We start from the raw sequence: 56,434 nt of genomic DNA, 5'->3' as shown, positions 1-56,434 counted from the left end.
AGCCCGGCCCGCTACCTACGAACTCGACAGCATCCTGGTAGAGGGCGAGGCGCCTGCCCAGGCCAGCACCTTCACCGAAACTGCCGACGACTTCGCCCGCAACAATGTGCATGACGCGCGCGACCTGCTGCGCGAACACACCGGCGTATCCGTGGTTGAAGCGGGCCGCGCCGGCGGCAACGGCTTCGCCATCCGCGGCGTCGAAGGCAACCGCGTGGCCATCACCGTCGACGGCGTGGCCCAGGCCGACAACATCCTGCCCGCCGTCTACGCCGGCTACGGCTACTTCAACGGCAACCGCAACGATGTCGAACTCGAGCACATGCGCGAAGTCACGGTGCACAAGGGCGCCCATTCGTTCGAAGCCGGCAGCGGCGCCATCGGCGGCGCCGTGCAGTACCGCACCAAGGAGCTCGACGACTTCGTGGCCACCGACCGCGACGTCGGCGCCTTCCTGAAAAGCGGCTATGCGTCGCGCAACCGCGAATGGCTGGCCGTGGCGGGCGCCGGCGTGCGCCTCGGAAAAGGAGGCTTCCTGCTGCAGCACACGCGGCGGCGCGGCCACGAGATGCGCGCCTACGGCGACGGCGCGGATGTAACGGGGCCGGCACGCGGCCTGGCCGACCCCGCCCGGCGCCGGGCGCAGGGCTGGCTGGCCAAGCTGCGCCTGTGCAACGACGGCCCGCATTGCGCCTCCCTGGGTTACGAAGGGCGCGATCTCCACACCCACACCGACGAGTATTCGTACTCGCCGGTATTCGGCCAGCAGCGGCGCGCACGCGACAGTTCGCCCTACCGGCGCTTCTCGGCCGGCTATGCCTGGACGCCCGCCGACCATCGCTGGCTGCGCTCGCTGGGCCTGGACTACCATCGGCAGGACATCGATCTGCACGCCGTCACCGAAAACCTCTCGTTGCGCGATCCCGGCTTCGTCGACCAGCGCTATGACCGCAGCCTGGCGCACCGCACCGACCGCTACGTGCTGAACTGGGAGGCCAGGCCGTTCGACGCCGGCGCCGTCCACCGCCTGCATGGCGACGCGAGCTGGACACGCACCGACTGGAACAACCACAACGTCGACGAACTGTTCTTCCGCGATTCGCCCGGCGGCGTATCGCGCTACCGTATCAGCAACCCGGTACGCACCCGCGCCTTCAGCATCGGCGTGGCCGACGACATGCAATGGGGGGCCGACTGGCAGGTGCGCGCCGGGCTGCGCCACGACCGCTATCGCCACCAGATCGAGCGCGCGGCCGACAACCAGAACCCGGCCAGCTACGACATGGGCGGCGCCCGCTATGGCGCCACCACCTGGTTCGCCACGGTCTCGCACGCGCTGTCCGGGCAACTGCAGCTGTCCTATGCGGCCGCCAGCGGCTTTCGCGCGCCCAATGCGCGCGAGCTGTATTTCGAGTTCCGCCGCGGCGACAACTATCTCGACCCCAACCCGGGCCTCAGGCCCGAAACGGCGCTCAACCAGGAAGTCACCCTGAGCTGGGAATCGCCTCGCGCGCAGGCCGCCGTGGCGCTGTTCCAGTCAGACTACCGGCACTTCATCGAAGAGCGCCACACCGAGGTGGAGGCGCCCAACCCTTACTACGAGCAGACCCCGGAAGACATCCGCAAGCTGTATCCGGACCTGGTCAAGCCCACCACGGTGCAAAGCCATTTCCGCCACGAAAACGTCGACCGCGCGCGGGTACGCGGGCTGGACTTCCAGGCGCGCGTCAATCTGCACGGCTGGCTGGGCGTGCCGCGCGGCTGGTCGGCAGACCTGCGCCTGACCCATGCGCGCGGCCGCACCAGCCTGGGCGACGGCATGCGCGCGCTGCAACCGTTCAAGGCCGTGCTGGGCCTGGCGTACCAGCATCCCGGCAACCAGTGGGGCGTGCGCGCCACCGCTACCTATCTGGGCGCCAAGCGGGCTCGCGACACCCTGCGCACCACATACGGCTGGCGCGGCGCGGTGCGCCGTCCGGCCCGCCATCTCAACGCCGCCGCCTGGGTGGCGAATCTACATGGCCACGTGCGCCTGACCCGGCGTTTCACGCTCAACCTGACCGTCAACAATGTCTTCAACCGGCGCTACGGCACCTGGGACAGCCTGCGCAGCATTCCCGAAAGCGGCACCACCAATATGGTCGACCGGCAAGGACGCGGCCTGGCGCGCTTTACCGCGCCAGGCCGCAATTACGCCCTCAATCTGGTGGGCAGGTTCTGAAGCCGCCGCTTACGGCAGGATTTCGCGTACCGTCTCGGCCGGGCGGCACAGGCGTGCGCCGCGCTCGGTCACGACGAACGGCCGGTTGATCAGGATGGGATTGTCGACCATGGCGTCGAGCAGGCCCTCGTCGTCCACGCCGTCCAGGCCCAGCTCCTGGTAGATCGACTCCTTGGCGCGCACCGCCTCGCGCACGCTCAGCCCGGACTGCTGGATCAGGCCGGCCAGCGTCTGGCGCGACGGCGGCGTCTTCAGATACTCGATGATGGTGGGCTCGATGCCCGCGTCGCGCAGCATTTGCAGCACGTTGCGCGACGTGCTGCAACGCGGGTTGTGGTAGATGGTGGCAGACATGCAGACTCCTCGGTGGAACATCAGGCCACCCTATAGTCTACCCGCGGCCGCCGGCTTTCAGCGAAACGGCCACACGGTCGGGTGCGAGCCCGGCGGCATGGCCGGCCGCGTCCAGCGCGCCGGCGTCAACGAGAACTGCGCCGCGTGGCGCACCGCCGTCAGCTCGCCGAACCCGGACTCCTCGGTGTACAGCAGCTCCTCGATCGGCGGCATCGGACAGGCGAGCCCGCCGGGCACGCGTCCCAGCTCGCGCAGCCAGCGCGCCGTGCTGGCCAGCGACACGCGCACGTGCCAGCTGCCGCCCTCGATGCGCTGGCGCGCCAGCGCGGCCAATGCCCCGAAGGCCATCAGGTAGCCGCTGGCATGATCGAGGATCTGCACCGGCATGGCCTTGGGGGCCTGCTGGCCTGCCGCCTCGGCCTCGGCATGGTTGAAGCCCGTGGCCGTCTGCACCAGCGAGTCGAAGCCGCGCCGGCCGGCCCACGGGCCGCTATCGCCGTAGGCCGACAGCGACACATACACGATGCCCGGGCGGATGCGCGCCGCGTCCTCCGGGCCGAAACCCAGCGCCTGCAGGCCGCCGGGCCGGTAGCCCTGGACGAACACATGCGCGCCGCGCAACAGATTGCCCAGCGCAATCCGGCCGTCGGCGGTCTCGAGATCGGCGTGCACCGACAGCTTGCCGCGGCTGGTGTCGATGATGTTGTCGATATTGGGCAGGTGCGGCGAATTGATCAGCATCACGTCGGCGCCGTAGGCGGCCAGCGCGCGCCCGCACACCGGGCCGGCAATGATGCGCGTGAGGTCGAGCACGCGGATGTCCTGCAGCGGCGTGGCCTCGTGCCCGTACCTGGGCAGCGGCCGCGGATCGGCGTTATCGATGCGTTCGATGCGCACCACCGGCTGCGAGGCGGTCGCCAGGCCTTGCGGGTGGCGGTCCCATTGGTCGAAGCTGCGCATGGCGGCGACCACCATGCCGGCATCGGCGGCGACTTGCTCGAAATCGCCCGCGCGCCAGCGCGCCAGGGCCCGCTCGACCATTTCGCGGGTCGCCGTCTCGCCGGGCGGACAGCCCAGCAGCGCCAGCGCGCCGTCGCGATGGTGCGGGAAATTGGCGTGGATGCGCACCCAGCCGCCGTCGCCGCATGGGTAGACGCCGGTGATCTTGTCCCAGATATTGGGCGTCACGCCGTTGATCTTGAAGTAGCTGCGGCACTCCTGCGCCGCGTGGCGCATGTCCACCGCCACGCGCTGGCGCTGGCCGCCGCGCAGGTGCCAGATCTCGGCCGCGGCCAGCGCGGCGGCCGCGATGCTGGCCTGGGCGGCCGTGCCGACGGCGAACGACGAGGGCAGCACCGGCTCGGCGCCACGCAGCTCGAGGTGGTCGAGCGCCTCGTCGGGCAGGCCCGCGGCGCCCCACAGGTTCTGCAGGGCTACCCGGGCCCCCTTGGCGGTATGTGCTTGCCCTCGCGCCACGGGCGGGTGGAGATCCATCAGGTTTCCCATTGCAGTCTTCAGTGCTCACGAGCCGATGAGGCGATTACATGTCCAGCCCTGTGTTGCGTCAAGATGTAGGCGACTCGACGGTGTTTCACGAATTGACCGCCCGGGGGGGCGCCACTGGCCGCGTCCCTGGCCTCGACGTCACATCTGTTTGTAAATTTTACATAGGGTGTGACGCGGGCGCCGCGCCTTAGCCGCCCTGCTGCGCGGCGTCTTCGCGCGCCAGCCGCCGCAGGAAGACCTGCAATTCCTTGACCACCTGCTGGTCGCCGCGCGACTGCGCGGCCGCCAGTCCGCTTTCCCACGCCTGGCGCGCGCCGGCGCGGTCGCCCAGCCCCTGCAAGGCCTTGCCCAGCCACTTCCAGGCGACCGAATAAGTGGAATCGAAATCGAGCGCCGCGCGCAGGTGCGGCAGCGCCGCGTCGAATTGCTCGTGTTCGGCGTACGTCTTGCCCAGCGTGAAACGCAACAACATGTTGTCGGTGCCCTGCGCCAGCATGGCTTCCAGGCGCTCGGTCATGGCTTGCATAAGGTCTTCTCCTGCAAAGGCGCCCCAGGGCGCCGCGTCCGTCCATGATAGGCCAGCTCCCCGCGTGGCGCCGGCATCTCCGCGTTCCGACAGGGGAAAACCGTCTGTGTCGGTGCGTATCAAATCGATGTGCGCGGCGAATTATTCGGCCATAGTGCGATCCGATACATGAACAATGCAGGAACCCTCTGTGCCATCGATCATGCCGTTTCCATCGTGGATGCAATCCTGGCGCCTGCTGGCCGGCGCCGCCCTGCTGGCCGGCGCGGCGGCCGTCGCGCCGATCGCGCCCGCCGCCGCGCAAGCCGCCGCGGCGGGTCCGCAGCGCCTGGCCGCCCAGGTCGACCGCGTCAGCTGGGGCGTCACGCCCGCCGAGCTGGCCCGCGCGCAGCGGCTGAGCTGGACCGTCTATCTGCAGGAACAATTGCGACCGCGACCGGCCGCGCTGCCGCCCGCGGTGCAGGCCCGGATCGACGCCCTGTCGATCACGCGCGTGCCGGCGCGCGACGCCTTGCTGGCGCAGCGCGAGCAGACCGCGAAGATCCGCCAGATCGAAGACCCCGCCCGCAAGCTGGCGGCCTCGCGCGAGAACCGCATGGTGTCGCGCCAGCGGGCCAACGAGACCATGCAGCGCGCCGTCTGGCTGGCGCTTTATTCCCCCAACCAGTTGCAGGAGCAGATGACCTGGTTCTGGATGAACCATTTCAGCGTCTACGCCGGCAAGGCCAATGTCGGCACGGTGCTCGACGCCTACGAAGACCAGACCATACGGCCGCATGCGCTGGGCAAGTTCCGCGACCTGCTGGCCGCGACCGCCCGCTCGCCCGCCATGCTGATCTACCTGGACAATATCCGCAACAGCGCCGGCCACATCAACGAGAACTACGCGCGCGAACTGCTGGAGCTGCATACCCTGGGCGTGCAAGGCGGCTACAGCCAGCGCGACGTGCAGGAACTGGCGCGCGTGCTCACCGGCGTGGGCCTGAACCAGACCGGCGAGGCGCCGCGCGTCAAGGCCGCGCAGCGCGAGCTGCTGGTCGAAGACGGCCTGTTCCTGTTCGACCCGGGGCGCCATGACCACGGCGACAAGACTTTGCTGGGCCACACCATACGCGGCGGACGCGGACTGGCCGAGCTGGACGAGGCGCTCGACCTGCTGGCGCGCCATCCCGCCACCGCCCGGCACGTCAGCCGCAAGCTGGCGCAGTACTTCGTGGCCGACCAGCCGCCCGATGCGCTGGTGCAGCGGATGGCGCGCGCATTCCAGGACAGCGACGGCGACATCGCCGCCACGCTGGCCGCCATGTTCGAGTCGCCCGAATTCGAGGCTTCGCTGGCGCGCGGAAAATTCAAGGATCCCGCGCACTATCTGTATTCGGCCCTGCGCCTTGCCTATGGCGGCAGGGAGCCGCTGCGCAATCCCGACGCGGCGCTGGACTGGCTCAAGCGCATGGGCCAGCCGCTCTACCAGCGGCTGACGCCGGACGGCTATCCCATGAACGAATCCGATTGGGCCGGCTCGGGGCAGATGACCACGCGCTTCGAGGCGGCGCGCGCCATCGCCGCCGCGCCCGCGACCTTCTATCGCGCCGACCGCGACGACAGGCCGCGCGTGCCGCCCCTGCCGGCCCTGGCCCAGGCCTACGGCGCCGGCGCGGGACCGTTCTCGGCCCTGTCGCCGGCCACGCGCCGCGCCATCGAATCGGCCCCCAACGTACGCGACGCCAACACCTACCTGCTGGCCTCGCCCGAATTCATGCGCCGCTGAACGCCCGCATCCCAGGAATCGCCATGCACCGACGCCAACTGCTCAAACTGGCCGCCGCCGCCCCGCTGACCCTGTACGGCAGCCGCTTGCTGGCCGCCGGACCGCGCGACACCCGCCTGCTGGTGGTGTTCATGCGCGGCGCCTACGACGCCGCCAGCCTGCTCGTGCCCACCGCCAGCGATTTCTATTACGAGTCGCGACCGCACATCGCCATCGCCCGCGACGCCGCCACCGCGCTGGCCGACGGCTGGGCCCTGCACCCCGCCGTCAAGGACAGCCTGCTGCCCTTCTACCAGCGCGGCGAGCTGGCCTTCGTTCCGTTCGCCGGCACCGACGATGCCAGCCGCAGCCACTTCGAGACGCAGAACCGCATCGAACTGGGCCGCGCCGGCGGCGGCGCCGCCGCGCCCGCCTCCGGCTTTCTCAACCGGCTGGCCGCCCAGCTCGACGGCAAGGCCGGCAGGCCGGCCGCCTTTACCGAGGACGTGCCGCAGATCTTTCGCGGCCAGGCGCGCGTACCCAATATCGACCTGGGCGGCGCCAACCGCAAGTCGCGGCTGACGACCGACAGCAGCAGCGCCATCGCGCAGATGTACCGGGGCACCGGCCTGGATGCCTCGGTCAACGAAGGCCTGGCCGCCATGGGCCAGGCGCGCGCCGCGCTGGAGGCCGAAATGCGCGAGGCCAATGGCGGCGCCGGCAGCACCGAGAAACTGGAACAGGAGGCGCGCCGCATCGGCGCCTTCATGGCCGAGCGCTACAACCTCGGCTTCGTGGATGTGGGCGGGTGGGACACCCACGTCGGCCAGGGCGCCGCCAGCGGCGTGCTGGCCACCAAGCTGGGCCAGCTGGGACGCGCGCTGGCCGCCTATGCGCAGGCGATGGGGCCGGCCTGGCGCCATACGACCGTGGTCGTCATCAGCGAATTCGGCCGCACCCTGCGCGAGAACGGCAACAAGGGCACCGACCACGGCCATGGCAGCGTGTACTGGGTGCTGGGCGGCGGCGTGCGCGGCGGACGCATCGCCGGCGAGCAGGTGGCGGTCGGGCGCGATACCTTGTTCCAGGATCGCGACTACCCCGTGCTGACCGACTACCGCGCGCTGTTCGCGGGCCTGTTCGGCCGCCTGTACGGGCTCGACGCGCAACGCCTGCAGGCCGTCTTTCCGGGGGCGCGTCCGCTCGATCTCAAGCTGGTCTGACGCGGCGCCACGGACGGCGCGCTGGCGCTACACTGGCCACGCAGGCCGCTGCGGCCTGAACCGTCCCCCTGGAGAGCCTGCATGAACACCATGTATGACTTCAGCGCCCCCACCATAACCGGCGCCGAGCGCGCGCTGGCCGATTTCCGCGGCCAGGTGGCGCTGGTGGTCAATGTCGCCTCGCGCTGCGGATTCACGCCCCAGTACTCGGGCCTGGAGGAACTCTACCGCTCGTACCGCAACGAAGGCTTCGCCGTGCTGGGATTCCCGTGCAACCAGTTCGGACGCCAGGAGCCGGGCGACGAAGCGGCCATCGCGCAGTTCTGCGAAACCCAGTACGCCATCAGCTTCCCGCTGTTCGCCAAGATCGAGGTCAACGGCGCCCACGCCCACCCGCTGTACCGCTGGCTGAAGGCGCGCAAGCCCGGCCTGCTGGGCACCCGCGCCATCAAATGGAATTTCACCAAATTCCTGGTCGGGCGCGACGGCCTGCCGCTGCGCCGCTACGCGCCCGCCCACACGCCCGAATCGCTGCGCCACGACATTGCGCGCGCCTGCGCCGCGCCCGGCCCCACGCCCTAGCGGCGCCCCTGCCCGACCCGCGAACGTGGACATGGCGCGCCGGCGCGGCGCGACCCGCTATCATGACGGCTGCCCGCCGGCTCCGCCCGGCATTCGCTCAGGACGCGCCATGATAGATCTCTACTACTGGACGACTCCCAACGGCCACAAGATCACGCTCTTTCTCGAAGAGACCGGCCTGCCGTACCGCATCCACCCCGTCAACATCAGCAAGGGCGAACAGTTCCAGCCGGAATTCCTGGCCATCGCGCCCAACAACCGCATCCCGGCCATCGTCGACCAGGCGCCGGCCGACGGCGGCGCGCCGATCCCGCTGTTCGAGTCCGGCGCCATCCTGCTGTACCTGGCCGAGAAGACCGGCCGCTTCATCCCCGCCGACCTGCGCGGGCGCGCCGACGTGCTGCAGTGGCTGTTCTGGCAGATGGGCGGACTGGGCCCCATGGCCGGCCAGAACCACCACTTCTCGGCCTATGCGCCCGAGCGCATTCCGTACGCCATCGAACGCTACGTCAAGGAAACCAACCGCCTGTATGGCGTGCTCGACCGCCAGCTGGCGCAGCGCGAGTTCATCGCCGGCGACTACTCCATCGCCGACATGGCGGCCTATCCCTGGATCGTGCCGCACGAGCGCCAGGGCCAGGACCTGAACGACTTTCCGCATCTCAAGCGCTGGTTCGAGGCCATCGGCGCCCGTGCGGCCACGCAGCGCGCCTATGCGCTGGCCGACCGGATCAACACCAAGCCGTCGGTCGACACCGAGGAATCGCGCCGCGTGCTGTTCGGCCAGACGGCCGCCAACGTGCGCCGCTGAACGAGGCCGCCATGACCGCCACCCTCAGCTTCCGCCGCGCCGCCGCGACCGACCTGCCGGCCATCATCGCGCTGCTGGCCGACGACGCCCTCGGCCAGCAGCGCGAAGACCCGGCCATGCCGCCGCAACCCGCCTATCTGGCCGCCTTCGGCGCCATCGACCGCGACCCGAACCAGTTCCTGGCGGTGATCGAGCGGGCCGGCCAGGTCATCGGCTGCCTGCAGCTCAGCTTCATCCCCGGCCTGTCGCGCCGCGGCCTGTGGCGCGGGCAGATCGAAAGCGTGCGGGTGGCGGCCAGCGAGCGCGGCGCCGGCACCGGCCGCGCGCTGTTCGAGTGGGCCATCGCCCAGTGCCGCGACAAGGGCTGCGGGCTGGTGCAGCTGACCACCGACAAGCAGCGCGCCGACGCCCGGCGCTTCTACGAATCCCTGGGTTTCAAGGCCTCGCACGAAGGCATGAAGCTGGAACTGGCATGAAAGGAATCGCGGCCATGCATGGCGAATACAAAGTCCCCGGCGGCAAGCTGGTCGTCATAGACCTGGAAGTCGCGCAGGGCCGCCTGCGCCAGGTGCGCCTGTCGGGCGACTTCTTCCTCGAACCGCCCGAAGCGCTGGAAGCCATCAACCACGGCCTGGACGGCCTGCCGGCCGACGCCGGCGCCGAGGGCATCGCGCAGGCCGTGCGCGACGCCTTGCCGGCCGAGGCCGAGCTGTTCGGCTTCAGCCCCGAAGCCGTAGCCGTGGTCGTGCAGAGGGCGCTGTCATGAACCGCACCGCCTGGACCGACTACGACTGGCAACTGATCCACCCGGGCCCGCTGCCGCCGGCCCTGCACATGGCGCTGGACGCCGCCATCACCGACGAGGTCGGCGCGGGCCTGCGCCCGCCCACGCTGCGCATCTGGGAATGGTCGCAGCCGGCCGTCATCATCGGGCGCTTCCAGTCGCTCAGGAACGAAGTGGACCCCGATGGCGCGCGCCGCCACGGCGTGACCGTGGTGCGCCGCGTCAGCGGCGGCGGCGCGATGTTCGTCGAGCCCGGCAACACCATCACCTATTCGCTGAGCGTGCCGCAGGCCCTGGTGGCCGGCATGAGCTTCCAGGAGTCGTATGCTTTCCTGGACGCCTGGGTCATCCGCGCGCTGCACGAGCTGGGCATCAAGGCCTGGTACCAGCCGCTCAACGACATCGCCTCGGACTCGGGCAAGATCGGCGGCGCCGCCCAGGCGCGCCGCGCCGGCGCGGTGCTGCACCACGTCACCATGTCGTACGACATCGATGCCGACAAGATGGTCGAGGTGCTGCGCATCGGCCGCGAAAAGCTGTCCGACAAGGGCACGACCAGCGCCAGGAAGCGCGTGGACCCGCTGCGCAGCCAGACCGGCCTGGCTCGCGATACCATTATCGAACGCATGCTGCAGACCTTTGCCGGCATGTGCCGCCTGACGCCCGCCGAGATCGGCGAGGCCACCATGCAGGCGGCGCAGCGCCAGGCCGAGGAGAAATTCTCCAGCCCCGAGTGGACCGCCCTCGTTCCCTGATGCCTTCCGCCCTCTTGGAGCACCGCCCATGAAGTACCGCGCGACCGCGCTGCCCCCGCCCCCTCTGAAACTGCTTTGCGCCGCCGGCGCGCTGGCCTTGCTGGCCGCCTGCGGCAGCGCGCCGCCGGCCGACATCACGCTGGCCGGCGCCACGCCCGCCGCGGCCGGCGCCCAGCCGGCCACCATCGGCGACGTGCGCACCGAGCGCATCCAGTGGGCCAGCGCCAAGCCGGGCTGCACCGGCGAATGCCCGCGCATCGAGATCGACAGCGTGTCCTTTCCCGGCATCCCCGCGCTGAGCGAGATGGTCGACCGCCAGCTGGCGGCCATGACCGGCGTGGACCAGAACCTGCGCGGCCGCTACCAGACGCTGTCCGAATACACGCAGTACTTCTGGAAAACCGCCCAGGCGCGCGACGCCACCTATTTCAAGGCCAGCGTCAAGGACGTGGTGGGCGACATCGTCGCCGTCGAGCTGGGCACCACCCAGTTCCTGACCGGCGCGGCGCATGGCATCCCCGCCACGCACTACCTGAACTGGCAGCGCGGCCAGGGCCGGCCCCTGACGCTGGACGAAGTCCTGATCCCCAGCCGCAAGGCCGAGTACGTCGCCGCCATGCGCGAAGCGCATCAGCGCTGGCTCGCCGCCAACGAAGACGCGCAACGCGACCGCGCCGCCTACGACCGCATGTGGCCATTCCAGGAAACCACCAACTTCGCCCTCACGCGCAAGGGGCTGGTGGTCAAGTACGACGCCTATACCATCGCGCCGTATTCGCACGGGCAGCCGGAAATCCTCATCCCCTACGAGCGCCTGCGCGGCGTGCTGCGCCCCGAGTTCATCCCGGCGGCCTGAGCGCCTGCGGCGGACCACGGCGAACAACGCGGCGCAAGGCCTGTTGTTCGCCCCTTTGCCGCGCGCCGGCCGCGCTTATCATCCGGCTGCCGCGCAGCGAGCGCCCCTCTATGACCGCACCGCCCATGACCGAATCCTCCCGCCCCACGCCCGCCACCATCCTGCTGTACACCGAGGAGCAGCGCGGCAACCAATGGGTCGAGTCCGTCGTCGTCGGCATGCTTTCGGACATCTCGGGCGCCGACAAGCTGGTGGTCATCAAGGATCCGCACAGCGGCATCAAGTTCGTCTACCGCGTCGAGCACGACTGCAACAACCTGGACGCGGCCGCCATCACCGAGCTGGACGAGACCCATTTCGACGGCAAGCGCTCCACCGCCATCAACGGCATGAACTACCGGATGGGCGACCCCGACAGCGCGATGAAGCTGCTGCGCGCCAAGCCGCGCTGGATCCAGGACAAGGGCGCCGTGCTGTCGGTGCTGCTGCGCAACGCCGCCGCGCGCAGCACCAGCTTCGTCAGCCGCCGCATCGACCGCGAGCGCCTGACGCGCGTGCCGGCCGATGTGCCGGTCGAGCGCCTGCCGCAGGCCTGACAAGCGCGGGCTCGCGCCCATTCCACGTTACAATTGCCGCCTGTCTCCACGGACGCCGCGCGCGGCCCGTCTGTATCCGTTCCCACCAGTGCGGCGCCCGCCCGACGCCGTTCGCCGAACCCATACATGCCCTTCAAAGACCAGCTTTTTCTCGCCAGCCAGTATCTCGCTCCGCATCACCTGGTCTCGCGCCTGATGGGCCGCGCGGCCGATTGCCGCGCCCCCGAAATCAAGAACCGCATGATTTCGCGCTTCGTGCGCCGCTACAACGTCGACATGAGCGAGGCCCTGGTCGAGGACCCGCTGGCCTACGCCAGCTTCAACGACTTCTTCACCCGCGCCCTCAAGCCGGACGCCCGCCCGCTGGACGACGAGCCCGGCGCGGCGCTGTGCCCGGCCGACGGCGCCATCAGCCAGATCGGCGCCATCGACAACGGCCGCATCTTCCAGGCCAAGGGCCACAGCTTCGGGCTGACCGACCTCCTGGGCGGCGATGCCGAGCGCGCCGCGCCATTTGCCGGCGGCCAGTTCGCCACCATTTACCTCTCGCCGCGCGACTACCACCGCGTGCACATGCCTCTGGCCGGCACGCTGCGCGAGATGGTGCACGTGCCCGGCCGCCTGTTTTCGGTCAACCCGCTGACCGCGCGCAGCGTGCCGGAACTGTTCGCGCGCAACGAGCGCGTGGCCTGCCTGTTCGACACCGAGCATGGCCCCATGGCGCTGGTGCTGGTCGGCGCCATGATCGTCGCCTCCATCGAAACCGTCTGGGCCGGCCTGGTGACGCCCCACAAGCGCCAGGTGCGCAGCGTCCGCTACGACGACGCCGCCCGCGCGCCCATCCATCTGGACAAGGGCGCCGAAATGGGCCGCTTCAAGCTGGGCTCCACGGTCATCGTGCTGTTCGGCCCCAGGCGGGTGCGCTGGCTGGACCTGCCCTCGGTGCGCGGGCCCGTGCGCATGGGCGAAACGCTGGCCTTGCCCGTCAGCAGCGCCATTTCGTTTCCATAAAGCGAATAAACATCTCAAAATAAATTCGCTTTATCGACACATGAGGGCTTGCTAGATTGCGGCCTGGCCATTGCCGCCGTTTCTGGAGCCCTCATGCCGTCTTCCGCATTGCCCCTGCCCGCCGCGGCCCGCGCCGTCCGCCCCGCCGCCGTGCCTGCCTCGTTGCGCAGGCTGCTGTCGCTGGACGATTTCGAGGCGGCGGCGCGGCGCCGCCTGCCGCGGCCGATTTTCGGCTACGTGGCGGGCGCCGCCGAGGACAACCAGGCGCGCGACGACAACCGCCGCGCCTTCGCCGAATACGGATTCCTGCCGCGCGTGCTGGTGGACGTGTCGGCGCGCCATGCGCGCACCGAGATCTTCGGCCAGGAATGGGCGGCGCCCTTCGGCGTGGCCCCCATGGGCATCAGCGCCCTGTCGGCCTATCGCGGCGACATCGTGCTGGCCCGCGCGGCGCGTGCGGCGGGCATCCCCGCCATCATGAGCGGATCGTCGCTCATCCCGCTCGAGGAAGTCGCACGCCAGGCGCCCGGCACCTGGTTCCAGGCCTACCTGCCCGGCGACCCCGCGCGCATCGACGCCCTGATCGAGCGCGTGGCGCGCGCCGGCTACCGGACGCTGGTGCTGACCGTGGACATTCCGGTATCGGCCAACCGCGAGAACAATGTGCGCACGGGATTCTCCACCCCGCTCAGGCCCGGCCTGCGGCTGGCCTGGGACGGCCTCACCCGTCCGCGCTGGCTGGCCGGCACCTTCCTGCGCACCCTGTTGGCGCACGGGATGCCGCACTTCGAGAACTCCTTCGCCACGCGCGGCGCGCCCATCCTGTCGGCCAACGTGCTGCGCGATTTCTCGGCGCGCGACCACCTCGACTGGAGCCATGTGCGGCGCATCCGCCGGTCCTGGCGCGGCGAGCTGGTCATCAAGGGCATCATGCATCCGCGCGACGCCGCCCTGGCGCGCGCCCACGGGGCCGACGGCATCATCGTCTCGAACCATGGCGGACGCCAGCTCGATGGCGCCTGCGCGCCCTTGCGCGTGCTGCCCGACATCGCCGGGGCGGCCGGCCCCATGACTGTCATGATGGACAGCGGCATCCGGCGCGGCGGCGACGTGCTCAAGGCGCTGGCGCTGGGGGCGCGCTTCGTGTTCGTGGGCCGGCCCTTCAACTATGCCGCCGCCGTGGGCGGCGAAGCCGGCGTCGCGCACGCCATCGGCCTGCTGCGCGAGGAGATCGACCGCAACATGGCCATGCTGGGCATTACGCGCTGCGCCGCCATGGCGCCCGAGCTGCTGCGCCGCCTGTAGGGCGGGGCTCGCTCACTCCCAGGGAAAGTCGATCAGCTCGCCGTACAGGCGGCGCAGGGTCGCCTTGACCTCGGGCGAGGACTGGTAGATGCGGATGAAGGCCAGCAAGCGCGGGTCCTGGGCGCGCTCAGGCGTGGCGACCCAGCGGATGGCGTAGCGGCGCACGGTCTCGGGGTCGGTGTTGTCGAACGCCAGCCCGTCCTTTTCGTCGATGCCCGCGTGCTTGGCGAAGGTGGTGTAGGTGACAGAGGCCGTCACGTCGTCGAAGGTGCGCGCCGATTGCGAGCCTTCCAGCTGCACCAGCTTGATGCGCCGCGGATTGTCGGTGACGTCCTGCAGCGTGGCCTGGTGCCCCGCGCCGGGCTTGAGCCCGATCAGCCCGATCGAGGCCAGCAACTGCAGCGCGCGCCCGGTATTGACCGGGTCGTTGGGCACGGCGATGGTCGCCCCCTCGGGGATCGCGTCGCCTTTCTTCAGCTTCTTCGAGAACAGGCCGATGGTGGTGGAATAACCGTACGCGATCGGCGTGAGGTGCGTGCCCCGGCTGCGGTTGAACAATTGCAGGAAAGGCTCGTGCTGGAAGAAATTGGCGTCGATCGAGCCTTCGGCCGCGGCGATGTTGGGCATGACCCAGTCATTGAACTCGATCAGTTTGACCTCCAGCCCCTGCGCCCGGGCCTGCGCGATGGCGATCTCGGTGGCCTCGTTGGCCACGCTGGCGATCACGCCTATGCGCAGCGGCGCCTGCTGCGCCGCGCCCACGGAGATGGCCGCGCACCACAGCGCCGCCGCCCCCAACCATTGCATCCAGCCGCCTCGAATCCGCATCGCCGTCCCGTCTTGCGCCAAAAGTCCCATTGTGCCGCACGGGTCGCGCGGCCGGGCCGGTAGCCCTGCGCCTGGCAAGGGGATCAGGCTGCTGCGGGACGGGCCAGCCGGTACAGGACGTGGCGCCGCAGGGCATGGCCGGCCGGCAGCAAGGGATGGTCGAAGTCGTCGGCCGCCGCGTGCGTCATGCCCAGCCGCGCCATGACGCGGCGCGACGCCACGTTGTGCACGGCGGTGAACGCCACCAGCTCGTCCAGGCCTGCCGCCTGGAAGCCATGCGTCACCGCGGCGGCCGCCGCCTCGGTGGCATAGCCCTGTCCCCACCAGGCATGCGCCAGCCGCCAGGCCAGCTCCACGCAGGGCGTGAAATGCGCCTCGAAACGCGGCACCGACAGGCCGACAAAGCCGATGAACGCCGCCTGCCCGGGTATCTCCACCGCCCACAGGCCGAAGCCGTGCCGCGCGAAACCGGCCCTGATGCGCGCGGCCAGGGCATCGCTTTCGGCGGGGGCGAGGACCTGCGGGAAGTGCGCCATGACGCGCGGGTCGGCGTTGAGCGCGGCAAACGGCGCCAGATCGGCGTCGCGCCAGGGGCGCAGCAGCAGACGCGGCGTACGCAAAGCGGGCGCGGCCTTCACTGGCGCGCTCCGCCGGGCGCCAGGCGCGGATCGTAGACGAACTTCTCGCGCCGCGCCACCCGCACGCTGGCGGCATCGGGATGCTGCGGATTGATCAGCAGATTGCAGTCGGGCACCCCGCGGCACGGCACGATGGCGCTGGGCAGTTGCAGCAGCGCCGAACCGTTGCCGCGCACCCAGGCGTCGCCGATGCGCTGCGACACTTCGGCAAACGGCACCGCGTCCCAGAATGGGTGGCGCTTGTGCAGCGCGTCGACCTCCAGCACCTGGCGCGCCTCGTACACCGCGCGCGGCACCACGATCTCGATCAGGTAGCGGTTGGCCTGCGCGGTGGCCGGCGCGGCGAAATGCACGACGGTCTCCAGCACCGCCAGCGCCACGCAGGACGAGGTGTACACCACGGCGGTGCCCGGGCTGTTGTAGCGCCCGCCCACTGCCGCCGCGCCGGCGCCGCTCAGGTCGTCGGCGCGGTACTTGCCCGCCGTGGTGGCGATGCGCCACAGCGATACGTGGCTCAAGCGTAGACCCCGGCGGCGGCGCGCGTCAGGGTATCCTCGACGATGCGGCTGCTGGCGTCCGAGGTCAGCAGCGACAGCGGTTTGACGTTGCCCAGGGCGGGCACCGGCGTATTGAGCCATTGCACCGCTTCGGCGTCGCCGCCCAGCACCTGGCGCGCCACCTTGGTCACGCGTGCCACCCGCGCCAGGCGGTCCGACTCGCCCAGGGGCAGCGCCTGCCCGTCGCGCATCCAGCGCGACAGGGAGGCGGCCTTCACCTCGGTGATGGCCATGATCTCGGCCTTGGGCACCTGCAGGTAATCGGCCGCATCGTCGAGCAGGCGCGGCGACAGCCCGCGCTGCACGCCATGCGCCATGGCGATCAGGGGGCTGTCGACCAGGTCGGCGAAGGAATCGACGCGCGCCTCTTGCTCGAGGGCGCGCTTGCGCGCCGCGGGCGGGCGCCGCTTGGGCGCGCCCCCGGCGGGGCTTTTCTCGGCGACGGCAATGCTCATGGCGGCCTCCTGTGCGGGCTGATGAATTCCATTTAGAAAATATTATATTCCATATGAAACCCCATCGCAAGACCGGGCGCGCCGCGCGCCGAAGCGCCGGCACCTTATCATAGGCATCTTTCGTATCCCGCAATGCAAGGAAACCCCATGACGGATCGGCAACTCATCGTGCTGGCGGCGCTCAACATCATGGTCGCCGTCGGCGCCGGCGCGTTCGGCGCCCATGGCCTCAGGCGCGTGGTCGACCCCACCCTGCTGGCCATCTGGCACACCGGCGTGCTCTATCACCTCATCCACGCGCTCGGCCTGTTCGTCGTCGCCCTGCTGGGCGCGCGCTTCGGCTCGCCCCTGCTGTCGATGGCCGGCCTGGTGATGTTCATCGGCATCGTGCTGTTCTGCGGCAGCCTGTACGTGCTGGTCCTGACCGGCACCCGCTGGCTGGGCGCCGTCACCCCGCTGGGCGGCGTGGCGTTCCTGCTGGCATGGGCCATGGTGGCCTGGGCGGCCTGGCGCGCGCCCGCATGATCGCAACGGCGAACACGCGCTCCGCTTCGCCGCTGGTCGGCATCGCCTGCGTCGCGGCGGGCATCTTCTGCCTGACGCTCAGCGACGCCCAGGCCAAGTGGCTGGGCGAGCGCTACAGCCCGGTTCAGATCCTGTTCCTGCGCGCGCTGATCGCCATGCCCTTCGTGCTGGCGCTGACCGCGTCGCTGGGCGGGCGGCGCGCCTTGCGCACGCAGTATCCGCTGGTGCACTTGATACGCGGCGCCATCAACGTCATCTCGGCCACCTTTTTCTACCTGGGCCTGCAGGCCCTGCCCCTGGCCGAGAACACCGCCATCGCGTTCGCGGCGCCGCTGTTCGTCACCGCGCTGTCGGTGCTGGTCCTGAAGGAGCGCGTCGACGCGGCGCGCTGGCTGGCGGTGGCGGCGGGCTTTGCCGGCGTGCTGGTCATCGTGCGGCCCGGCTCGGGCAGTTTCCAGGCGGCGGCGCTGTGGCCGCTGGCCACGGCGCTACTGTATGCCGTGATGATGCTGACCGCGCGCGCCATCGGCCGCGGCGAAAGCATGCTGACCACGATGTTCTATATCGTGGCCGGGCAGCTGCTGTGCAGCGCCCTGGCCGTGGCCTGGTTCTGGACCACGCCCGCCTGGGCCGATCTGCCCTTTTTCGCCGGCGTGGCGCTGTTCAGCACGCTGGGCCTGACGCTGATCACCCAGGGCTTTCGCATCGGACCGGCATCGGTGGTCGCGCCGTTCGACTACACCGGGCTGCTATGGGCCACGCTGCTGGGCTGGCTGTTCTGGCACGAGACGCCGGACCTGCTCGACTGCGTGGGCGCGGCCTTCATTGCCGGCAGCGGCCTGTACATCGCCTGGCGCGCCACCGGCCGGCGCCGCCGTTAGGCGCCGGCGCGGCTATTCGAGCGGGGGGTCGAAATGGCGCCGCAGCACCTGCGCCACGTTGGGCTCTTCGGCCGCCCGATGGGCGGCCGCCGCCAGCTTGGGACAAACGCTCTCGAACCAGGGCGGCCCGGGGCGCCAGCGCGTCATCACCACGACATACAGGTCCAGCGCGCTGAAACGGCGGCCCAGCACGTGCGGCGCGCCGGCCCCGCGCTCGATTTCCTGCCACAGCTGCGCGCGGCGGTCGTGCACGCGCGTGCGCAGCAGCTCCGCCGCATCGCCCGGCAAGGTCCATTTGGCCGGATCGTCGCCATAGGTGAAGGTGGCGTACACGCCCGCCACCAGGCGCACCAGCGTGTTCCAGAAGCGCGCCCGCTCGGCGCTGCCCGGCGGCGGCGCCAGTCCGGCGGCGGGCGCCACATCATGCAGGTGCATGACGATGGCGGCGCTTTCGGTCATGACTTCGCCATCGGGCAGCACCAGCGTCGGCACCTGGCCGGTCACGTTCAGGCTCAGCAGCCGGTCGCGGCCCGGCCCCGGCTTCAGATAGGGCAAGTCCGTCAGGGTATAGGGCACATTGGCCAGCGCCAGGGCCATCTCGACGATGGCCGACCCGCACCCGCGCGAGCCGATCAGTTCGTACGTGCTCATGATCCGCCTCCTGGAACAGCGGCCGGCGCGACGCGCCACAGCGCGCCCCTGGCCGCATCGGTCAACACATAGATTTCGCCGTCGGGCCCCTGGCGCACATCGCGGATGCGCGCCTTGCGCTCGCCCAGCAGGCGCTCCTCGGCCACGACCCGCTCGCCATCGAGCTGCAGCCGGATCAGGTCTTCGCTGCCCAACGCGCCGATGAACAGCGAACGGCGCCATTGCGGATGCCGGTCCGAGGTGTAGAACGCCATGCCGCTGATGGCCGGCGAGCGCCGCCACCAGTACAGCGGCTCCTGCCCGCCGGGCAGCGTGTCCCCCTTGGCCTCCGGAATCGGCAGCCCCGAGTAATTGATGCCGTGCGTGGCCAGCGGCCAGCCATAGTTGGCGCCGCGCACCACCACGTTGATCTCGTCGCCGCCGCGCGGACCGTGCTCGTGCTCCCACAGCTGGCCGTTCCAGGGGTTGAGCGCCATGCCCTGCGGATTGCGATGGCCGTACGACCAGATTTCCGGACGCGCCCCGGCGCGGCCCACGAAGGGATTGTCCGCCGGCACCGATCCGTCCGCATGCAGGCGCACCACCTTGCCCTGCAGCTTGTCCAGGTCCTGCGCCGTGGGCCGGTCGTTGTTCTCGCCCAGCGCGACGAACAGGAAGCCCTGGCGGTCGAACACCAGGCGCGCGCCGAAGTGCTGGCCGCGCGACAGCTTGGGCTGCTGGCGGAAGATCACCGTGAAATCGTCCAGCCGCGTCAGGTCGGCCGACAGCCTGCCGCGTCCCACCGCCGTGCCGCTGCGATCCTCGCCGGCTTCGGCATACGACAGGTAGACCAGGCGATCGCGCGCGAAGTCCGGCGACAGCGCCACGTCGAGCAGGCCGCCCTGCCCCTGGGCCGCGACCTTGGGCACCCCCTGCAGCGGCGCCGACAGCGCGCCGCCGGGCGGCAGGTGGCGCAGGCGCCCGGGCCGTTCGGTGATCAGCATGCCGCCATCGGGCAGGAAGGCCAGGGACCAGGGATGCTCGAGTCCGCCGGCCACTTCGGTGACGCGGGCAGCGGCCCGGGCCGGCTCGGACGTGGCCTGCGCCGCCATGGCCGGCGCGGCCAGCGCGGCCAGCAGCGCCGGCAGGACGCCGTGGCGCATGATCGTGGCAGCCAGTACGCGCAACATCGAAGCCTCCCCGCGACAGGTGGTTGGTGTATGCGACAGGCGGGCCCGCCGGGGGCGCCAGCAAACTGGCGTACCATACCCGGGCCGGGGCGCGGCGCGCGCCCCGCTACGGAGACCGTCTACGATGAAACTGTACTACATGGCCGGCGCCTGCTCGCTGGCGGCCCATATCGTGCTGGAATGGATCGGCAAGCCCTACGAGACGCACGCGCTGTCGCGCGAGGCGCTCAAGGAGCCGGCGTTCCTCAGGATCAATCCGCTGGGCGCGGTGCCCGCGCTCAGCGAAGGCGACTGGGTCGTGACGCAGAACGCCGCCATCCTCGAATACCTGGCCGAACAGGCGCCCCAGCTGAATCTGCTGGGCGACGGCTCGGCGCGCTCGCGTGCCGAGGTGCGCCGCTGGCTGGGTTTCATCAACTCCGACGTGCACAAGACTTTCTCGCTGGTATTCGGCGCCCAGCGCTTCGTGGCCGACGCCGCAGCCCAGGAAGAAGTGCGCGCCTCGGCCGCCGCCATGCTGCGCGGCCTGTTCGGCCAGCTCGACGCCCAGCTGCAGGGCCGTCCGTTCCTGGCGAGCGCCCGGCCTTCCATCGCCGACGCCTACCTGTACGTGGTCCTGCGCTGGGCCCACGCCAAGCAGATCGACCTGTCCGGCCAGGACAACCTGGCGGCGTTCTTCGAGCGCATGCAGGCCGACCCGGCGGTGCAAGCCGCGCTGAAGGCCGAAGGGCTTTCGTGACACCCGCGCCGCCGCGCCAGCGCGGCGGCGCCCCTTGCGCCCGCGGGGTATGATGCGGGCTCCGATTCACAGATCGACCACCCTGGCGCGCGGCGCGCGCCGGTGGGCGTCGCCGCGATCGCGGCGCCCTGCGGAAGTACAGATGACAGCCCCCACGCAAAGTTGTTACCTGGGCGTACTCGGCGGCATGGGACCCATGGCCGGCGCGGCCTTCGCGCTGCGGCTGGCGGCCCTGACCCCTGCCCAGTCCGACCAGCAGCACATTCCCACGCTGCTGCTCAACGACCCTCGCATTCCCGACCGCAGCAATGCCCGCACCCAGGGCGGCGAAGACCCCCTGCCCGCGATGATCGCCGGCATGCGCTTCCTGCGCGAGGCCGGCGCGCGCCTGATCGCGATTCCCTGCAATACCGCCCACCTCTGGTACGAGCCGTTGGCCGCGGTGGCCGGCTGCACCGTGCTGCACATCATCGAAGCCGTGGCGCAGGACCTGCGCCGCCAGGGCCTGCAAGGCGGACGCATCGGCCTGATGGGCACCTCGGCCACGCTGGCGCTGGGCCTGTACCAGCAGACGCTGCAACGCCAGGGCTACAGCTGCATCATCCCCGAACCCGACGAAGTCGAGCGCTACTGCATGGGTTCGATCCGCGCCGTCAAGGCCAACCGCCTGGACCTCGCCTACGAGCCGGCCGCCGAATGCATCGCCCGCCTGAAAGCGCGCGGCGCCGATGCCGTGGTGCTGGGCTGCACGGAACTGCCCCTGGCCGTTCCGCACGCCCTGCGGCCGGGCCTGGGGATCATGCTGACCGACTCCATCGACGCGCTCGCCCTGGCCGCCATCGAACACTACGAGGCCGACCAGCAGACGCAGAAGCTGGTCGCGTAACGTGCGGCCCGGGTGCCTTCCCCGCGGGAGACAGGCACCCGGGCCGCAGGTCGCTCCCCGTGCGGGGAGCGACACCCCGGCCTACCCGCCCAGATACGCCTTGCGCACCTGGTCGTTGACCAGCAGGTTGGCGCCGGTGTCGTGCAGCACCACCCGGCCGTTCTCCAGCACATAGCCGCGGTCGGCCACCTGCAGGGCCTTGTTGGCGTTCTGCTCGACCAGGAACACCGTTACGCCCTGCTCGCGGATGGTGCGGATGATGTCGAAGATCTGCGCGATGATCAGCGGCGCCAGGCCCAGCGTGGGTTCGTCCAGCAGCAGCAGCCGCGGCTGCGTCATCAGGGCGCGGCCGATGGCCAGCATCTGCTGCTCGCCGCCCGACATGGTGCCGGCGCGCTGGGCGGCGCGCTCCTTCAGGCGCGGGAACAGCGTGTAGACATGCTCCAGGCCGGCGTCGATTTCCTCGCGCTTGGAGAAAAAACCGCCCATCATCAGGTTCTCGGCCACGGTCAGGTCCTTGAAGACCCGCCGCCCCTCGGGCGAGATGGCGATGCCGCTGCGCATGATGTGGTGCGTCTCGGCATGGGTGATGTCCTTGCCCTCGAAGGTGATGACGCCTTCGCGCGCACGCGGGTTGCCGCATACCGTCATCAGCAAGGTGGTCTTGCCGGCGCCGTTGGCGCCGATCAGCGTGACGATCTCGCCCTGCCTGACCTCCACCGATACGCCGTTGAGCGCCTGGATGGCCCCGTAGTAGGTGTGGATGTTTTCCAGCTTCAGCATTTATTCTTCCCCCAGGTACGCCTTGATGACGCGCGGATCGTTGCGCACTTCATCGGGGGTGCCGGTCGTGATGGGCTTGCCGTGTTCCATGACCAGGATGCGGTCGGATATCCCCATGATCAGGCTCATGTCGTGCTCGATCAGCAGCACCGCGACGCCGAACTCGCGCCGCAGCTGGTCGATCAGCGACTGCAGGTCGCGCTTTTCCTGCGGATTCAGGCCGGCGGCCGGTTCGTCGAGCATCAGCAGGCGCGGTTTGGTGATCATGCAGCGCGCGATCTCCAGGCGGCGCTGGTGGCCGTACGCCAGGTTGCCCGCCTCGCGGTTGGCGAATTCGCGCAGGCCCATGAAGTCCAGCCATTGGGCCGCCCGGGTCAGCGCCTCGGCCTCGGCCTGACGGTAGGACTTCAGCTTGAGCAGGCCCGGCAGCAGGCGCGCCTCGACCTGGGTGTGCTGCGCCACCAGGAGGTTCTCCAGCACCGTCAGCTGCTTGAACAGCCGCACGTTCTGGAACGTGCGCACCAGGCCATGGCGGGCCACCTTGTGGCTGGGCATGCCGGTAATGGGCTTGCCGTCCATCACGATCTCGCCGGCGGTCGGCTTGTAGAAACCGCCCACGCAGTTGAACACCGTGGTCTTGCCGGCGCCGTTGGGGCCGATGATGGCGAACACTTCGTCGCGCCTGACATCGAAGGCCACGCTGTCGACGGCCAGCAGGCCGCCGAAGCGCATGGTCAGTCCGGATACTTTCAGCAGGGTTTCGCTCATTTGCGCAGCTCCACATGCGGACGCTTCATGGGCAGCAATCCCTGCGGACGCCACATCATCATCAATACCATCACCAGGCCGAACATCAGCATGCGGTATTCGGCGAACTCGCGCGCCAGCTCGGGCAGCACCGTCAGCAGGATCGCCGCCAGGATCACCCCGACCTGCGAGCCCATCCCGCCCAGCACCACGATGGCCAGGATCAGCGCCGACTCGATGAAGGTGAACGATTCGGGGTTGACCATGCCCTGGCGGGCGGCGAAGAAGGCGCCGCCGAAGCCGGCGAACATGGCGCCCAGCGTGAAGGCCGACAGCTTGATGCGCGTCGGGTTCAGGCCCAGCGAGCGGCAGGCGATCTCGTCTTCGCGCAGCGCCTCCCAGGCGCGCCCCACCGGCATGCGGATCAGCCGCGTGGAGACGAACAGCGTCACCAGCGCCAGTGCCAGCGCCATCAGGTACAGGTAGATCACCATGTGCTGGTTCTGGAAGGTCCACCCCATGATTTCATGAAAGGTCTGGCCGCCTTCCGTGCTGGCGCGGCGCGCCATTTCCATGCCCAGCACGCTGGGCTTGGGCAGGCCGGATATGCCGTCCGGGCCGCCGGTCAGCGTGTTCAGGTTGATCAGCAGCAGGCGGATGATCTCGCCGAAGCCCAGCGTCACGATGGCCAGGTAGTCGCCGCGCAGGCGCAGCACCGGAAAGCCCAGCACGAAGCCGAACAGCGCGGCCACCGCGCCCGAGAACGGCAGCGCTTCCCAGAAGCTCCAGCCGCCCCAGTGGTAGAGCAAGGCGTAGGTGTAGGCCCCGACCGCGTAAAAGCCCACGAAGCCCAGGTCGAGCAGGCCGGCGAAGCCGACCACGATGTTCAGCCCCAGGCCCAGCATGACGTAGATCAGCACCAGCGTGGCGATGTCGACCGAGCTGCGGCCGCTGAAGAACGGCCAGATCACCGCGACGGCGATCAGCAGCGCGACCACCCACTTGTGGCCGCGCGCCGGCGCCGAAGGCAGCGTCGGCAGGCCTGTTTTCAGCGCCTTGAAGGGCTTGGAAATCCATGGGCGCAACAGTTGGAACGCAAAAACCAGCGCGCAGGCCAGCGCGACCAGGTCCCAGCGCGGCTCCATCAGGGTGCGCGCGCCCTGGCGCACCAGTTGCAGGCCGAAGATCGGCGTCACGATGACTGCGGTCATGACCGCGGCGATCGTGGCGTTCTTGAGAGGACTTTGTTGGGTCATCAGACTTTTTCCACCTCAGGTTTGCCGAGCAGCCCGGTAGGACGGAACAGCAGAATCAGCACCAGCAGCGCAAAAGCCACGATGTCCTTGTATTGAGAGGAGATGTAGGCGGCCGCGAAGGTCTCGGCCAGGCCCAGCAGCACGCCGCCCAGCATCGCGCCGGGGATGCTGCCGATGCCGCCCAGCACCGCGGCGGTGAACGCCTTGATGCCCGCCAGGAAGCCGATGAACGGATTCAGCTTGCCGATGGTGATGGCGATCAGCACGCCCCCCACCGCGGCCAGCATGGCGCCCAGCACGAAGGTGAAGGAGATCACCCGGTTGGTGTCGATGCCCAGCAGGTTGGCCATGTGCATGTCCTGCGAGCAGGCGCGCGAGGCGCGCCCCATGCGCGAATACTTGATGAACAGCGTGAGCGCCACCATCAGCGCCACGGTCACCACGATGATCATGATGCGCGAGTACGGCACGGTGACGTCGAAATTGGAACCCATGTGGAACTGCACCGCGCCCGAGACCAGCGCCGGCACGGCCATGTCGCGCGCGCCCTGCCCCAGGGCGACCCAGTTCTGCAGGAAGATCGACATGCCGATGGCCGAGATCAGCGCCACCAGGCGGGGGCTGCCGCGCACCGGCCGGTACGCCACGCGTTCGACGCTGTAGCCGTAGACGCCGGTCACGAAGATGGCGACCACCAGCATGGCGGCGATGATGAAGGGCAGCGGCAGGCCGCTGTTGGTGCCGATGGCGGTCAGCGTGACCAGCCCGACGTAGGCGCCGATCATGTAGATCTCGCCGTGGGCGAAGTTGATCATACCGATGATGCCGTAGACCATTGTGTAGCCAATGGCAATCAGCGCGTAGATCGCCCCCAGGGACAGTCCGTTGAAGAACTGCTGGGTAAGTTGTGGGATGAGGTCTGACATATTTACTCGTGCTCCAAATGGCTCCGGCTCCGGTAGTGCGACCCGGAGCCGGAAACCTGGGCGTACGTTGAGGTGCCGGCGGATAGCCGGCCCGTCGCGTGTTTACAGCTGGGTCTTCTTGCCGTTCTTGTCCCACTTGAAGACGGCGAACTCGAAGTCCTTCAGGTCGCCCTTGGCGTCGTACTCGACCTTGCCGATGGCGGTGTTGAAGGTGTTCTTGTGCAGGTGGTCGGCCACCTTGGCGGGGTCTTCGCCCACGGCGTTGATGCTTTCGGCCAGCAATTGCACCGCGGCATAGGCCGGCATCTGGAACGCGCCGTCGGGGTCGCGCTTGGCGTCCTGGAACGCCTTGACCACGCCTTCATTGCCCGGCAGCTTGGTGAAGTCCGAAGGCAGGGTCACCAGCAGGCCGTCGATGGCCGGGCCGGCGATGGCCACCAGGTCCTGGTTGGCGGTGCCTTCCGGCCCCATGAACTGCACGTTCAGGCCCTGTTCGCGCGCCTGGCGCAGCAGCAGGCCCAGCTCGGGGTGATAGCCGCCGAAGTAGACGAAGTCCACGCCGGCCGACTTCAGCTTGGTGATGATGGCCGAGTAGTCGCTGTCGCCGACGTTGATGCCCTCGAACAGCGCCACGTTGACCTTGTTGCGCTCCAGCGTGTCCTTGACCTGGGTCGCCACGCCCGAGCCGTAGGTCTGCTTGTCGTGCAGCACGGCCACCTTCTTGGGCTTGATGGTGTTGGCGATGTAGCGGGCGGCGAACGGGCCCTGCTGGTCGTCGCGGCCGATGGTGCGGAAGAAGAAATGCGGCTTGATGGTGTCGGTCACCAGCGGCGAGGTCGCGCCCGGGGTGATGGCGACGATGCCTTCCTGCTCGTAGACGTTGACCGCGGCCACCGTCACGCCCGAGCACGCATGCGCCACGGCGAACTTGGCGCCCGAGTTGACCACGCGGTTGGCCGCCGGAACGGCCTGCTTCGGCTCGCAGCCGTCGTCGATCAGGATGGGCTCCAGCTTCTTGCCCTTGACGCCGCCCTTGGCGTTGATGGTTTCGATCGCGGTGAGCGCGCCGGCCTGGATCTGGTCGCCGTATTGGGTATTGGGACCGGTCATGGGCTGGGGAATGCCGATCTTGATCGTGTCGGCGGCATGCACGGCGCCCGCGAAGGCAAGTGCGCCGAGTGCAACGGCAAGCGGGGTAAAGCGTTGCGAAAACTTCATGCGGAATTCTCCCGGCTAGAGGTTTTGAGCGGCTTTGCGTCGGATTGCGCAACAGGGTGGGCTGCGCATCGCAACGGGCATTGCCGGCTTCTTGGGCAAAAAAGCAATGTGGCCGGTATTCTGCGAGCTACGAAGAAGCGTGTCACTGCGTGTAATCCCCAATATTTGGGACCCCATCGAAATGCGTGACACATGGCGCCGTGAATTGCCGCGCGAGCCTTATACGGCGCGGCTTTCACGAAACTTACGCCGCGCCGTCCGCGCCCCGTTTCAACGCCCGGTCAACGCCCGGTCAACGCCCGGTCGAGGCCTGGGCGGGCCGCGCTTCGGCCGGCCGCGCCAGGTTCCACATCAGCGCCCGGAATGGCGCCAGCATGCTGATATTGACGGCCAGCTTGATCGCCAGGTCGCCCAGCATCCAGGTTACCCAGGGCGTATCGGAGCCGGCGAACGCCACGCTGAAGAACACCGCCGTGTCGGCCACCGCCCCGATCACGCCGGAAATCAGCGGCGCGCGCCACCAGCGCTGGTCGCGCAGCCGGTCGAACACCCGGATGTCGATCAATTGCGCACATATGTAGGCCAGGCCCGAAGCCAGCGCGATACGCGGCGAAGCCACCCAGACCGACACCGCCAGCGCCGCCGCGAAGCCGAACCAGGCCACCCGGCGCGCCGCGTCCGGCCCGTAGCGCCGGTTCAGCACGTCGGTCACCAGGAATGCCACCGGATAGGACAGGCCGCCCCAGGTCAGCCAGTCGTTCAGGGGCACCTGCACCAGGATGTTGGACCCCACCACCACCAGGCCCATGCAGAACACCGCCAGCAGGAACGGGCCGCTGCGCAGCGGCTCGTAGCGGCGCGACGCCTGGCTCATCGGCCGAACTCCTCGGCCAGCTCGCGCGAGCGGCGGGCGGCGGCCTGCATGGCGCGCTCGACCAGCCCGGCGAAATCGCCCTGGGCGAACACATCCAGCGCGGCGGCGGTGGTGCCGCCCTTGGAGGTGACCCGCTCGCGCAGCACCGCCGGCGGCTCATCCGATTGCGCCGCCAGCCGCGTGGCGCCGGCCAGCGTGCCCAGCGCCAGCTGGCGCGCCTGCTCGTCGGTCAGCCCGACGGCGCGGCCGCCGGCGATCAGCGCCTCGATGAACAGGAACACATAGGCCGGGCCGCTGCCCGACAGCGCGGTCACCGCGTCCAGCCCGGCGTCGCCGTCGACCCAGACCACCTCGCCCACCGAAGCCAGCAACCGGCCGGCCAGCTCGCGGTCCTGCGGGCTGACGCCCGGCAAGGCGGCCAGCCCGGTCATGCCCGCGCCCACCAGCGCCGGCGTATTGGGCATGCAGCGCACCAGGCGCTGCCACGGCTGGCCCGGTTCGCCCAGCCAGCCGGCCAGCGTATCGGCGCGGATGCCCGCCGCCACGCTGACGATCAGCGTGTCCGGGCGCAGCCACGGGCGCGTGCCGGCCACGGCTTCGCGCATATGCTGCGGCTTGACCGCGTACACCCACACCCGGCACCCCGCCAGGGAGGCGTCCGGCGCCGCCGCGGCGCTCATGCCGCGGGCGCGCCAGCCGGCGTGCGAGTCCGCATTGATGTCGACGACATGGATATTGGCCGCCGGGCAAACCTTGCCGGCCAGGCCGCTGGCCAGGGCGGCGGCCATGTTGCCCCCGCCGATGAACGCGATGGAGAGATCGTTTTTCATAGTGCGGCGATTGTAAACCGCCGCCCCAGGATGCAGAATGGCCTCACCCGGGCGATCTGCCCTGGAATGTAGGCCGGGCGCGGCCCGGCGTTTGACAGCACCGGGCTGTGGTGTAAAAGTCACGCCTTTGTCACAAACAATTCATAAGGTGTCACACTTTCGCATTGCGCGAACCGCCGATGCGATGGTCTACAACCGGAGGAACCCCTTCATGAGATCCCAACGTCTAGCGCTCACTTTCGCCGCCATCCTGGCCGCGTTCGCCGGTGCCTCGGCGCACGCCGCCACCGAAATCCAGTTCTGGCACTCCATGGAAGGCGCGCTCGGCGATCGCGTCAACGGCCTGGTCGAAGAGTTCAACAAGCAGAACGCCGACTACCAGGTCAAGGCGGTCTACAAGGGCAACTACGGCGAATCGATGAACGCGGGCATCGCGGCCTTCCGCGCCGGCAACGCGCCGGACATCCTGCAGGTGTTCGAAGTCGGCACCGCCACCATGATGTACGCCAAGGGCGCCATCAAGCCGGTGCAGCAGATGTCCGAGGAAGTGGGCGACCCCATCGATCCCAAGCAGTTCATCGGCGCGGTGGCCGGCTACTACTCGTCGCCCGAGGGCAAGCTGGTATCGATGCCCTTCAACAGCTCCACCGTGGTGTTCTACTACAACAAGGACGCCTTCAAGAAGGCCGGCCTGGACGCCGACAAGCCGCCCAAGACCTGGGAAGAACTGGCCGCCGCCGGCCAGAAGCTGAAGGCGGCCGGCCAGGAATGCGGCTACACCACCTCCTGGCCGTCCTGGGTGCAGCTGGAGACCTTCTCGGCCTGGCACAACGTGCCCTATGCCACCAAGGACAACGGCTTCGCCGGCCTGGACGCCCGCCTGGCCGTGGACACGCCCCTGCATGTGCGCCACCTCGACAACCTCGCCAAGCTGGCCAAGGAAGGCATCTTCATGTACGGCGGGCGCGGCGACGAGCCCAACTCGCTGTTCATCAGCGGCAAGTGCGCCATGATCACCGGCTCCAGCGGCCTGCGCGCCAACATCGCCAAGAACGCCAAGTTCGAGTTCGGCACCTCCACCCTGCCCTACTACAGCGACGTGCCGGGCGCGCCGCAGAACACCATCATCGGCGGCGCCTCGCTGTGGGTCTTCGCCAACAAGAAGCCCGAGACGTACAAGGGCGTGACCAAGTTCTTCAAGTTCCTGGCCAGCCCCGAGATCGCCGCCCGCTGGCACCAGCAGACCGGCTATGTGCCGGTGACCAAGGCCGCCTACGAGCTGACGCAGAAACAGGGTTTCTACGACAAGAATCCGGGCACCGACGTCGGCGTCAAGCAGCTGAACGTGGAAACCACCGCGCAGTCGCGCGGCCTGCGCCTGGGCTACCTGCCGCAGATCCGCGAGATCGAGGATGCCGAGATCGAGCGCATCGTCGCGGGCAAGGTGCCGGCCAAGGACGGCCTGCAGAGCATCGTCAAGCGTGGCAACGAGCTGCTGGAGAAGTTCGAGAAAAGTGTAAAGTAGCGGGCTTTTCGCCCGGCGCCGGGCGGCGCTCTGGTGCATGATGCGCCATGCGCCGCCGCAAACGGGCCCTGACTTCGCGGCATGCGCGGGTTCGGGCCCTCGGTGCGTCTGGCCTGCCTGTCGCGGCCGGCCGGCATGACCGGCCGGCCGCCTGTATTCTCACCTGGACTCCCGCTCCATGGAAAAACGCGTCGTATTCGGCCACAAGACACTGCCCTACCTGCTGCTGGCGCCGCAGATCATCATCACCATCGTCTTCTTCTTCCTGCCGGCGGGCCAGGCCATGTGGCAATCGCTGCGCCTGGAAGACGCCTTCGGACTGTCGTCGGAGTTCGTCGGGCTGGCCAACTTCGCCGACCTGTTCTCGCAGCAAAGCTACCTGGACTCCTTCCGCGTCACCGCCGTGTTCTCCGCGCTGGTGGCCTTCGTCGGGCTGGCGGTCTCGCTGCTGCTGGCCGTGATGGCCGACCGCGTGCTGCGCGGCGCCGGCCTGTACAAGACCCTGCTCATCTGGCCCTACGCCGTGGCCCCGGCGGTGGTGGGCGTGCTGTGGCTGTTCCTGTTCTCGCCTTCGGTCGGCATCCTGGCCGTGGCGCTCAACGGCATGGGCGTGAACTGGAACCCGCGCCTCGATGGCGACCAGGCCCTCATCCTGGTGCTGATCGCCGCGGTGTGGAAGCAGATCTCGTACAACTTCCTGTTCTTCCTGGCCGGGCTGCAATCGATCCCGCGCTCGCTGATCGAGGCGGCGGCCATCGACGGCGCCTCGCCCGCGCGCCGCTTCTGGACCATCGTGTTTCCCCTGCTCTCGCCCACCACCTTCTTCCTGCTGGTGGTCAACATCATCTACGCATTCTTCGATACGTTCGCGGTCATCGACACGACCACGCAGGGCGGCCCCGGCACGGCCACCTCCATCCTGGTCTACAAGGTATACAGCGACGGCTTCCGCGGGCTGGACCTGGGCTCGTCGGCGGCGCAGTCGGTCGTGCTGATGGCCATCGTGGTGGCGCTCACCGTGCTGCAGTTCCGCTACATCGACCGCAAGGTCCAGTATTGAAAGCAGAAGGCTACGAACCATGGTAGAACGTCGTCCCTGGCTGGACATCCTGGCCCACTTCATCCTGCTGTGCGGGGTGGCGCTGGTGGCCTTCCCGATTTACGTCACCTTCGTGGCTTCCACGCAGACGGCGCAGGAAGTCGCCTCGGCGCCCATGTCGCTGATTCCCGGCAAGCACTTCGTCGACAACTACATGCAGGCGCTGTTCGCCGGCTCGGGCGGCGGCTCGTACGGCGCGCCGGTGGGCCGCATGATGTATGTAAGCCTGATCATGGCGCTGGCGATCTCGCTGGGCAAGATCGCCATCTCGCTGCTGTCGGCGTTCGCGGTGGTGTATTTCCGCTTCCCCGGCCGCATGTTCTTCTTCTGGATGATCTTCGTCACGTTGATGCTGCCCGTGGAGGTGCGCATCGCGCCCACCTACAAGGTCGTGGCCGACCTGGGCCTGCTCAACAGCTACGCCGGCCTGACGCTGCCGCTGATCGCGTCGGCCACGGCCACGTTCCTGTTCCGCCAGTTCTTCCTGACGGTGCCCGACGAGCTGATCGAAGCCGCGCGCATCGACGGCGCCGGGCCGATGCGGTTCTTCCGCGACGTGCTGCTGCCGCTGTCGCGCACCAGCATCGCCGCGCTGTTCGTGATCCAGTTCATCTATGGCTGGAACCAGTACCTGTGGCCGCTGCTGATCACCACCCAGGAAGACATGTATCCCGTGGTCATCGGCATCAAGCGCATGATCAGCGGGGGCGACAGCGTCACCGAATGGAACATCACCATGGCCACCGCGATCCTGGCCATGATCCCGCCCGCGCTGGTGGTCATCCTGATGCAGAAATGGTTCGTCAAGGGCCTGGTCGACACCGAGAAGTAAGCCGCCGCCCGCCCGCCTTCCGCCCAGAATCACGCAGACGATTACATCCGTATGGCTACTCTCAGCTTTCGCAACGTCAAGAAAACCTACGCCGGCAACGTGCCGGTGATCCACGGCATCGACATGGACGTCGCCGATGGCGAGTTCATCGTCATCGTCGGCCCGTCGGGCTGCGGCAAATCCACCCTGATGCGCATGGTGGCCGGCCTGGAAACCGTCACCGAGGGCGAGATCCTCATCGACGACAAGGTCGTCAACACGCTGGAGCCGGCCGAGCGCGACATCGCCATGGTGTTCCAGAACTATGCGCTCTACCCGCACATGAGCGTGTTCGACAACATGGCCTATGGCCTGAAGATCCGCAAGCTGCCCAAGGACGAGATCCGCAAGCGCGTCGAGGCCGCCGCGCAGATCCTCGAGCTGGGCAAGCTGCTGGACCGGCGCCCGCGCGCCCTGTCCGGCGGCCAGCGCCAGCGCGTGGCCATGGGCCGCGCCATCGTGCGCGAACCCAAGGTATTCCTGTTCGACGAGCCGCTGTCCAACCTGGACGCCAAGCTGCGTGTCGCGATGCGCCTGGAGATCCTCAAGCTGCATCGGCGCCTGAACACCACCAGCCTGTACGTCACGCACGACCAGGTCGAGGCCATGACGCTGGCGCACCGCATGGTGGTGATGTACCAGGGCGTGCCCGAGCAGATCGGCACGCCGATGGAGGTGTTCGAGAAACCGGCCTCGACCTTCGTGGCCGGCTTCATCGGCTCGCCGCCCATGAACCTGCTGGAAGTCGCCGTGGGCGGCGACGGCATCGTGCACACCAGCGATGGCATCGCCCTGGAGATCTCGCCGCTGGCCGTGCCGCAGCAGGTGCGCGGCCGCAAGGTCATCATGGGCCTGCGCCCCGAGCACATGCTGCTCAATGCGCAGGGCCTGGGCGCCGAGATCGAGATGATCGAGACGCTAGGCTCCGAACAGCTGGTCCATGGCCGCTGCGGCAAGCACATGGTGGTGGTGCGCTGCAGCACCCGCCAGTTTTCCGAGGCGCCCGCCCGGGTCGGCGATACGCTGACCATCGGCCCCGACGGCCGCCACCCCCTGCACTGGTTCGAGGCCGACACCGGCCGCCGCGTCGAGGGGCTCTGACGTATTCGGTGCCTGTCCCCGCGGGGACAGGCACCCGTGCGCGGCAAGCCGCGCGCACGCGCCTTACTTGTACGAGGTCTTGCTGCCGTCCTTGTGCCAGGTGAACACTTCGAACTCGAACGCGTTCAAATCGCCCTGCTTGTTCCACGACGTCTTGCCGATCGGCGTCTGGAAGCTGTTGGCGTGCAGGTACTGGGCCACCTTGGTGGGATCCTCGCTGCCGGCGCCCTTGATGCCGTCGGCGATCACCTGCGTGGCCGCGTAGGCGGTCAGCTGGAACGCGCCGCTGGCGTCGCGCTTCTTATCCTTGAACGCCTTGACGATCTCGGCGTTGGCCGGATTAAGCGTGAAGTCGGCCGGCAAGGTCAGCAGCATGCCCTCGACGGCCGGGCCGGCGATGGCGTTGATGTCCGGGTTGCCCACGCCTTCCGGCCCCATGAACTTGGCATCCAGGCCCTGCTCGGCGCCCTGGCGCAGCAGCAGGCCCATCTCGGGGTGGTAGCCGCCGTAGTACACGAAGTCGACCTTGGCGGCCTTGAGTTTGGTGATCACCGCCGAATAATCGCTGTCGCCGGCGTTGATGCCTTCGAAGATGACGACCTTGGTGCCGTTCTTCTCGAGCGTGTCCTTGACCGCGGTGGCGATACCCTGGCCGTACGACTGCTTGTCGTGGATCACGGCCACCGTCTTGGGCTTGATCTTCTCCAGGATGAACTTGGCCGCTGCCGGGCCCTGCTGGTCGTCGCGGCCGATGGTACGGAAGATGAACTCGTAGTTCTTGCCGTCGGTGACCGCCGGCGAGGTGGCCGAAGGCGTCACCATGACCACGCCTTCATTGTTGTAGATCTCGGTGGCGGCGATGGTCGCGCCCGAGCACACGTGGCCCACCACGAAGCCGATCTTGTCGTTGACCACGCGGTTGGCGGCCACCGGCCCCTGCTTCGGTTCGCAGCCGTCGTCGATGACCACCGCCTCCAGCTTCTTGCCGTTGACGCCGCCGGTGGCGTTGATGCGCTCGATCGCGGTATCCACGCCCTCGCGCACCATGTCCCCATACTGGGTGACCTGGCCGGTGGTGGGGCCGACCACGGCGATCTTGATCGTCTGCGCGTGGGCGCCGGCCGACATGGCAATACCCGCCGCCATGCCCAGCGCCGCGATCACCGGCGTGAAACGAAATACCTTGTTCATATGCCTGCTCCTTGGCTTTTAATCATTGATATCGACCGGCCTGGCGCGTGGACCGACAATGCCCGTCCGCGCCCGACCTATAGCAGGGCAAGCATACACTGAAAGGCCCTATTTCCGGGCATGTTGCGGCGCATCCGGCAGGCGTCGCACGGCCGTCCGTTATACCTGGGCGCATATATGCAATGGAGCATTTCTTCGTTTGCGTTCATAAGCGGCGACGGCATCATCAGGGCCATGAGACTCCAACCCATCATCGTTCCCGGATGGCAAGGCTGCGGCCCCGGACACTGGCAGACGCACTGGGCCCGCACGCTGCCGCATGCCGTGCAGCTGCAGCAGCGCGACTGGCAGCGGCCGCGGCGCGCCGAATGGATCGCGGCCCTGGCCGCCGCCGTCGACGCCGCGCCCACGCCGGTGCTGCTGGTGGCCCATAGCCTGGGCTGCCTGGTCAGCGCGGCGCTGCCGATCGCGCTGCGCGCCAAGGTGGCGGGCGCCCTGCTGGTGGCGCCGGCCGACGTCGAGCGGCCCGGCGCGCCCGCCGCCATCGCCGCCTTCGGCCCGGTGCCGCGCCAATCCCTGCCGTACCAGAGCGTGGTGATCGCCAGCGACGACGATCCCTGCTGCCGGCTGGAGCGCGCCCGCCAGTTCGCCCAGGACTGGGGCAGCCGGCTGGTGGTGCTGCACGGCGCCGGCCATATCAACGCCGACAGTCAATTGGGTGCCTGGCCGCAGGGCTTGAAACAACTGGCCGCGCTGCGCCGGCGCGCCTGCTGGCGCATCAGCCCGCCGGCCGAGAAAATCCCCGCGGTGCCCGCCGGCATCGTGGCGCCGCCGCGCTACGGCTAGCGCCCGCGCTCCCCCGCGCCCGATCCATATTAACGGACGCCCGGCGTCCGTTAATCTTTTCACGCTCTGAAAAAATAGCCTGAAAACCAAAACCGATAATCCGGGAATTAATAAATCAGGCGATGCCCGGCGCGGCGCCGCAAACACGGCATCGCTACAGCATTATTTCCGCGGCGGGCAACGTGTAAGCGCAAGGATAACCATGTAAGCAGCCGTACCGCACTGCAACCTCATATGCGCCGCGCGGCTACGGCACACGCCCCAGGCTAATCAGGCGACGCAACATTGGCATTGAGAATGTCGGGGCTTGAAATATTTGTCGACAGGCCGCCCTCTAGAATCCTCCGCAGCTCTCCGCTTCCGGGCGGGATGGCGCGTCGCTCCAACGGCGCCGGCGCCAGGCCCTGCCCGATAACGGCTGCCTGATCGGCCATAACCGGCCGCGCGGCCGGGATTTATCGTTGTGCAGTGCGCAATTCCTACGCTCTGCCGCATTGCGGCAGAGCGCGCCCATTAATGGCCCGCTGTCAGACAGCATGCTAGAAGGATGTTCAATGGCAAAGCGTATTGCCGTCATCGGATTGTCGTTCCGATTCCCCCGCACCAATACCGCCGATTACTGGCGCGACCTGCTCCAGGGCAAAGACCTGGTCTCCCAGGTCGACGAATCGCGCTGGTCCAGCGACGCATATTTCCACCCGCAACGCGATCATCCGGGCACCGCATATACCCGCAGCGCGGGCTCGCTCGGCGACATTTCCGGCTTCGACGCGGATTTCTTCGGTATCTCGCCCCGTGAAGCGGCCCTGATGGATCCGCAGCAGCGCCTGCTGCTGGAACTGTGCTGGGAGGGGTTCGAAAATGCCGGCCTGCGGCCGTCCCGCATACGGGGCAGCGACTGTGGCGTATATATCGGCATCGCCAGCGCGGATTATGCCTACCGCCTGGCCGACGACCTGGAAGTGGTCGACGCCTCCATCGCCACCGGCAATACCAGCAGCATCGCCGCCAACCGGCTGTCCTACGTGTTCGACCTGCGGGGTCCCAGCATGGCCGTCGACACGGCGTGCTCGTCGTCGCTGGTGGCCTTTCACCAGGCATGCCGCGCCATTTCCGCCGGCGACGCCACCATGGCGGTGGCCGGCGGCGTCAGCCTGCATCTGCACCCCTACGGGTTCGTGACCTTCTCCAAGGCGTCCATGCTGTCGCCGCGCGGCCGTTGCCGCGTGTTCGACGCCAGCGCCGATGGCTATGTGCGCGCCGAAGGCGGCGGCCTGTTCATCCTGAAAGACTACGATGCCGCCCTGGCCGACGGCGACCCCATCCTGGCCGTGGTGGCCGGCACCGCCGTCAATACCGACGGCCGCAAATCCGGCCTGACCGTGCCCAGCGCCGACGCTCAGGCCAGGCTGCTGACGCAGGCCTATGCGCAGGCGGGCATCGATCCGCGGCAGATCGATTACCTGGAAGCGCACGGCACGGGCACGCCGGTGGGCGACCCCATCGAGACCCACGCCATCGGCATGGCGCTGGGCCGGCAGCGGGCGGGCCACGCGCCCTTGCCCATCGGCTCGGTCAAGAGCAACCAGGGCCACCTGGAAGCGGCCTCCGGCGTCGCCGGCCTGGTCAAGGCGCTGTACTGCCTGCGCCACCGGGAAGTGCCTGCCACCATCGGCGTGGACGAAATCAACCCCAACATCGATTGCGCCGCCTGGAACATCGACATCGTGCGCCAACGGCGCGCCCTGCCCGAGCGCGGCACGCTGACCGTGGGCGTGAACTCGTTCGGCTTCGGCGGCGCCAATGCCCACGTCATCCTGCAGACGCCGCCCGACGAGCCGCATGCGCCGCTTGCGACGCTGGCCACCACCTCGGCCATCCCGCTGGTCATCAGCGGCAAGCAGCCCGCCGCGCTCAAGGCGGCCGCGCGCGACATGGCGCGGCACCTGCGCAGCCAACCGTCGCGCGCCCTCTACGATATCGCCTACCAGGCGGCGCTGCGCCGCGACTGGCACGCCGAGCGGGCCGTCGTGTATGGCGCCACTTCCGAAGCCATTGCCCAGGCCCTGACCGCGTTCGCCGAGGAAAGCGGCCCGCGCCGGCTGGTCGCCAGCGGCCGCGCCGTGCCCGACGCCCAGGGGCCGGTGTTCGTCTACTCGGGCAACGGCTCGCAGTGGGCCGGCATGGGCGAGCGCCTGATGCACAACCCGGTGTTCGCCGAAGCGGTGCACGAGATCGACGCCTATTTCCATCCGCTGGCCGGCTACTTGCTGGGCGATGCGCTGCGCGCCGCCCCGGGCAATTGCCGCTACGACAGCACCGAATATGCGCAGCCCGCGCTGTTCGCCATGCAGGTGGGCATGACCCGCATGCTGAACCAGCGCGGCATCGTCGCGCGCGCGGTCGCCGGCCACAGCGTGGGCGAAGTCGCGGCCGCCTGGGCCAGCGGCGCGCTGACGCTGGCCGACGCCGTGCAGGTGATTTTCCATCGCAGCCGCCTGCAGGGATTGACGCGCGGACGCGGCGCCATGACCGCGGTGGGCGTGGACGGCGGCGCGGCGCTGGCGATGATCGCCGAGCTGGGCCTGTCGCGCGTGCTGAGCGTGGCCGGCCACAACAGCAGCCGCGGCGCCACCATCGCCGGCAATCCCGACGCGCTGGCGGTGCTGGAAAATGCGCTGCGCGAACGGCGCGCCTTCCAGCGCCGGCTCGACCTGGACTATGCCTTCCACAGCCCCGCCATGGACGGCATCAGCGGCGCCCTGCACGAAGCGCTGGCGGGCCTGACGCCCGGCGAGACCGCGATCCCCTTCTACTCCACCGTCGCCGGCGCGTGCATAGACGGCGCCACGCTGGACGCCAACTACTGGTGGCGCAACGTGCGCCAGCCGGTGCGCTTCGACGAGGCCATGGCCGCGCTCATCGAGCAGGGCGAGAACGTCTTCGTCGAGATCGGGCCGCACCCGGTGGTGCGCGGCTACATCAATGACGCACTCAAGCAGGCCAATGTCGAAGGCCGCGTCATCGTCACCGCGACGCGCGGCGAGGATGATCCGCAACGCGTGCACGACGCCGCCGGCCAGGTCGTGGCCAGCGGCGCCGCGCCCCAGTGGCAAACGCTGTTTCCGTGGCCGGGCCGGCATGTCGAGCTGCCGGCCTACGCCTGGCAGCGCGAACGCCACTGGCATCCGCTCACGCCATCGGGCATCGGGCTGCTGGAGCGCCGCCGCGCGCATCCCCTGCTGGGCTACCCGCTGCGGCAGCACGAATCGACCTGGGAAAACCAGCTCGACTGCAGCACCCATCCGACGCTGGCCGATCACGTCGTGGACCAGACCGTGGTGTTCCCGGGCACGGGATTCGCCGAAATGGCGCTGGCCGCGGCGCAGGCCCGCCACGCGGACGGGGAGTACGTCGAACTCGAGGACCTGGAGATCCACGCGCCGCTGCTGCTGGCGGCGGGCGCGACCAAGGTGACGCGCTGCGCCGTCGACCCCAAGGACGGCCGCTGGCACGTGAGCGCGCGCGACCAGGGCAGCGACGGCGCCTGGACCACGCACGCCACGGCACGCATCCTGAGCGAGCCCGGCGCCGCCCTGCTGGGCGAACGTGCGCCCGCGCTGCCCGAGCGGCCCGCCGATTTCGACGCCGCCAGCCACCTGGCGCTGACCGAAAGCGTGGGCCTGGACTATGGGCCGGCGTTCCGAGCCGTGGAGCGCGGCTGGCTGCAGGACGACGGCGACATCGTCGCGCAATTGCGCATGCCCGAGGCAATCGCCGCGGAACTGGCCACGCATCATCTGCACCCGGCGGTGTTCGACAGCGTGCTGCAGCTCATCATCCACTGGTTCGGCGACGACGCGCGACGCGACAGCGGGCTGACCTATGTACCGGCCCGCATCGGCCGCCTGGCCTGGCGGCGCGGCGCCGGCCCGGTGCACTCGGCGCGCGTGCGGCTGCTGCGCCGCAACCCGCATTCCCTGATGGCCGAATTCGCGCTGTTCGACGCCAGCGGCAGGCAGGTCGCCCACGCGCGCGAAGCGCGGTTCCGCAGCATCCGCCTGCGCAAGGGCGCCGGCGAGGCGCTCGATTTCCTGAACTACGTCGGCGTGCCGCGTCCGCACCCGCACGCCGACGCGCCGCCGCCGCTGCGGGTGGCCGATGGCGAACGCGCGATCCTGCAGGCCATCGACGCCGACGCGCTCAAGCGCTACGCGTACGAGGTCGATCCGCTGCTCGACAGCCTGTGCCGCCAGTTCACCTTCGAAGCCTTGCATGCGCTGGCCGACAGCGACGGCCTGCTGCCCGCGTCGACCGTGACGCGCTGCCGGGAAGCCGTCGATGGCGGCGCCCCGCTGCTCGAACAATTGCTGCGCCAGGCCCAGGAAGACGGACAGCTCGACGCCACGCCCTCCGGCTGGCGGCTGCGCGCGGCCGACCCGCAGGAACCGCGCGCCACCGATATATGGAACACGCTGGTGCGCGAATACCCCGAGCACTTCCGTCTCGCCCAGGCGGTTGGCCGGGTGGGCCTGAGCCTGCCGGCGCTGCTGCGCGGCGAACGCACCCTGGACGATGTCCATCCGCCCGCCCTCACGCCAGGCTCGCTGACCGCGCAATTGCTGCCCGCGGGACAGCAGCGCCGCCTCGGCCGGCACATCGCCAGCTGGCTGGCGACGGCCGTGGCGCAACTGCGCGGCGACGCGCGCCTGCGAGTGCTCGAGTGCGGCGCCGACGGTCCCGCCTTCGGGCTCGATTGCTACCAGGCCCTCGACGATGACCGTATCGACTTCGTCTACCGCAGCTCGCGCGGCGCGGCCATCGACGAGGCCGAACGGCTGCGCGAGCGCTGTCCCGATCTGGTCGTGCAGACCATCGACGATAGCGAACCGCCGGAAGGACGCTTCGACCTGGCCATCCTGCACGCCAACTGGCCGACGCTGGACGAGGCGCGCCAGGCCCTGGGCCATGTGCGGCACTGCCTGGCGCCCGGCGGCGTGCTGCTGTTGCTGGCCAACCAGCCCACCGCGTGGCTGGACTTCATCTTCGGCGCGCGCGGCCAATGGTGGAGCGCCTCGGTCGCGGGCGACGCCACCCCCGCGCTGCAGCCGGCCGCGTTCTGGCGCCGCGAACTGCAAGCCCTGGGCTGCGCCTGCGAGCCGGCGGCCGACTTCCTGGCCGACACCCGCAGCGGCCCCTATCTGCTGGCGGCGACCGTGGCCACGGTCGCCGACGGCCACACCGTCGATACGGCAGACGCGCCGCCGGCGCGCCGCTGGCTGCTGCTGGCCGACACGGCCGATGCCGCCGTGGCCAGGCCGCTGGCGGCCCGGCTGCGCGCCGCCGGCCAGGAAGTCGTCGCGGTCGGCGATGCCCCCGAGGACGACGCCGATCTGGTCCGCTGGCTGCGGGAGGCCGTCGAAGGCGCTCCGGTCGACGGCGTGATCCATGCCGCGGGGCTGGCCGCCACCGCCCACATCGACGCCGCCGCCATGCTGCGGCACCAGGTGCGGCGCTGCGCCCTGGCCGCCGCCACGCTGCAGGCCGGGCCGCCGATTGCCGACGCGCCGCTGTGGCTGCTCACGCGCGGCGCCGCCCAGCACCTGGCCGGCGACGACGCCGTCGCCCCGGCCGCCGACAGCGCGTTGTGGGGCTATGGCCGCACGCTGATGAACGAATCGGGCGATACGCGCATGCTGGACCTGCCGCGCAATATGGCCGATTTTCCCCTGGACGCGCTCACGCGCGAACTGCTGTGGCCCGACGCCGAGCAGGAGCTCGCCCTGGCCGCCGATGGCAGCCGCTACGCGCCGCGCCTGCGCCTGGCGCCGCGGCCCGCGCCGCGCGCCGATTGCCCGGCCGAGGCGCCACGGGACGCCGCGGCGGTACAGCTGGGCTTCGAACTGCCCGGGCAGCTGCGCGCCCTGGCCTGGCGCCAGGCGCCCCTGCCGGCGCCGGCCGACGGCCAGCTGGAAGTGGCCGTGGCCGCGACCGGGCTGAACTTCCGCGACGTGATGTACGCGCTGGGCATGCTGTCCGACGAAGCGATCGAAAACGGTTTCGCCGGCGCCACGCTGGGCCTGGAATTCGCCGGAACGGTCACGCGCGCGGGAGCGGATGTCCAGGGCTTCGCGGCGGGCGACAGGGTGGTCGGGTTCGGACCGGCCAGCTTCGCTGACCGCGTGCTGACCGCGCCCGCGGCCGTGGCCCGCGTTCCCGCCGGCATGTCGCTGGAAGCGGCCGCCACGATACCCAGCACCTTTTTCACCGCCTACTACGCCCTGCACCACCTGGCGCAGCTCGAACCCGGCGAGAAAGTGTTGATCCACGGCGCCGCGGGCGGCGTGGGCATCGCGGCGATCCAGTACGCGCAATGGCGCGGCGCCGAAATCCACGCCAGCGCCGGCACGGCCGACAAGCGCGACTTCCTGCGCCTGCTCGGCGTGCAGCATATCTACGATTCGCGCACCCTGTCCTACGCCGACGAAGTGCTGGCCAACACCGGCGGCGCCGGCGTCGACGTGGTGCTCAACTCGCTGGCTGGCGAAGCGATCCATCGCAACCTGGTGGTGCTCAAGCCGTTTGGCCGCTTCCTGGAGCTGGGCAAGCGCGACTTCTACGAGAACACGCGCATCGGCCTGCGGCCGTTCCGTAACAACATCAGCTACTTCGGCATCGACGCCGACCAGCTGATGGCGCGCCGTCCCGCCCTGACCCAGCGGCTGTTCGCCGATATGATGGCGCTGTTCGAGGCCGGCGCGCTGCATCCGCTGCCGCACACGGTGTTTCATGCCGACCAAGTGGTCGATGCCTTCCGCCACATGCAACAGGCCCGCCAGATCGGCAAGATCGTGGTCACCGGCATGGACGAAGTCCGCCGCGCGCCTGCCGCGACGCCGCGGCCGAACGCCGCGCTCGCCCTCGACCCGCGCGCCAGCTACCTGGTGACCGGCGGACTGGGCGGCTTCGGCCTGCGCACGGCGCAATGGCTGGCCGAAAAAGGGGCGCGCCATCTCGTGCTGGCAAGCCGGCGCGGAGCCGTCGAGCCCGACACGCAGGCGGCCCTGGCCGCCCTGCGCCAGCAGGGCGTGGCCGTGCAGGCCGTCGCCTGCGACGTCACCGACCGCGCCGCCCTGGCGACGCTGCTGGCCGGCATCCCGGGCGAGACGCCGCTGCGCGGCATCGTGCACGCGGCCATGGTGATCGACGACGCCCTGGCGCGCAATACCGACGCGGCGCGCATCGAACGCGTGCTGGCGCCGAAACTGCTGGGCGCGCAACACCTGGATGCGCTGACGGCCGGACTGCCGCTGGACTTTTTCGTCTGCTTCTCCTCGGCCACGACGCTGTTCGGCAACCCCGGCCAGAGCAACTATGTCGCCGCCAACGCCTGGCTCGAAGCGTTCTGCCGCGCCCGGCGCGAGCGCGGCCTGCCCGCGACCAGCGTAGCCTGGGGCGCGCTCGACGATGTGGGCTACCTGGCCCGCAATGCCAAGGTCAGGGACGCGCTGGCCGGACGCATGGGAGGCCAGGCCTTGCGCTCGGAGGTGGCCCTGCAGGCGCTGGAGGACATCCTGCTGGCCGATCGCAGCGACCTGGGCGTGCTGGAGCTGGACTGGAACGCGCTGGCGCGCTTCCTGCCCAGCGCGGCCAGTCCCAAGTTCGGCGACGTGGCGCGCCGCCGCGCCCAGGCCGGCGGCCCCGATCTGAACGACGACGACATCCGCCACCTGGCCGCCACGCTGGACGACGCCGCGCTGCAGGCCCGCCTGGTCGAGATCCTGAAAGCGGAGGTGGGCGAAATCCTGCGCGTGCCGATGGACCGCCTCGACGCGAGCCGTTCCGTCTACGACATGGGCCTGGACTCGCTCATGGGGGTCGAACTGGTGGTGGCGCTGGAGAACCGTTGCGGGCTGAAGCTGCCGGTGATGGCGCTGAGCGAAAGCCCCACCATCGAGCAGCTGGCCGAACGCCTGGTGTCGCTGCTGCGCGGCGAGTCCGACCCGACGGCGGATGCGACCGCCGCACAGGTGCGGCAGGTGGCCGCGCAACACGCGGCCGACGTGCCGGCCGACTCCCTGGCCGAGTTCGCCGCCGACCTCGATACGGCGGCGCCCCGCCAGAAAATGATCCATTGAATCCCATGACGCACGGCAAGACCCTCCCCGGCCTGGCGGCCGGCATCAAGCAGAAACTGATCCAGCAGGCGCTGCAGCGCAAGCTGCGCAACGCGGCGCCGGCCACGGCCTCGCCGCTGGCGGCCGGCGCGCGCGTGGCCGTGGGCGAGGCCCATTGCCGTTTCGACCAGCATCCGGCCTACCAGCAATTGCGCATCATCAATGACGGCGCCGCCCGGCTGGGCATCGACAGCCCATTCTTCAAGCTGCATGAAGGCAGCGCCGGCGCGACCACCCGCATCGGCGGCCAGCCCTACCTGAACTTCGCCAGCTACAACTACCTGGGCCTGTCCGGCGACGCACGCGTCAACGACGCCGCCAAGCAGGCCATCGACCGCTACGGCACCTCGGTCTCGGCCAGCCGCGTGGTATCGGGCGAGCGACCCGTGCATCGCGAGCTGGAGCGCGAACTGGCGCGGCTGTACGAGGTCGATGACGCGGTCGTTTTCGTCAGCGGCCACGCCACCAACGTATCGACCATCGGCCATCTGTTCGGCGCCAACGACCTGGTGCTGCACGACGAGTACATCCACAACAGCGTGCTGCAAGGCATCCAGCTGGCCGGCGCGCGGCGCCTGTCGTTTCCCCATAACGACTGGGCCGCCCTGGATGCCTTGCTCAACGAACAGCGCGGCCATTTCGAGCGGGTGCTGATCGTGCTCGAAGGCATCTACAGCATGGACGGCGATTACCCGGACCTGCCCCGCTTCATCGAAGTCAAGCGCCGCCACCGGGCCTTCCTCATGGTGGACGAGGCGCATTCGCTGGGCGTGATGGGCGCGCGCGGACACGGTATCCGCGAACACTTCGGCCTGGCGGGCAACGATGTGGATATCTGGATGGGCACGTTGAGCAAGACGCTGGCCGGCTGCGGCGGCTATATCGCCGGCGAGCATGCCCTGGTCGAACACCTGAAGTTCCTCGCGCCCGGTTTCCTGTACAGCGTGGGCATGCCGCCGGCGGTCGCCGCGGCCGCGCTGGCGGCCCTGGCGCGCATGCGCGAAATGCCGGAACGGGTCGCCACCCTGCAGGCGCGCGGACGCGACTTCCTGCGCCAGGCGCGCGCGCGCGGCATCGACACCGGCAGCAGCAGCGGCCTGGCCGTCATACCCGCCATTGTCGGCAACTCCATCAAGGCGGCCCGGCTGTCGGCCGCGCTGTTCGAGCGCGGCATCAACGTGCAGCCCATCCTCTACCCCGCCGTTCCCGAGCAATCGGCGCGCCTGCGCTTCTTCATGTCGGCCCAGCACAGCGAGTCCGACATCCGCCAGGCGGTCGACACCCTTGCCGAGGAAATCGACCGAACCTAGCCCGGTGGGGCCAGTCCCATGTGCCGCAGGAATACCTGCGCCAGCTCGTCGACGCGGCGCTGCCCGGGCGCGCCGCCGGCGCGCCGGCCGGCCTGCCAGATCAGGTAATCGGTACGGCCATCCGGCTCGCCCAGGCGCCGGTACACCTCGGCCATGATGGGCACATGATCGCCATACACGCACAGGCCCGCCGGGCGCGACAGGCCGCGCATGGCCGCCGCCAGCGCGCCGAACATGGCGTCGGCGTTGCGCAGATGCCGCGCATAGGCCACCAGGTCGGCGCAACCGGGCGCAAGCGGCCCGTCCAGCACCGCCGCGGCGTCGGCCTCGTCGACGGTTTCCCAATGCAGGGGGCCGTGGTTCTCCATGGTGATGACGTGCACGTACAGCGGCTGGCCGCCCTGCCCGGCCAGCCGGTCGGCCACGTAGCGCGCCAGGGCCGCGTCGGCCACGTAGGGCCCGGCGCGCGGCGCGTCGGCGAAGGCGTCCAGGTGCACGAACTCGTCGAAGCCCAGCCAGGGCATGACCCGGTCGCGGCCGTAGAAACCGGCGTGAAACGGATGCACGCACACCGTGCGGTAGCCGCGCTGGCGCAGATGGCTGGCCAGGCTGGGCTGGGGCTGGCGCAGGCGCCGGTACGGGTTGTAGCGATGCACGCCCAGGGCCGGCGCGGCCAGCCCGGTCAGGAAGGCGAACTCGGTGCGCACCGTATTGGCGCCCCAGGCCGCCACCTCGAGCTGGCCATGCTCGAGCGCCTCGGCGCGCAGCGCATCCAGGCCGGCCAGCACCTCGGGCTTGAGCTGCGCGAACGCACGCCGCGCGTCGAAGAAAGACTCGCTCTGCACGCTGACCAGGTGCGGCAGCGGCCCGGGGCCGGCCGCCGCGGGCGCCGCGTCGAACGGGCCGCCGCGCATGGCCGGCGTCCACGGCTGGCGCTCGGCCCGTCCATACAGCCACAGGGTGGCCACCAGGCCCAGGCGCCGCAGGTCCTGGTCCGCTTCGTAGGTCAACCCGCCGTCGCGGCGGCCGGCCAGCACGGCCAGCGCCGCGCCGGCGGCCGCCAGCGCCAGCGTGGCGCCCCAGAACGCGGCCGGCTCGGCGTAGGCGGCCCGCGCCGCCGTGCGCGCCCCGGTGGCCGAGGGCTCCAGCGCCAGCCCGGCCCACAGCGCCAGGCCGTACCCGCACGCCAGCAGCAGCGCCGCCGGCCAGCCCAGGAACGGCAGGTACAGGCGCGGATGGCGCAGCGCATCGGTGAAGTACTCGAAATCGCTGTAGACAAAAGGCTCGCGCAGCGCGCGCGCCTTGGCGGTGCTGACCAGCACCAGCACCGCCTCGATGGCCAATACGTTGATCGCGCCGAAGTACGGCCGCCGAAACAGGGCCAGTTCGAGCGCGAACAGCAGGGTCCAGACGCCGGCGTGCAGCAGCAGCGTCCAGGCCGGCCGGCGCCATGGCGGCAGTACCGGCGGGCGCAGCAAGCCCTCCAGCGCCCACGACAGCGCCAGGCCGCCGGCCCAGGCGGGCGCCAATGCCAGCCAGAATGCCTCAAGCACCGTAGCCCAGCCAGCGCAGCAGGCGGCTGGAGACAGCCGGGTGCGCAAGTCCCAGGAACCAGCAGCCCAGGTTGAGCGGAAACGGAAAACTGATGCGCGCGCGGTTGGCGGCCAGCCCGCGCCGTATCGCGCGGGCCGCCTTCCCGGGCGGCCACAGGAATGGCTTGGGGCCGGGCATGGCCGCGCACATCGGCGAGGCCACATAGCCTGGCATGATGACATTCACCCGTACGCCCTGCGGCGCCAGCCAGTCCCGCAACGCCTCGCCATACGCCTTGACGGCGGCCTTGCTGGCGCTGTAGCTGGGCGTATCGGGCAGGCCCCGCCAGGCCGCCAGCGAGCTCATCAGGGCGATCTGTCCCTGGCCGCGCGCGCGCATGGCCGGCAACAGGCCATGCACCGTCGCCTGGGCGGCGCGCAGGTTGGTATCCATCAGCGTGCACACGTCTTCCCAGCGCTCGCCCGCGTGGTCGGCCCCGACGTTGATATTGACGCCCGCGTTGACGATGGCCAGGTCGGGCGGATGCGTGGCGTTCACGTCCTCCAGCCACGCCAGCAGGCGGTCGGTGGCGCGGATGTCGAAAGCCGCCACGCTGATGCTGGCGCCGCGCTCGCGGCACAGCCCGGCCAGCTCGTCGAGCCGCTCCAGCCGTCGGCCCTGCAGGATCAGCCGCACGCCGGGCGCCGCGTACTCCAGCGCCAGCGCGCGCCCGATGTCGCCGCTGGCGCCGGTAACCAGCACGCAGGCGGGCCGCTTCGCGCTCATAGCAATTCCTCCAGGGCCGAGCGCGGCGCCGTCAGGCGCGCCGTCGCGTTGGCGACCGCCAGGTCGATGCCCGGCGCGCAATAAAAGCCGCCGTTGACCTGGGTGGCATGGATCACGACGGCCTGGAACGCGGCGAACAGGGCCGCCTGTGGCGGCGTGGGGTCACGCCAGAAATCGGCCAGCGAGTGCTGGCAGGTGAGCCCCGGCATGGCATAGATGGGCCGGCTCAGCGCCAGCGTGGCGCAGCCGGCCGCCAATGCCGCGCTGCCCACGGTGCTGTTGACGGTCACCACACCGGCGGCATGCGCCAGCAAGGTGGGCAGATGCCCGGTCTCCAGGTAACGGACGCGCCGTTGCAGGCCGTGGCGCCGGGCGGTTTCCGCGGTAATGCGGCGTTGGTCGACGAAGCCTGGATCGAGCGGATGGTTCTTGACCACCAGCAGGCAGTCGGGCGGCGCATGGCGCGCGAACGAGGCCATCACCGCTTCCTGGACCTCGCGCATATCGCCGTACGGAGAGTGGTCGCGGATCTGCGCGTCGCTGTCCAACTGCAGCGGCAGCAGGAAAAAGCGCGTGCGCCGTGCCGCCAGGTCGGCCATGGCGCGGGCGTCGTCGGCGCGCCGCGCGCGCAAGCGCAGGGCCCGCCGCACATAGGCGGCGTACTCGCGCGCCGCGCCGTGCGGCGCGTGCGTGCGATAGCGCGGAAACAGCAGCGGGTTCCAGGCGCTGCATGCGTGGTAGGCCACGTCGTGCCAGGCGCGCAGCCAGAACGGCGACCTGAACGCGCGCGGGCTGGCCTGCGGCACGCGCGCGGCGCTGGCGCGATACCACGCCGGATCGCGCGGCAGGGAGGAATGGGCGTTCACGCCGCCGCGCTCCAGTGTCACCCAGTGCGGCCGGAAATACCCCTCTTCGAACACATGCACGCGCACGCCGCGCGCGCGGGCCAGCGCGACCGCCGGCCGATGCACCGGCCGGCGGTCGCCGAACAGCACGATATCGCTGATGGCGTGGCGTTCCAGCAATTGGGCGTAGAAATCGCCGCAGGCCTGCGCCTCGCCGCGGTACGCATGCGCCTGGCCGCCGCGCCAGTACGCCGCATCGCCCACCGTGTAGTTGACGCGGCGCACCGCGTGGCCGTGTTCGCGCAACGCCCGCCCGAGGCGGTCGAAGAACGGCGAACAGACGCCTTGCAGGAACAGGAACGAGGCGCTCATGCCGTGCTCCGGTTCATCGGGCCAGCCACAGCGTCTGCAGCTTGCGCACCTGGCGGCGCGCATAGCCGGCGCGCAGCTGTTGCAGGCGGCCTTCGCGCTGCAGGCGTTCGCGCGTCTCGAAAATATGCGTCAGCACCGCCTCGCACGTGGTATAGCCGCGCAGCTCCCAGTCCCAGTACAGCGGGTAGCGCAGCAGCGTACCCGCGACCAGTTCGTCCAGGCTCAGCCGGCGGGCGCGCCGCTCACGCGGCCAATCGGTGGCGCGGTCCTCGGTCAGGCCCCAGCCGGCGTAGAACGGCCTGCCGTACGTCACCACGCGCTTGCCGCGCAGCAAGGCGTCGAAACCCGTCAGCGAGGTCATGGTATGCACCACGTCGCAGGCCTGAATGCAGCTGACCACCGACAGCGCCGACTCGACATGGTCGGCATGGCGGCGCGCCTCGCGCAGCGCCACGCGGCCGCGCCGGTTGCGGCTGACCACGTCCGGATGGGGCTTGTAGACGATGTAGGCGTCGGGATGCGCGGCACGCGCGGCCGCCAGCAGGTCCAGGTTGGTGCGGACTTCGTCGCAGCCCAGCCGCACCGACGCATCGTCCTCGACCTGTCCGGGCACCAGTACGATCTCGCGGCCGCGCGCCGGCCAGTTGGCCGGCTCGGGCTGCGCCACGTTGTACTTGGTGATGCCGTGGGCGACCACCAGCGCGCGGATACGCGCCGCGCTGGCCAGTTCTCCCTGGCTGAACCCGCCCCGGTTCAATTCATGCTCCAGATCGCTGGGCCTGCCAGGATCGAAATAGATGCCTCGCCCGTCCAGCGCCAGGCTCAGCGGCCGGATCAGGTCCGACCCCAGGCCCACCGACCGCAGGAAACCATCCTCGACGGCCAGCACCGCGCAGCCGCTCTGCTCGGCCAGCTCGGCCACGCCGGCGGGCGCCTGGGCGCCCCAATGCACCAGGGCTTCGCCCGCGGCCGGCCGCAGGTCCCGCGCGCGGGCGGCGTCGGCGGCGAACACCGCCTGGCCGGGCTTGAGCGCCAGCATGGGCGCCAGCGCGGCCGCCTTCCAGCGGCGCATCCCCACGCCGATCACGCGCGACGGCAACCGCTGCGCCATGGCGCGCTGGCGCGTCAGCCAATCGATCACGTCGAAGATCGTGCCGCGGCGATGCAGCACCGGATCCAGGTAGCGGGTGTAGTGGAAATAGGCGCCGGCGAACAGCTCCTCGACACTGCGCAAGCGGCCGCGCCGCTCGCATTGCTGGCGGTCGTCGGTCACGCCCCAGCCGGCATACCAGGGCATGCCGAAGCAGGTCACGGGCTTGTCCAGCATCAGGGCTTCGAACCCCATCTGCGAACTGACCACATAGACCCGGTCCATCTGTTCGAGCAAGGCCAGGGGATTCATGTCGTGGCGCAGCACCACCGTATCGGCGTCGTCGGCCACCCGCGACAGATAGCCCGACTTGTCGCCGGCCACCACCTCGGGATGCGTCTTGACGCAAATCAGCGCGCCGGGGTTCTCGGCCCGCGCCGCCGCCAGCATGGATTGGAAGGTGCCCGCGTCGGCGCAACCCAGCGTCACACTCATGTCGCCTTCGGTCTGGTCCACCACCAGCACCCGGCGCCGGCCGTCGGCCGGCACGCCGGTGGCCAGGAAGCCGCCCTGGTTGTACTTGGACAGGCGGCGTTCGCGCACCAGGTCCATGGCTTCGGGCACGGCATCCTCGATGCCGTCGAGCAGCGTGCGCGACGACGCCAGCAGGCACTCCAGCTCGGATTCGCGCGTCGCGTCGTAATAGATGCCCAGGCGATCGACCACCAGCGACAGAGGCGGGAAATGGCGCCCGGTGCCGAACGAGCGCAGAAAACCGTCTTCCAGCGCAATGTAGGGCACGCCCAGCGAACGGGCGCGGCGCCGCGCCGGCGCGGCGCTGGGGCGCGCGCCCCATCCCGCCACCGCGCGCGGCGCCGATCCGCCCAGCGGCCAGAAGCGCCGGTAGCGGGTGACCGGCGCGCCCAGCAGCTCCGTCAGGTACGGAATACGCGCGATGCCTGACGAATGGAGCTCGATCATCGCAGGAACTGCGTGTACCAGGGCATGGCGGCTTCCAGCCCGCGCAGGATGTCGTAGGCCGGCTCGTAGCCCAGCAGCTTGCCGGCCTTGCCGATGTCGGCCTGCGAGTGGCGCACGTCGCCGGCGCGGAAGTCCGCGTACACCGGCGCCTTCTCGTACGTCACCCCCTGCCCGGCCAGCGTGCGCCGCAGGTGCTCGAACAGCTCGGTCAGCGTCGTGCGCGCGTTGTACGCCACGTTGTAGACCTGGTTCGACCCTTGCGGACCGGCCATCGCCGCCAGCAGGTTGGCCTGCACCGCGTTCTCCACGAAGCAGAAGTCGCGGCTGGTCTGGCCGTCGCCGTTGATCACGACGTCCTCGCCCTTGATCATCGCCGCCGTCCACTTCGGAATCACCGCCGCGTACGCGCCGTCCGGATCCTGGCGCTTGCCGAACACGTTGAAGTAGCGTAGCCCCACGCTGGAGAACCCGTACGAGCGCGCGAACACGTCGGCGTACAGCTCGTTGACGTACTTGGTCACCGCGTACGGCGAGAGCGGATTGCCGATGCGGTCCTCGACCTTCGGCAGGCCGGGATGGTCGCCATAGGTCGAACTCGAGGCCGCGTAGACGAACGCCTGGACCTGCGCGTCGCGCGCGGCCACCAGCATGTTCAGGAATCCCCCGATGTTGACCTCGTTGGTCGTGATCGGGTCCTTCAGCGAACGCGGCACCGAACCCAGCGCGGCCTGGTGCAGCACCCGCTCCACGCCCTGCACCGCGCGCTGGCAGGTCGCCAGGTCGCGGATGTCGCCTTCGATGAAGGTAAAGCGCGCCCACTGCTCGGGCGTCACCGCCGCGCGCACCTCGTCCAGGTTGTGCTGGTGCCCCGTGGCGAAATTGTCCAGCCCCACCACCGCCTGGTCCAGCCCCAGCAGCGTCTCGAGCAGGTTCGAGCCGATGAAGCCGGCGCAGCCGGTCACCAGCCACTTCCGGCGCTGCGTCAGGGTCTGCGCGCAAATCGTCTCGTATCGTGTCGTCATGTCGTGCCTCCTTACAGACGCAGGTCGGCCTGCTCGGGAGGCAGCACGTACTTCAGGTCGTACAGGATGTGCTCGGGCTTGCCGAACTTGCGGATCGCCTCGGCGCCCATCTCGACGAACTGGTGGTGCGACACCGCCAGGATGATCGCGTCGTACGCCCCGGCGGCCGGCTTGGCGACCGGCGTGATGCCGTACTCGTGCTCGGCCTCGGCCGGGTCCACCCACGGGTCGTACACGTCCACATCGACGTGGTACTCGCCCAGTTCGCGCACGATGTCCACCACGCGCGTGTTGCGCAGGTCGGGGCAGTTTTCCTTGAACGTCAGGCCCATCAGCAGCACGCGCGCGCCCTCGACGTGGATGCGGCGCTTGGCCATCGCCTTGACCAGCTGCGAGACCACATAGCCGCCCATCGAGTCGTTCAGGCGGCGCCCGGCCAGGATGATCTCGGGGTGGTAGCCGATCGACTGCGCCTTGTGCGTCAGGTAGTACGGATCGACCCCGATGCAGTGCCCGCCCACCAGGCCCGGGCGGAACGGCAGGAAGTTCCACTTGGTGCCGGCGGCCTGCAGCACGGCCTCGGTGTCGATGCCCATCTTGTTGAAGATCAGCGCCAGCTCGTTGATCAGCGCGATGTTGACGTCGCGCTGCGTGTTCTCGATCACCTTGGCGGCCTCGGCCACGCGGATGCTCGACGCCTTGTGGGTGCCGGCCGTGATGATCTCGTTGTACAGCTGGTCGACCAGCTCGGCGACTTCCGGCGTCGAGCCCGAGGTCACCTTCTTGATGGTGTTGACGCGGTGCGCCTTGTCGCCCGGGTTGATGCGCTCGGGGCTGTAGCCGGCGTAGAAGTCCTGGTTGAACTTCAGGCCCGACACGCGCTCGAGCACCGGCACGCAGTCTTCCTCGGTGGCGCCCGGGTACACGGTCGATTCGTAGATCACGATGTCGCCGCGCTTGAGCACCGCGCCGATGGTCTCGCTGGCCTTGACCAGCGGCGTCAGGTCCGGCTGCTTGTACTCGTCGATGGGCGTGGGCACGGTGACGATGAACACATTGGCCTTGCCCAGCGCCTCGCGTTCGGTGGTGTAGCTCAGTTGCGCGGCCTGGGCCAGTTCCTCGTCATCGACTTCCAGGGTGTGGTCGTGGCCGGCCTTCAGGCTGGCCACGCGCCGCTCATTGATATCGAAGCCGATCACCGGGCGCTTCTTGCCGAACTCCACGGCCAGCGGCAACCCGACATACCCCAGGCCGACGACGGCGAGATGAACATCTGCAGGATTGGAAAACTTCTTCGGCATTGGTGCTACCTTCCAGTGAAAATTAGTAAGTACCCACGCGTTGGCCCACGATCAGGACCTGCACGATAGGCGTAATGATCTTTTCCCATTCGTACATGGGCGCATTACTGACATACACCACGTCCTCGGGCAGCAGTTCGAACTGCTTGGCCAGGAACATGGACTCGGGATTGCGCATGTTCAGCCTGAACACCGTGGGCCGCGGGCGGCCGTCGGCGTTGCGGCCGTCCAGGCGGAACACGAACACCCCGGTGGCGTCGGCCGCACGGTCGTTCAGACCGCCGGCCACGCCCAGGGCGTCAAGCAGGTTGGTCTGGTTCGACGGCAGCTCGTGCAGGCCCGGTTTGGTGAGGGCCCCCATCGCCACGAAACGCTTCAGGTTGGGTTCGACCACCAGCTCGGAGCGCGGCTCCACCGCCACGTTGCGGCCGTTGAGCAGTTGCTGGTAGGGAATGCGCTGCACCTTGCGGCCGGTGCGGATCACCACGTCGGCCTGGTAGGCCGGCAACGTCGAACCGCCCGCCTGCGTGATCGCGTCCAGCGCCGTCAGCGGCCCCTTGTTGCCGCCGAACCGCCCCGGACGCGGCACCGCTCCGGCCACCAGCACCGAATTCGAGCGGTCGTCGGCCAGGTCCACCATGACCTGCGGCTGCACCGCCGCGGTATTGCGCAGGCTGCCCTTCACGAGCTGTTCGATCTGCTCCAGCGACTTGCCCTGCACTTTCAGGCGGCCCGCATAGGGCAGCGAAATGCTGCCGTCGGCGGCGACCCGCACGGCCTCGAACACCGTGCCGCCGGCCGCCAGCGGCGCGAACAGGCCCGTCTCCATGCTGTCGGCCACCAGGATGCGCAGCACGTCGCCCGGCATCACGCGCATATTGCCGACGTAGCCGTCCGAGGTGGCGCCGTCCTTGGACACCGCCTTGACCAGCACATAGGGCGCGATGGTGTCGGCGCGCAGGTCCACCAGATCGTAGGAGCCGGGCTTGGCGCCGGTCGCATCGGTCGACCCGCCGTCCATGATGGCCGACCGCGTCGGGCCCGACCCGGAGAGAATGCTGCAGCCCGACAGCAAGGCCAGCAGCGCGATGCTCAGGCAGCGTATGAGTCTATGGTTCATGGTCCGTCTTGGTACTCCGGTAGAAACTGGGAAGGCGCCGGCGCGCCGCTCGAAGCGGCCAGCGCGGCACGGATGCGCGTATGCATGTATTCGGCCAGCACGGGCTCGAACGCCGGCGAATAATGATTCATGTCGGCGCCGTCGCTGGCCAGCAAGCGCGCCGGGGGCCAGCCGGGCGCGGCGTCCAGCGGGTCGATCACATGCACCTGGTGCAGCCCGCGCGCGGCGGCCTTGATGCGCGCGACGTGGCGTGCCCGCGCGGCGATGCGGCGCCCGTCGGCGCGCTCGGCGTCGACGTGGGTCACCACCAGCACGGGCTTGCCCACGCGCAGCGCCAGGTACATCAGGTCGGCGCGCACGACGGCCTCGCTGTCCTCGGCGCAGCGCGCCTCGCGCAGCACGCGCAAGCCGCCCGCCAGCGCCGCGTCTTCGGCCTGGTCGCGGTACAGGCCGGCCACGGCCTCGTAGGCATCGGGCGCCACCTCGCCGGCACGCACCAGCGAGCGCCACCAGTTGCGGCCCTCGTCGCCGAGCTCTCGCACCAGGTGCTTGACCACCAGATTCTTCTGCAGGAACACGCCATTGACGCTCACGCTGCGCTCCGAGGCCGCCTCGACCAGCACCGCGTCGGCCTGCGCCAGTTCGTCGGCGCGCGCCGGCGTCACCACCGGCGTGCGTCCGGCCGGAAACAGGAACGGCAGCAACTGGGAATCGAAGCGTGTCCGGTCGGCCAGCCATTGCACGCGCTGCACGGCTTCGCGCGTACTGTGGATGTAGCCGCTTATTCCGGCGGTCAGGGGCTGCGCCAGGCCGCCGTCATGCAGCAGGCGCGCCGGCCGGTGCACCCGGCAACTGCCCAGCACGAAGAGTTTGGGCGGCATGGTCATGGCATCTGGTAGCACCGGACCGTCGATGCAATCATCTGGTTGAGGGAAAAACGCGCCGACGCCCAGTCGGCCGCCTTGCGCGCGATTCCCGGATCGGCCGCGCACATGTCGTGGATGCGCGCCAGCGCCTCGGCCACGTCCGGCGCGGTCACCGTATCGGCCGGCAGGGTAAGTCCCGTCACGCCTTCCTGCACCGCCTCGCCGGCGCCGCCGGCCAGCGTCGTCACCACCGGCACGCCCGAGAACTGCGCCTCGATCAGCACATTGGGCAGCCCTTCGAAGCGCGACAGCAGCAGGAATGCGTTGAACTGCGTCAGCCAGTAGCCCACCCGCCTGGACAGGCCGGTAAACAGGATGCGCTCGCCCATGCCCAGCCGCTGCGCGAACTCCCGCACCGACTCCAGCAGCGGGCCGCCGCCCACCATGATGAAACGGACATGGGGGTGGCTGGCGGCGAAGCGCTGCGCCGCTTCCACCCACAGGAACGGACGCTTGTTGTCGTCGACCCGCATGACCGTGCCGACGGTAAAGCGCGCGCCCGACGTGCGGGCGTCGAACTGCGCCATCATGGCGGTGCAGGCGTCGTCCTGCACCGCCTTCAGCGGCGCCAGCCCGTTGTAGACCACCGGAATGCGCCGCTCGTCCACCCCCAGCCAGTCGGCATAACGGTGCGCGGCGAACTGCGAATTGGAACTCAGCGCCACGCCGCGCATCTTCAGCAGTTCCGAGTAAATGATGTCGTACTCGACGCGGTAGCGGTCCGGCCGGTCCACCGGCGGCATGGTGCGCACCGACAGCACGATACGCGGCACACCGGCCAGCAGCGCCGCCAGCGCGCAGGCAAAGATCGAACCGTCCTGCCAGATATGCACCACGCTGGGCACCGACGAACGCATCACGTCCGTCAGCTTGGTCGTCCCCTCGATGATCTGCTTGGGCAGGAAGCGCAGGTACTCTCGGTACGGCGCCAGCAGCGACGAAAACTCGCAACCGCCCCATGCCTGCATGTCCGAATAGACGGAAACCGGGATGCCGGCGTCGCGCAGCGTGGCGGCGAAGAAATCGGCGCCTTCCCGGCTGCGCAGCGAGCGGCATACGACCTGCACCGGTCCCAGCACCCCGTAGCCCGCAATCGATTGACCCTGCTGGATGGCGCTTTGCAGCGCCACGGCGGTGTTGACGAACTGTCGCTCGGCGCCGCCGGCGCCCAGCGAGCCATTGATCATCAGCACCGGACCGACGAACGACTCCGGCCCCGCGTCGTACTCCGCATTGCGGCGCCGGCCGATCTCCTGCAGCATTTTCTCCAGCACCAGGATGCTGACCGGCACGTCGCGCCCGTCGCCCTCCACGCCCAGGCGGCGCAACGCGGCCAGGTCCGCGTTCAAATCGACCAGCCGCCGCGTCAGCTTGCGCGCCCCGTCGCCGATGGCGTCCAGCCCCGCCTGCAGCACATCGCGGGCGCGCCACAGCGCGCCGCGGCGCGTCAACGACTGCGCCCAGCCGACATAGCCGTTCTCGAACTCGGGATGTTGCCGGGACAGCCGCTCGAAACAGGCGTCCGCCTGCTCGCTCTGGCCGATCTCGTCCCAGCTCTTGGCCTCCAGCAGGATCTCCCGCGCGCTGCTGCTGCCGCCGGAGAAATACAGTTCGATCTCGGCGCGTCCGGCTTCTATCCCCTGCTGGCGCTTGACGCCGCGCAGCATGAGGATGAAAGCCTCGGAAGAGTCCGGAAAGCGCTGGTGGATGCCGCGCCAAACCGCCAGGCCCTCGTCGCTGCGGTGGGCCGCCTCGAGCGCCCGCGCCACCAGCACCTGGAACAGCTCGGTATGCGGATAACGCCGCACATACTCCAGCAGCTCGGGCAAGGCGTCCGCCGGCTTGTGGACCGCCGCGTGGCGCTCCAGCACCTGGCGCGCCTGCTGCAACAGCTCGCGACCGGGCTCTTCCGCCTCGCCCGGCGCCGCCAGCGCGGCGTCGAGCAGGTCGATGATCGTCGGCCCGGAAGCCGGGCCGCCGGTCGGGCCGGCCGCGGTATCTGCGCGGCGCGGCTTGCGGATGCGGGACAGAAACGAAAACATGGCGTGATCTCGTTGACGGTTGAACGGTGGCTCAGGCGTGGTCCTTGACGGCGTAA

At 69.5% G+C, this 56,434-nt stretch carries 50 protein-coding genes (2 of these 50 running past the window's edge); 23 read left to right on the top strand and 27 right to left on the bottom strand.

The genetic code is table 11. The annotated features are described in order from the left end of the window. Positions 1-2,221 carry the 3' portion of a TonB-dependent hemoglobin/transferrin/lactoferrin family receptor gene (locus tag CAL11_RS10025; RefSeq protein WP_086092820.1) on the top strand. It extends 68 nt beyond the left edge of the window, so only the last 2,221 of its 2,289 coding nucleotides appear in the window; its start codon lies off the left edge, out of view; its stop codon occupies positions 2,219-2,221. 9 nt (positions 2,222-2,230) lie between these two features. Here the strand turns inward: CAL11_RS10025 and arsC are convergent, their stop codons facing one another. The 3 genes from arsC to CAL11_RS10010 form a co-directional block, all read right to left on the bottom strand. Further along, positions 2,231-2,575, bottom strand: coding sequence for an arsenate reductase (glutaredoxin) (gene arsC / locus CAL11_RS10020; protein ID WP_033462539.1), 345 nt, complete (start codon positions 2,573-2,575; stop codon positions 2,231-2,233). A gap of 57 nt (positions 2,576-2,632) precedes the next feature. Next, on the bottom strand, positions 2,633-4,081 hold the full coding sequence (locus CAL11_RS10015; protein ID WP_033462538.1) for a CoA transferase: 1,449 nt from the start codon (positions 4,079-4,081) through the stop codon (positions 2,633-2,635). A gap of 187 nt (positions 4,082-4,268) precedes the next feature. Next, complete coding sequence (locus CAL11_RS10010; protein ID WP_086092819.1) at positions 4,269-4,607, bottom strand: hypothetical protein; 339 nt, start codon at positions 4,605-4,607, stop codon at positions 4,269-4,271. Between the two features lie 175 nt (positions 4,608-4,782). Here CAL11_RS10010 and CAL11_RS10005 point away from each other — a divergent pair, with 175 nt between their 5' ends. The 11 genes from CAL11_RS10005 to CAL11_RS09955 all read left to right on the top strand — a co-directional run bounded on the left by CAL11_RS10005 (position 4,783) and on the right by CAL11_RS09955 (position 14,277). Then, positions 4,783-6,375, top strand: a complete 1,593-nt coding sequence (locus CAL11_RS10005; RefSeq protein WP_086092818.1) for a DUF1800 domain-containing protein — start codon at positions 4,783-4,785, stop codon at positions 6,373-6,375. 23 nt (positions 6,376-6,398) lie between these two features. Further along, positions 6,399-7,577, top strand: coding sequence for a DUF1501 domain-containing protein (locus tag CAL11_RS10000; RefSeq protein WP_086092817.1), 1,179 nt, complete (start codon positions 6,399-6,401; stop codon positions 7,575-7,577). 81 nt (positions 7,578-7,658) lie between these two features. Next, complete coding sequence (locus CAL11_RS09995; RefSeq protein ID WP_086092816.1) at positions 7,659-8,159, top strand: glutathione peroxidase; 501 nt, start codon at positions 7,659-7,661, stop codon at positions 8,157-8,159. A 109-nt stretch (positions 8,160-8,268) separates the two neighbouring features. Then, positions 8,269-8,970 (top strand): glutathione S-transferase N-terminal domain-containing protein, encoded by a 702-nt coding sequence (locus CAL11_RS09990; protein WP_033462531.1) that lies wholly within the window; start codon positions 8,269-8,271, stop codon positions 8,968-8,970. An 11-nt stretch (positions 8,971-8,981) separates the two neighbouring features. After that, entirely contained in the window at positions 8,982-9,446 is a 465-nt protein-coding gene (locus tag CAL11_RS09985; protein WP_086092814.1) for a GNAT family N-acetyltransferase, read from the top strand. 14 nt (positions 9,447-9,460) lie between these two features. Beyond that, positions 9,461-9,736 carry a hypothetical protein gene (locus CAL11_RS24510; protein WP_033462526.1) on the top strand — a complete coding sequence of 92 codons (276 nt, stop codon included), beginning with the start codon at positions 9,461-9,463 and terminating at the stop codon, positions 9,734-9,736. After that, complete coding sequence (locus CAL11_RS09975) at positions 9,733-10,509, top strand: lipoate--protein ligase family protein (protein WP_086092813.1); 777 nt, start codon at positions 9,733-9,735, stop codon at positions 10,507-10,509. The genes CAL11_RS24510 and CAL11_RS09975 overlap by 4 nt, the downstream gene beginning before the upstream one ends. Positions 10,510-10,537: 28 nt before the next feature. Then, positions 10,538-11,365 carry an RsiV family protein gene (locus tag CAL11_RS09970; RefSeq protein ID WP_033462524.1) on the top strand — a complete coding sequence of 276 codons (828 nt, stop codon included), beginning with the start codon at positions 10,538-10,540 and terminating at the stop codon, positions 11,363-11,365. A 125-nt stretch (positions 11,366-11,490) separates the two neighbouring features. Next, positions 11,491-11,961, top strand: a complete 471-nt coding sequence (locus CAL11_RS09965) for a hypothetical protein (protein WP_068926029.1) — start codon at positions 11,491-11,493, stop codon at positions 11,959-11,961. A 126-nt stretch (positions 11,962-12,087) separates the two neighbouring features. Continuing rightward, positions 12,088-12,972 (top strand): archaetidylserine decarboxylase, encoded by an 885-nt coding sequence (asd, locus tag CAL11_RS09960; RefSeq protein WP_086092812.1) that lies wholly within the window; start codon positions 12,088-12,090, stop codon positions 12,970-12,972. Between the two features lie 93 nt (positions 12,973-13,065). Further along, positions 13,066-14,277: an alpha-hydroxy acid oxidase gene (locus CAL11_RS09955; protein WP_086092811.1), complete on the top strand. Its 1,212-nt coding sequence runs from the start codon at positions 13,066-13,068 to the stop codon at positions 14,275-14,277. A gap of 12 nt (positions 14,278-14,289) precedes the next feature. Here CAL11_RS09955 and CAL11_RS09950 read toward each other — a convergent pair whose 3' ends face one another. The 4 genes from CAL11_RS09950 to CAL11_RS09935 form a co-directional block, all read right to left on the bottom strand. Next, positions 14,290-15,105, bottom strand: coding sequence for a MetQ/NlpA family ABC transporter substrate-binding protein (locus CAL11_RS09950; RefSeq protein WP_086092810.1), 816 nt, complete (start codon positions 15,103-15,105; stop codon positions 14,290-14,292). A gap of 83 nt (positions 15,106-15,188) precedes the next feature. After that, positions 15,189-15,725, bottom strand: coding sequence for a GNAT family N-acetyltransferase (locus tag CAL11_RS09945; protein ID WP_086094548.1), 537 nt, complete (start codon positions 15,723-15,725; stop codon positions 15,189-15,191). Between the two features lie 14 nt (positions 15,726-15,739). Then, positions 15,740-16,261 carry an RES family NAD+ phosphorylase gene (locus CAL11_RS09940; RefSeq protein WP_086092809.1) on the bottom strand — a complete coding sequence of 174 codons (522 nt, stop codon included), beginning with the start codon at positions 16,259-16,261 and terminating at the stop codon, positions 15,740-15,742. Then, positions 16,258-16,755 carry a DUF2384 domain-containing protein gene (locus CAL11_RS09935; RefSeq protein ID WP_086092808.1) on the bottom strand — a complete coding sequence of 166 codons (498 nt, stop codon included), beginning with the start codon at positions 16,753-16,755 and terminating at the stop codon, positions 16,258-16,260. The genes CAL11_RS09940 and CAL11_RS09935 overlap by 4 nt, the downstream gene beginning before the upstream one ends. Positions 16,756-16,902: 147 nt before the next feature. On the opposite strand from CAL11_RS09935, the gene CAL11_RS09930 reads away from it, so the two are divergent. Next, entirely contained in the window at positions 16,903-17,280 is a 378-nt protein-coding gene (locus tag CAL11_RS09930; protein ID WP_086092807.1) for a DUF423 domain-containing protein, read from the top strand. After that, positions 17,277-18,161: a DMT family transporter gene (locus tag CAL11_RS09925; RefSeq protein ID WP_086094547.1), complete on the top strand. Its 885-nt coding sequence runs from the start codon at positions 17,277-17,279 to the stop codon at positions 18,159-18,161. The genes CAL11_RS09930 and CAL11_RS09925 overlap by 4 nt, the downstream gene beginning before the upstream one ends. Before the next feature lie 12 nt (positions 18,162-18,173). On the opposite strand, the gene CAL11_RS09920 is transcribed toward CAL11_RS09925, so the two are convergent. Both CAL11_RS09920 and CAL11_RS09915 read right to left on the bottom strand, forming a co-directional pair. After that, entirely contained in the window at positions 18,174-18,812 is a 639-nt protein-coding gene (locus CAL11_RS09920) for a glutathione S-transferase (protein WP_086092806.1), read from the bottom strand. Further along, complete coding sequence (locus tag CAL11_RS09915) at positions 18,809-19,981, bottom strand: PQQ-dependent sugar dehydrogenase (protein ID WP_086092805.1); 1,173 nt, start codon at positions 19,979-19,981, stop codon at positions 18,809-18,811. The genes CAL11_RS09920 and CAL11_RS09915 overlap by 4 nt, the downstream gene beginning before the upstream one ends. 124 nt (positions 19,982-20,105) lie before the next feature. Here CAL11_RS09915 and CAL11_RS09910 point away from each other — a divergent pair, with 124 nt between their 5' ends. Beyond that, a complete protein-coding gene (locus CAL11_RS09910) occupies positions 20,106-20,720 on the top strand; it encodes a glutathione S-transferase family protein (protein WP_033462507.1) in 615 nt (204 codons plus the stop codon). Between the two features lie 142 nt (positions 20,721-20,862). Next, a complete protein-coding gene (locus CAL11_RS09905; RefSeq protein ID WP_033462505.1) occupies positions 20,863-21,606 on the top strand; it encodes an aspartate/glutamate racemase family protein in 744 nt (247 codons plus the stop codon). A gap of 81 nt (positions 21,607-21,687) precedes the next feature. Here CAL11_RS09905 and CAL11_RS09900 read toward each other — a convergent pair whose 3' ends face one another. From CAL11_RS09900 to proC, 7 genes are all read right to left on the bottom strand, one after another. Beyond that, entirely contained in the window at positions 21,688-22,389 is a 702-nt protein-coding gene (locus CAL11_RS09900) for an ABC transporter ATP-binding protein (RefSeq protein ID WP_033462504.1), read from the bottom strand. Beyond that, positions 22,390-23,157: a high-affinity branched-chain amino acid ABC transporter ATP-binding protein LivG gene (gene livG / locus CAL11_RS09895; RefSeq protein WP_033462503.1), complete on the bottom strand. Its 768-nt coding sequence runs from the start codon at positions 23,155-23,157 to the stop codon at positions 22,390-22,392. After that, positions 23,154-24,392, bottom strand: coding sequence for a high-affinity branched-chain amino acid ABC transporter permease LivM (locus CAL11_RS09890; protein WP_086092804.1), 1,239 nt, complete (start codon positions 24,390-24,392; stop codon positions 23,154-23,156). The genes livG and CAL11_RS09890 overlap by 4 nt, the downstream gene beginning before the upstream one ends. Further along, a complete protein-coding gene (gene livH / locus CAL11_RS09885) occupies positions 24,392-25,318 on the bottom strand; it encodes a high-affinity branched-chain amino acid ABC transporter permease LivH (protein ID WP_033462499.1) in 927 nt (308 codons plus the stop codon). Before livH ends, CAL11_RS09890 begins: the two co-directional genes overlap by 1 nt. A 102-nt stretch (positions 25,319-25,420) precedes the next feature. Further along, on the bottom strand, positions 25,421-26,536 hold the full coding sequence (locus CAL11_RS09880; protein ID WP_003811271.1) for a branched-chain amino acid ABC transporter substrate-binding protein: 1,116 nt from the start codon (positions 26,534-26,536) through the stop codon (positions 25,421-25,423). A gap of 292 nt (positions 26,537-26,828) precedes the next feature. After that, positions 26,829-27,410: a queuosine precursor transporter gene (locus CAL11_RS09875; protein WP_086092803.1), complete on the bottom strand. Its 582-nt coding sequence runs from the start codon at positions 27,408-27,410 to the stop codon at positions 26,829-26,831. Then, positions 27,407-28,240 carry a pyrroline-5-carboxylate reductase gene (gene proC / locus CAL11_RS09870; RefSeq protein WP_086092802.1) on the bottom strand — a complete coding sequence of 278 codons (834 nt, stop codon included), beginning with the start codon at positions 28,238-28,240 and terminating at the stop codon, positions 27,407-27,409. The genes CAL11_RS09875 and proC overlap by 4 nt, the downstream gene beginning before the upstream one ends. 211 nt (positions 28,241-28,451) lie before the next feature. Here proC and ugpB point away from each other — a divergent pair, with 211 nt between their 5' ends. The 4 genes from ugpB (at position 28,452) to CAL11_RS09850 (ending at position 32,836) form a co-directional block, all read left to right on the top strand. Next, entirely contained in the window at positions 28,452-29,765 is a 1,314-nt protein-coding gene (gene ugpB / locus CAL11_RS09865) for a sn-glycerol-3-phosphate ABC transporter substrate-binding protein UgpB (RefSeq protein ID WP_033462494.1), read from the top strand. Between the two features lie 178 nt (positions 29,766-29,943). Next, on the top strand, positions 29,944-30,825 hold the full coding sequence (gene ugpA / locus CAL11_RS09860; RefSeq protein ID WP_003811262.1) for a sn-glycerol-3-phosphate ABC transporter permease UgpA: 882 nt from the start codon (positions 29,944-29,946) through the stop codon (positions 30,823-30,825). Positions 30,826-30,844: 19 nt separating this feature from the next. After that, positions 30,845-31,696 carry a sn-glycerol-3-phosphate ABC transporter permease UgpE gene (gene ugpE, locus CAL11_RS09855; RefSeq protein ID WP_086092801.1) on the top strand — a complete coding sequence of 284 codons (852 nt, stop codon included), beginning with the start codon at positions 30,845-30,847 and terminating at the stop codon, positions 31,694-31,696. Positions 31,697-31,747: 51 nt separating this feature from the next. Next, positions 31,748-32,836, top strand: coding sequence for a sn-glycerol-3-phosphate import ATP-binding protein UgpC (locus CAL11_RS09850; protein WP_086092800.1), 1,089 nt, complete (start codon positions 31,748-31,750; stop codon positions 32,834-32,836). Positions 32,837-32,899: 63 nt separating this feature from the next. On the opposite strand, the gene CAL11_RS09845 is transcribed toward CAL11_RS09850, so the two are convergent. Further along, positions 32,900-34,027, bottom strand: coding sequence for a branched-chain amino acid ABC transporter substrate-binding protein (locus CAL11_RS09845; RefSeq protein WP_033462487.1), 1,128 nt, complete (start codon positions 34,025-34,027; stop codon positions 32,900-32,902). A 234-nt stretch (positions 34,028-34,261) separates the two neighbouring features. Here CAL11_RS09845 and CAL11_RS09840 point away from each other — a divergent pair, with 234 nt between their 5' ends. The 3 genes from CAL11_RS09840 (at position 34,262) to CAL11_RS09830 (ending at position 44,360) form a co-directional block, all read left to right on the top strand. Beyond that, positions 34,262-34,873: an RBBP9/YdeN family alpha/beta hydrolase gene (locus CAL11_RS09840; RefSeq protein WP_086094546.1), complete on the top strand. Its 612-nt coding sequence runs from the start codon at positions 34,262-34,264 to the stop codon at positions 34,871-34,873. Positions 34,874-35,427: 554 nt separating this feature from the next. After that, positions 35,428-43,011, top strand: a complete 7,584-nt coding sequence (locus CAL11_RS09835) for a type I polyketide synthase (protein ID WP_086092799.1) — start codon at positions 35,428-35,430, stop codon at positions 43,009-43,011. Continuing rightward, positions 43,008-44,360, top strand: a complete 1,353-nt coding sequence (locus CAL11_RS09830) for an aminotransferase class I/II-fold pyridoxal phosphate-dependent enzyme (RefSeq protein ID WP_080699723.1) — start codon at positions 43,008-43,010, stop codon at positions 44,358-44,360. Before CAL11_RS09835 ends, CAL11_RS09830 begins: the two co-directional genes overlap by 4 nt. On the opposite strand, the gene CAL11_RS09825 is transcribed toward CAL11_RS09830, so the two are convergent. The 10 genes in view from CAL11_RS09825 to CAL11_RS09780 are tightly spaced (at most 31 nt apart) and all read right to left on the bottom strand, a layout consistent with a single transcriptional unit that may run on beyond the window. Beyond that, on the bottom strand, positions 44,357-45,913 hold the full coding sequence (locus CAL11_RS09825; protein WP_086092798.1) for an LTA synthase family protein: 1,557 nt from the start codon (positions 45,911-45,913) through the stop codon (positions 44,357-44,359). The two genes, CAL11_RS09830 and CAL11_RS09825, sit on opposite strands and share 4 nt — an antisense overlap. Beyond that, the gene (locus tag CAL11_RS09820; protein ID WP_086092797.1) at positions 45,906-46,679 is read right to left on the bottom strand and encodes an SDR family NAD(P)-dependent oxidoreductase; all 774 of its coding nucleotides are present in this window, start codon (positions 46,677-46,679) and stop codon (positions 45,906-45,908) included. Before CAL11_RS09820 ends, CAL11_RS09825 begins: the two co-directional genes overlap by 8 nt. Beyond that, on the bottom strand, positions 46,676-47,896 hold the full coding sequence (locus CAL11_RS09815; protein ID WP_033466348.1) for a capsule biosynthesis protein: 1,221 nt from the start codon (positions 47,894-47,896) through the stop codon (positions 46,676-46,678). The genes CAL11_RS09820 and CAL11_RS09815 overlap by 4 nt, the downstream gene beginning before the upstream one ends. A gap of 13 nt (positions 47,897-47,909) precedes the next feature. Further along, positions 47,910-49,967 carry a capsular polysaccharide biosynthesis protein gene (locus CAL11_RS09810; protein ID WP_086092796.1) on the bottom strand — a complete coding sequence of 686 codons (2,058 nt, stop codon included), beginning with the start codon at positions 49,965-49,967 and terminating at the stop codon, positions 47,910-47,912. Then, on the bottom strand, positions 49,964-50,989 hold the full coding sequence (locus CAL11_RS09805; RefSeq protein ID WP_086092795.1) for an SDR family oxidoreductase: 1,026 nt from the start codon (positions 50,987-50,989) through the stop codon (positions 49,964-49,966). The genes CAL11_RS09810 and CAL11_RS09805 overlap by 4 nt, the downstream gene beginning before the upstream one ends. A gap of 11 nt (positions 50,990-51,000) precedes the next feature. Further along, the gene (tviB, locus tag CAL11_RS09800; RefSeq protein ID WP_086092794.1) at positions 51,001-52,290 is read right to left on the bottom strand and encodes a Vi polysaccharide biosynthesis UDP-N-acetylglucosamine C-6 dehydrogenase TviB; all 1,290 of its coding nucleotides are present in this window, start codon (positions 52,288-52,290) and stop codon (positions 51,001-51,003) included. A 22-nt stretch (positions 52,291-52,312) separates the two neighbouring features. After that, entirely contained in the window at positions 52,313-53,410 is a 1,098-nt protein-coding gene (locus CAL11_RS09795) for a polysaccharide biosynthesis/export family protein (RefSeq protein WP_086092793.1), read from the bottom strand. Then, complete coding sequence (locus CAL11_RS09790; protein WP_086092792.1) at positions 53,407-54,297, bottom strand: capsular biosynthesis protein; 891 nt, start codon at positions 54,295-54,297, stop codon at positions 53,407-53,409. Before CAL11_RS09790 ends, CAL11_RS09795 begins: the two co-directional genes overlap by 4 nt. Further along, positions 54,294-56,378: a glycosyltransferase gene (locus CAL11_RS09785; RefSeq protein WP_086092791.1), complete on the bottom strand. Its 2,085-nt coding sequence runs from the start codon at positions 56,376-56,378 to the stop codon at positions 54,294-54,296. Before CAL11_RS09785 ends, CAL11_RS09790 begins: the two co-directional genes overlap by 4 nt. Before the next feature lie 31 nt (positions 56,379-56,409). Continuing rightward, positions 56,410-56,434: the 3' end of a capsule biosynthesis protein gene (locus CAL11_RS09780; RefSeq protein ID WP_033463016.1), read on the bottom strand. The gene runs 1,145 nt beyond the window's last position; the window shows 25 of its 1,170 coding nt (coding positions 1,146-1,170); its start codon lies off the right edge, out of view; it ends in the stop codon at positions 56,410-56,412.

Source organism: Bordetella genomosp. 6 (assembly GCF_002119705.1).
In the GTDB taxonomy this organism is placed as follows: Bacteria; Pseudomonadota; Gammaproteobacteria; order Burkholderiales; family Burkholderiaceae_B; genus Bordetella; species Bordetella bronchiseptica_F.
This window is presented reverse-complemented; position numbering and strand designations above follow the sequence as displayed.

Bases quoted from the DNA above. Each gene is read 5' to 3' on its own strand.
- arsC (WP_033462539.1), bottom strand. From the start codon at position 2,575: ATGTCTGCCACCATCTACCACAACCCGCGTTGCAGCACGTCGCGCAAC.
- CAL11_RS10015 (WP_033462538.1), bottom strand. From the start codon at position 4,081: ATGGGAAACCTGATGGATCTCCACCCGCCCGTGGCGCGAGGGCAAGCA.
- CAL11_RS10010 (WP_086092819.1), bottom strand. From the start codon at position 4,607: ATGCAAGCCATGACCGAGCGCCTGGAAGCCATGCTGGCGCAGGGCACC.
- CAL11_RS10005 (WP_086092818.1), top strand. From the start codon at position 4,783: ATGCAGGAACCCTCTGTGCCATCGATCATGCCGTTTCCATCGTGGATG.
- CAL11_RS10000 (WP_086092817.1), top strand. From the start codon at position 6,399: ATGCACCGACGCCAACTGCTCAAACTGGCCGCCGCCGCCCCGCTGACC.
- CAL11_RS09995 (WP_086092816.1), top strand. From the start codon at position 7,659: ATGAACACCATGTATGACTTCAGCGCCCCCACCATAACCGGCGCCGAG.
- CAL11_RS09990 (WP_033462531.1), top strand. From the start codon at position 8,269: ATGATAGATCTCTACTACTGGACGACTCCCAACGGCCACAAGATCACG.
- CAL11_RS09985 (WP_086092814.1), top strand. From the start codon at position 8,982: ATGACCGCCACCCTCAGCTTCCGCCGCGCCGCCGCGACCGACCTGCCG.
- CAL11_RS24510 (WP_033462526.1), top strand. From the start codon at position 9,461: ATGCATGGCGAATACAAAGTCCCCGGCGGCAAGCTGGTCGTCATAGAC.
- CAL11_RS09975 (WP_086092813.1), top strand. From the start codon at position 9,733: ATGAACCGCACCGCCTGGACCGACTACGACTGGCAACTGATCCACCCG.
- CAL11_RS09970 (WP_033462524.1), top strand. From the start codon at position 10,538: ATGAAGTACCGCGCGACCGCGCTGCCCCCGCCCCCTCTGAAACTGCTT.
- CAL11_RS09965 (WP_068926029.1), top strand. From the start codon at position 11,491: ATGACCGAATCCTCCCGCCCCACGCCCGCCACCATCCTGCTGTACACC.
- asd (WP_086092812.1), top strand. From the start codon at position 12,088: ATGCCCTTCAAAGACCAGCTTTTTCTCGCCAGCCAGTATCTCGCTCCG.
- CAL11_RS09955 (WP_086092811.1), top strand. From the start codon at position 13,066: ATGCCGTCTTCCGCATTGCCCCTGCCCGCCGCGGCCCGCGCCGTCCGC.
- CAL11_RS09950 (WP_086092810.1), bottom strand. From the start codon at position 15,105: ATGCGGATTCGAGGCGGCTGGATGCAATGGTTGGGGGCGGCGGCGCTG.
- CAL11_RS09935 (WP_086092808.1), bottom strand. From the start codon at position 16,755: ATGAGCATTGCCGTCGCCGAGAAAAGCCCCGCCGGGGGCGCGCCCAAG.
- CAL11_RS09930 (WP_086092807.1), top strand. From the start codon at position 16,903: ATGACGGATCGGCAACTCATCGTGCTGGCGGCGCTCAACATCATGGTC.
- CAL11_RS09925 (WP_086094547.1), top strand. From the start codon at position 17,277: ATGATCGCAACGGCGAACACGCGCTCCGCTTCGCCGCTGGTCGGCATC.
- CAL11_RS09920 (WP_086092806.1), bottom strand. From the start codon at position 18,812: ATGAGCACGTACGAACTGATCGGCTCGCGCGGGTGCGGGTCGGCCATC.
- CAL11_RS09915 (WP_086092805.1), bottom strand. From the start codon at position 19,981: ATGTTGCGCGTACTGGCTGCCACGATCATGCGCCACGGCGTCCTGCCG.
- CAL11_RS09910 (WP_033462507.1), top strand. From the start codon at position 20,106: ATGAAACTGTACTACATGGCCGGCGCCTGCTCGCTGGCGGCCCATATC.
- CAL11_RS09905 (WP_033462505.1), top strand. From the start codon at position 20,863: ATGACAGCCCCCACGCAAAGTTGTTACCTGGGCGTACTCGGCGGCATG.
- CAL11_RS09900 (WP_033462504.1), bottom strand. From the start codon at position 22,389: ATGCTGAAGCTGGAAAACATCCACACCTACTACGGGGCCATCCAGGCG.
- livG (WP_033462503.1), bottom strand. From the start codon at position 23,157: ATGAGCGAAACCCTGCTGAAAGTATCCGGACTGACCATGCGCTTCGGC.
- CAL11_RS09890 (WP_086092804.1), bottom strand. From the start codon at position 24,392: ATGACCCAACAAAGTCCTCTCAAGAACGCCACGATCGCCGCGGTCATG.
- livH (WP_033462499.1), bottom strand. From the start codon at position 25,318: ATGTCAGACCTCATCCCACAACTTACCCAGCAGTTCTTCAACGGACTG.
- CAL11_RS09880 (WP_003811271.1), bottom strand. From the start codon at position 26,536: ATGAAGTTTTCGCAACGCTTTACCCCGCTTGCCGTTGCACTCGGCGCA.
- CAL11_RS09875 (WP_086092803.1), bottom strand. From the start codon at position 27,410: ATGAGCCAGGCGTCGCGCCGCTACGAGCCGCTGCGCAGCGGCCCGTTC.
- proC (WP_086092802.1), bottom strand. From the start codon at position 28,240: ATGAAAAACGATCTCTCCATCGCGTTCATCGGCGGGGGCAACATGGCC.
- ugpB (WP_033462494.1), top strand. From the start codon at position 28,452: ATGAGATCCCAACGTCTAGCGCTCACTTTCGCCGCCATCCTGGCCGCG.
- ugpA (WP_003811262.1), top strand. From the start codon at position 29,944: ATGGAAAAACGCGTCGTATTCGGCCACAAGACACTGCCCTACCTGCTG.
- ugpE (WP_086092801.1), top strand. From the start codon at position 30,845: ATGGTAGAACGTCGTCCCTGGCTGGACATCCTGGCCCACTTCATCCTG.
- CAL11_RS09850 (WP_086092800.1), top strand. From the start codon at position 31,748: ATGGCTACTCTCAGCTTTCGCAACGTCAAGAAAACCTACGCCGGCAAC.
- CAL11_RS09845 (WP_033462487.1), bottom strand. From the start codon at position 34,027: ATGAACAAGGTATTTCGTTTCACGCCGGTGATCGCGGCGCTGGGCATG.
- CAL11_RS09840 (WP_086094546.1), top strand. From the start codon at position 34,262: ATGAGACTCCAACCCATCATCGTTCCCGGATGGCAAGGCTGCGGCCCC.
- CAL11_RS09835 (WP_086092799.1), top strand. From the start codon at position 35,428: ATGGCAAAGCGTATTGCCGTCATCGGATTGTCGTTCCGATTCCCCCGC.
- CAL11_RS09820 (WP_086092797.1), bottom strand. From the start codon at position 46,679: ATGAGCGCGAAGCGGCCCGCCTGCGTGCTGGTTACCGGCGCCAGCGGC.
- CAL11_RS09815 (WP_033466348.1), bottom strand. From the start codon at position 47,896: ATGAGCGCCTCGTTCCTGTTCCTGCAAGGCGTCTGTTCGCCGTTCTTC.
- CAL11_RS09810 (WP_086092796.1), bottom strand. From the start codon at position 49,967: ATGATCGAGCTCCATTCGTCAGGCATCGCGCGTATTCCGTACCTGACG.
- CAL11_RS09805 (WP_086092795.1), bottom strand. From the start codon at position 50,989: ATGACGACACGATACGAGACGATTTGCGCGCAGACCCTGACGCAGCGC.
- tviB (WP_086092794.1), bottom strand. From the start codon at position 52,290: ATGCCGAAGAAGTTTTCCAATCCTGCAGATGTTCATCTCGCCGTCGTC.
- CAL11_RS09795 (WP_086092793.1), bottom strand. From the start codon at position 53,410: ATGAACCATAGACTCATACGCTGCCTGAGCATCGCGCTGCTGGCCTTG.
- CAL11_RS09790 (WP_086092792.1), bottom strand. From the start codon at position 54,297: ATGACCATGCCGCCCAAACTCTTCGTGCTGGGCAGTTGCCGGGTGCAC.
- CAL11_RS09785 (WP_086092791.1), bottom strand. From the start codon at position 56,378: ATGTTTTCGTTTCTGTCCCGCATCCGCAAGCCGCGCCGCGCAGATACC.